Source organism: Microbispora sp. H10670, assembly GCF_014161385.1.
Taxonomy (GTDB): Bacteria; Actinomycetota; Actinomycetes; order Streptosporangiales; family Streptosporangiaceae; genus Microbispora; species Microbispora triticiradicis.
Window position 1 is genome coordinate 1 of the sequence record NZ_JABBWW010000023.1, and the last position, 57,394, is coordinate 57,394.

The 57,394-nt window shown below is 73.9% G+C and carries 49 protein-coding genes (1 of these 49 cut by a window edge); 33 read left to right on the forward strand and 16 right to left on the reverse strand.

Translation table 11 applies throughout. The annotated features are described in order from the left end of the window. The first annotated feature begins 163 nt into the window (after window positions 1–163). From HHX33_RS26680 to HHX33_RS26715, 8 genes are all read left to right on the forward strand, one after another. Window positions 164–733, forward strand: a complete 570-nt coding sequence (locus tag HHX33_RS26680; protein WP_182877009.1) for an SseB family protein — start codon at window positions 164–166, stop codon at window positions 731–733. Window positions 734–921: 188 nt separating this feature from the next. Further along, the gene (locus HHX33_RS26685) at window positions 922–1,614 is read left to right on the forward strand and encodes a prepilin peptidase (RefSeq protein WP_182877010.1); all 693 of its coding nucleotides are present in this window, start codon (window positions 922–924) and stop codon (window positions 1,612–1,614) included. Window positions 1,615–1,766: 152 nt separating this feature from the next. After that, the gene (gene aroC / locus HHX33_RS26690; RefSeq protein WP_220498867.1) at window positions 1,767–2,945 is read left to right on the forward strand and encodes a chorismate synthase; all 1,179 of its coding nucleotides are present in this window, start codon (window positions 1,767–1,769) and stop codon (window positions 2,943–2,945) included. A gap of 14 nt (window positions 2,946–2,959) precedes the next feature. Next, the gene (locus HHX33_RS26695; RefSeq protein WP_117409525.1) at window positions 2,960–3,472 is read left to right on the forward strand and encodes a shikimate kinase; all 513 of its coding nucleotides are present in this window, start codon (window positions 2,960–2,962) and stop codon (window positions 3,470–3,472) included. Further along, on the forward strand, window positions 3,469–4,545 hold the full coding sequence (gene aroB / locus HHX33_RS26700; protein WP_182877011.1) for a 3-dehydroquinate synthase: 1,077 nt from the start codon (window positions 3,469–3,471) through the stop codon (window positions 4,543–4,545). The genes HHX33_RS26695 and aroB overlap by 4 nt, the downstream gene beginning before the upstream one ends. Then, complete coding sequence (gene aroQ / locus HHX33_RS26705; RefSeq protein ID WP_117409488.1) at window positions 4,542–4,976, forward strand: type II 3-dehydroquinate dehydratase; 435 nt, start codon at window positions 4,542–4,544, stop codon at window positions 4,974–4,976. Before aroB ends, aroQ begins: the two co-directional genes overlap by 4 nt. A gap of 14 nt (window positions 4,977–4,990) precedes the next feature. After that, the gene (locus tag HHX33_RS26710) at window positions 4,991–5,788 is read left to right on the forward strand and encodes an SGNH/GDSL hydrolase family protein (protein ID WP_182877012.1); all 798 of its coding nucleotides are present in this window, start codon (window positions 4,991–4,993) and stop codon (window positions 5,786–5,788) included. Window positions 5,789–5,790: 2 nt separating this feature from the next. Then, window positions 5,791–6,618 carry a hypothetical protein gene (locus HHX33_RS26715; protein WP_220502231.1) on the forward strand — a complete coding sequence of 276 codons (828 nt, stop codon included), beginning with the start codon at window positions 5,791–5,793 and terminating at the stop codon, window positions 6,616–6,618. A 159-nt stretch (window positions 6,619–6,777) separates the two neighbouring features. On the opposite strand, the gene HHX33_RS36520 is transcribed toward HHX33_RS26715, so the two are convergent. Continuing rightward, the gene (locus tag HHX33_RS36520; RefSeq protein ID WP_182877013.1) at window positions 6,778–8,934 is read right to left on the reverse strand and encodes an ATP-dependent DNA helicase; all 2,157 of its coding nucleotides are present in this window, start codon (window positions 8,932–8,934) and stop codon (window positions 6,778–6,780) included. 223 nt (window positions 8,935–9,157) lie between these two features. Here HHX33_RS36520 and HHX33_RS26725 point away from each other — a divergent pair, with 223 nt between their 5' ends. Beyond that, window positions 9,158–10,486, forward strand: coding sequence for a hypothetical protein (locus tag HHX33_RS26725; RefSeq protein WP_182877014.1), 1,329 nt, complete (start codon window positions 9,158–9,160; stop codon window positions 10,484–10,486). 58 nt (window positions 10,487–10,544) lie between these two features. Beyond that, window positions 10,545–12,134 (forward strand): Na+/H+ antiporter, encoded by a 1,590-nt coding sequence (locus HHX33_RS26730; RefSeq protein ID WP_182877015.1) that lies wholly within the window; start codon window positions 10,545–10,547, stop codon window positions 12,132–12,134. A 23-nt stretch (window positions 12,135–12,157) separates the two neighbouring features. Here HHX33_RS26730 and HHX33_RS26735 read toward each other — a convergent pair whose 3' ends face one another. Continuing rightward, window positions 12,158–12,418 (reverse strand): UBP-type zinc finger domain-containing protein, encoded by a 261-nt coding sequence (locus tag HHX33_RS26735; RefSeq protein WP_117409483.1) that lies wholly within the window; start codon window positions 12,416–12,418, stop codon window positions 12,158–12,160. A gap of 106 nt (window positions 12,419–12,524) precedes the next feature. Between HHX33_RS26735 and HHX33_RS26740 the strand changes: the two genes are divergently transcribed. The 4 genes from HHX33_RS26740 to HHX33_RS26755 all read left to right on the forward strand — a co-directional run bounded on the left by HHX33_RS26740 (window position 12,525) and on the right by HHX33_RS26755 (window position 14,515). Further along, window positions 12,525–13,367 (forward strand): ferritin-like domain-containing protein, encoded by an 843-nt coding sequence (locus HHX33_RS26740; RefSeq protein WP_220502232.1) that lies wholly within the window; start codon window positions 12,525–12,527, stop codon window positions 13,365–13,367. Window positions 13,368–13,377: 10 nt separating this feature from the next. Beyond that, window positions 13,378–13,743: a hypothetical protein gene (locus HHX33_RS26745; RefSeq protein ID WP_117409523.1), complete on the forward strand. Its 366-nt coding sequence runs from the start codon at window positions 13,378–13,380 to the stop codon at window positions 13,741–13,743. A gap of 89 nt (window positions 13,744–13,832) precedes the next feature. Beyond that, window positions 13,833–14,183: a YidH family protein gene (locus HHX33_RS26750; RefSeq protein WP_117409482.1), complete on the forward strand. Its 351-nt coding sequence runs from the start codon at window positions 13,833–13,835 to the stop codon at window positions 14,181–14,183. Beyond that, window positions 14,180–14,515, forward strand: a complete 336-nt coding sequence (locus HHX33_RS26755) for a DUF202 domain-containing protein (RefSeq protein ID WP_182877016.1) — start codon at window positions 14,180–14,182, stop codon at window positions 14,513–14,515. Before HHX33_RS26750 ends, HHX33_RS26755 begins: the two co-directional genes overlap by 4 nt. 26 nt (window positions 14,516–14,541) lie before the next feature. On the opposite strand, the gene HHX33_RS26760 is transcribed toward HHX33_RS26755, so the two are convergent. Next, window positions 14,542–15,102: a lytic transglycosylase domain-containing protein gene (locus tag HHX33_RS26760; protein WP_182877017.1), complete on the reverse strand. Its 561-nt coding sequence runs from the start codon at window positions 15,100–15,102 to the stop codon at window positions 14,542–14,544. A 360-nt stretch (window positions 15,103–15,462) separates the two neighbouring features. On the opposite strand from HHX33_RS26760, the gene HHX33_RS26765 reads away from it, so the two are divergent. Further along, window positions 15,463–15,951, forward strand: a complete 489-nt coding sequence (locus HHX33_RS26765; protein ID WP_117409481.1) for a glutathione peroxidase — start codon at window positions 15,463–15,465, stop codon at window positions 15,949–15,951. 6 nt (window positions 15,952–15,957) lie between these two features. Here the strand turns inward: HHX33_RS26765 and HHX33_RS26770 are convergent, their stop codons facing one another. Further along, entirely contained in the window at window positions 15,958–16,965 is a 1,008-nt protein-coding gene (locus HHX33_RS26770; RefSeq protein ID WP_182877018.1) for a LacI family DNA-binding transcriptional regulator, read from the reverse strand. 123 nt (window positions 16,966–17,088) lie between these two features. On the opposite strand from HHX33_RS26770, the gene HHX33_RS26775 reads away from it, so the two are divergent. After that, window positions 17,089–18,309, forward strand: a complete 1,221-nt coding sequence (locus HHX33_RS26775) for an ABC transporter ATP-binding protein (RefSeq protein ID WP_182877019.1) — start codon at window positions 17,089–17,091, stop codon at window positions 18,307–18,309. Between the two features lie 19 nt (window positions 18,310–18,328). Here the strand turns inward: HHX33_RS26775 and HHX33_RS26780 are convergent, their stop codons facing one another. Together HHX33_RS26780 and HHX33_RS26785 are read right to left on the reverse strand one after the other, a co-directional pair. Beyond that, window positions 18,329–19,129, reverse strand: coding sequence for a hypothetical protein (locus HHX33_RS26780; RefSeq protein ID WP_182877020.1), 801 nt, complete (start codon window positions 19,127–19,129; stop codon window positions 18,329–18,331). Further along, window positions 19,126–20,295 (reverse strand): glycosyltransferase, encoded by a 1,170-nt coding sequence (locus HHX33_RS26785; RefSeq protein WP_182877021.1) that lies wholly within the window; start codon window positions 20,293–20,295, stop codon window positions 19,126–19,128. Before HHX33_RS26785 ends, HHX33_RS26780 begins: the two co-directional genes overlap by 4 nt. A gap of 165 nt (window positions 20,296–20,460) precedes the next feature. On the opposite strand from HHX33_RS26785, the gene HHX33_RS26790 reads away from it, so the two are divergent. After that, entirely contained in the window at window positions 20,461–21,699 is a 1,239-nt protein-coding gene (locus HHX33_RS26790; protein WP_117409476.1) for a nucleotide sugar dehydrogenase, read from the forward strand. 1 nt (window position 21,700) lies between these two features. On the opposite strand, the gene HHX33_RS26795 is transcribed toward HHX33_RS26790, so the two are convergent. Together HHX33_RS26795 and HHX33_RS26800 are read right to left on the reverse strand one after the other, a co-directional pair. Then, window positions 21,701–22,450 (reverse strand): SDR family NAD(P)-dependent oxidoreductase, encoded by a 750-nt coding sequence (locus tag HHX33_RS26795; RefSeq protein WP_182877022.1) that lies wholly within the window; start codon window positions 22,448–22,450, stop codon window positions 21,701–21,703. A 34-nt stretch (window positions 22,451–22,484) separates the two neighbouring features. Next, the gene (locus tag HHX33_RS26800; RefSeq protein WP_310741546.1) at window positions 22,485–22,850 is read right to left on the reverse strand and encodes a carboxymuconolactone decarboxylase family protein; all 366 of its coding nucleotides are present in this window, start codon (window positions 22,848–22,850) and stop codon (window positions 22,485–22,487) included. A 334-nt stretch (window positions 22,851–23,184) separates the two neighbouring features. Here HHX33_RS26800 and HHX33_RS26805 point away from each other — a divergent pair, with 334 nt between their 5' ends. The 4 genes from HHX33_RS26805 (at window position 23,185) to HHX33_RS26820 (ending at window position 28,684) form a co-directional block, all read left to right on the forward strand. Continuing rightward, window positions 23,185–23,856 (forward strand): hypothetical protein, encoded by a 672-nt coding sequence (locus HHX33_RS26805; RefSeq protein ID WP_182877023.1) that lies wholly within the window; start codon window positions 23,185–23,187, stop codon window positions 23,854–23,856. Window positions 23,857–23,869: 13 nt separating this feature from the next. Further along, window positions 23,870–26,830: an AAA family ATPase gene (locus HHX33_RS26810; RefSeq protein WP_182877024.1), complete on the forward strand. Its 2,961-nt coding sequence runs from the start codon at window positions 23,870–23,872 to the stop codon at window positions 26,828–26,830. A 101-nt stretch (window positions 26,831–26,931) separates the two neighbouring features. After that, complete coding sequence (locus HHX33_RS26815) at window positions 26,932–27,429, forward strand: MarR family transcriptional regulator (protein ID WP_310737999.1); 498 nt, start codon at window positions 26,932–26,934, stop codon at window positions 27,427–27,429. After that, window positions 27,416–28,684 carry an epoxide hydrolase family protein gene (locus HHX33_RS26820; RefSeq protein WP_182877025.1) on the forward strand — a complete coding sequence of 423 codons (1,269 nt, stop codon included), beginning with the start codon at window positions 27,416–27,418 and terminating at the stop codon, window positions 28,682–28,684. Before HHX33_RS26815 ends, HHX33_RS26820 begins: the two co-directional genes overlap by 14 nt. Window positions 28,685–28,693: 9 nt before the next feature. On the opposite strand, the gene HHX33_RS26825 is transcribed toward HHX33_RS26820, so the two are convergent. Next, window positions 28,694–30,205 (reverse strand): aldehyde dehydrogenase family protein, encoded by a 1,512-nt coding sequence (locus HHX33_RS26825; RefSeq protein WP_310741547.1) that lies wholly within the window; start codon window positions 30,203–30,205, stop codon window positions 28,694–28,696. 31 nt (window positions 30,206–30,236) lie between these two features. Continuing rightward, complete coding sequence (locus HHX33_RS37405; protein WP_182877026.1) at window positions 30,237–33,290, reverse strand: helix-turn-helix transcriptional regulator; 3,054 nt, start codon at window positions 33,288–33,290, stop codon at window positions 30,237–30,239. Window positions 33,291–33,457: 167 nt separating this feature from the next. Here HHX33_RS37405 and HHX33_RS26835 point away from each other — a divergent pair, with 167 nt between their 5' ends. Beyond that, window positions 33,458–34,345 carry a fumarylacetoacetate hydrolase family protein gene (locus HHX33_RS26835; RefSeq protein WP_182877027.1) on the forward strand — a complete coding sequence of 296 codons (888 nt, stop codon included), beginning with the start codon at window positions 33,458–33,460 and terminating at the stop codon, window positions 34,343–34,345. A 42-nt stretch (window positions 34,346–34,387) separates the two neighbouring features. On the opposite strand, the gene HHX33_RS26840 is transcribed toward HHX33_RS26835, so the two are convergent. Beyond that, window positions 34,388–34,933: a DinB family protein gene (locus HHX33_RS26840; protein WP_138460049.1), complete on the reverse strand. Its 546-nt coding sequence runs from the start codon at window positions 34,931–34,933 to the stop codon at window positions 34,388–34,390. A 151-nt stretch (window positions 34,934–35,084) separates the two neighbouring features. On the opposite strand from HHX33_RS26840, the gene HHX33_RS26845 reads away from it, so the two are divergent. The 8 genes from HHX33_RS26845 (at window position 35,085) to HHX33_RS26880 (ending at window position 45,811) form a co-directional block, all read left to right on the forward strand. Further along, entirely contained in the window at window positions 35,085–35,636 is a 552-nt protein-coding gene (locus HHX33_RS26845; RefSeq protein WP_182877028.1) for a class I SAM-dependent methyltransferase, read from the forward strand. 113 nt (window positions 35,637–35,749) lie between these two features. Then, window positions 35,750–36,904, forward strand: a complete 1,155-nt coding sequence (locus HHX33_RS36535) for an SWIM zinc finger family protein (protein ID WP_310741548.1) — start codon at window positions 35,750–35,752, stop codon at window positions 36,902–36,904. Window positions 36,905–37,112: 208 nt separating this feature from the next. Beyond that, window positions 37,113–38,465: a DUF5691 domain-containing protein gene (locus tag HHX33_RS26855; protein WP_182877029.1), complete on the forward strand. Its 1,353-nt coding sequence runs from the start codon at window positions 37,113–37,115 to the stop codon at window positions 38,463–38,465. Next, window positions 38,462–39,529 carry an ATP-binding protein gene (locus HHX33_RS26860; RefSeq protein WP_182877030.1) on the forward strand — a complete coding sequence of 356 codons (1,068 nt, stop codon included), beginning with the start codon at window positions 38,462–38,464 and terminating at the stop codon, window positions 39,527–39,529. Before HHX33_RS26855 ends, HHX33_RS26860 begins: the two co-directional genes overlap by 4 nt. Then, the gene (locus tag HHX33_RS35190; protein ID WP_220502234.1) at window positions 39,519–42,170 is read left to right on the forward strand and encodes a DUF5682 family protein; all 2,652 of its coding nucleotides are present in this window, start codon (window positions 39,519–39,521) and stop codon (window positions 42,168–42,170) included. The genes HHX33_RS26860 and HHX33_RS35190 overlap by 11 nt, the downstream gene beginning before the upstream one ends. Next, window positions 42,170–43,327, forward strand: coding sequence for a vWA domain-containing protein (locus HHX33_RS26870; protein ID WP_182877031.1), 1,158 nt, complete (start codon window positions 42,170–42,172; stop codon window positions 43,325–43,327). The genes HHX33_RS35190 and HHX33_RS26870 overlap by 1 nt, the downstream gene beginning before the upstream one ends. Window positions 43,328–43,356: 29 nt before the next feature. Then, window positions 43,357–44,709, forward strand: coding sequence for an MFS transporter (locus tag HHX33_RS26875; protein ID WP_259402886.1), 1,353 nt, complete (start codon window positions 43,357–43,359; stop codon window positions 44,707–44,709). Window positions 44,710–44,815: 106 nt separating this feature from the next. Then, entirely contained in the window at window positions 44,816–45,811 is a 996-nt protein-coding gene (locus tag HHX33_RS26880; protein WP_182877033.1) for an enolase C-terminal domain-like protein, read from the forward strand. A gap of 83 nt (window positions 45,812–45,894) precedes the next feature. Here HHX33_RS26880 and HHX33_RS26885 read toward each other — a convergent pair whose 3' ends face one another. Both HHX33_RS26885 and HHX33_RS26890 read right to left on the reverse strand, forming a co-directional pair. Further along, entirely contained in the window at window positions 45,895–47,424 is a 1,530-nt protein-coding gene (locus HHX33_RS26885) for an LCP family protein (RefSeq protein ID WP_182877034.1), read from the reverse strand. A gap of 88 nt (window positions 47,425–47,512) precedes the next feature. After that, the gene (locus tag HHX33_RS26890) at window positions 47,513–49,018 is read right to left on the reverse strand and encodes an alpha/beta hydrolase family protein (protein WP_182877035.1); all 1,506 of its coding nucleotides are present in this window, start codon (window positions 49,016–49,018) and stop codon (window positions 47,513–47,515) included. A 125-nt stretch (window positions 49,019–49,143) separates the two neighbouring features. Here HHX33_RS26890 and HHX33_RS26895 point away from each other — a divergent pair, with 125 nt between their 5' ends. Both HHX33_RS26895 and HHX33_RS26900 read left to right on the forward strand, forming a co-directional pair. Beyond that, window positions 49,144–50,244 (forward strand): exonuclease SbcCD subunit D, encoded by a 1,101-nt coding sequence (locus tag HHX33_RS26895; protein WP_182877036.1) that lies wholly within the window; start codon window positions 49,144–49,146, stop codon window positions 50,242–50,244. Window positions 50,245–50,275: 31 nt separating this feature from the next. Further along, on the forward strand, window positions 50,276–53,659 hold the full coding sequence (locus HHX33_RS26900) for an AAA family ATPase (protein ID WP_182877037.1): 3,384 nt from the start codon (window positions 50,276–50,278) through the stop codon (window positions 53,657–53,659). Window positions 53,660–53,678: 19 nt separating this feature from the next. Here HHX33_RS26900 and HHX33_RS26905 read toward each other — a convergent pair whose 3' ends face one another. Further along, window positions 53,679–54,722: a hypothetical protein gene (locus HHX33_RS26905; protein WP_182877038.1), complete on the reverse strand. Its 1,044-nt coding sequence runs from the start codon at window positions 54,720–54,722 to the stop codon at window positions 53,679–53,681. Window positions 54,723–55,126: 404 nt separating this feature from the next. Further along, window positions 55,127–55,774: a M50 family metallopeptidase gene (locus HHX33_RS26910; protein WP_182877089.1), complete on the reverse strand. Its 648-nt coding sequence runs from the start codon at window positions 55,772–55,774 to the stop codon at window positions 55,127–55,129. 208 nt (window positions 55,775–55,982) lie between these two features. Between HHX33_RS26910 and HHX33_RS26915 the strand changes: the two genes are divergently transcribed. Then, on the forward strand, window positions 55,983–57,077 hold the full coding sequence (locus HHX33_RS26915; protein WP_220498873.1) for a magnesium and cobalt transport protein CorA: 1,095 nt from the start codon (window positions 55,983–55,985) through the stop codon (window positions 57,075–57,077). Between the two features lie 116 nt (window positions 57,078–57,193). Here the strand turns inward: HHX33_RS26915 and HHX33_RS26920 are convergent, their stop codons facing one another. Further along, window positions 57,194–57,394: the final stretch of an RNA polymerase sigma-70 factor gene (locus HHX33_RS26920; protein WP_182877039.1), read on the reverse strand. 738 nt of this gene lie beyond the right edge of the window; only the last 201 of its 939 coding nucleotides appear in the window; the start codon falls outside the window, past its right edge — the gene reads right to left on this strand; its stop codon occupies window positions 57,194–57,196.

Here is a 57,394-nt window from a genome sequence, read left to right on the forward strand (position 1 = left end):
CGAACCAAACAAGGCCTGTCCAAGAAGGAGATCATCCGCTGCCTCAAACGCTACGTCGCCCGAGAGCTCTACCGGATCATCACAGCGAACGATCAACAAGTCGCCGCTTGACATCCATAGGAGCATCATCCGCGGCCCGGCCCGAAAGGTAGGGTCGGGAGACGTGCCATCGATTCCGCAGCCCCTGCGCCCCGACGACGAGGGCGGCGCCGACGCGGCCGTGGCGGCGGCGCTGTCGGCGTTCGAGGCCGGTACGGCGACCGCCGCCGACGTCCTGGCGGCGCTCGCCGGGACCCGGCTGCTGGTGCCCGTGGTCGCTCTGCTGACCGAGTCGGAGGTCGGCGAGCACGGCCTGCGCCAGGAGAAGGAGAGCGAGATGGCCCTCCCCAAACTGGTGGGTAAGGACGGCCGTGAGGCGGTGCTCGCCTTCACCGGCGCCGAGCCGATGCGCCGGTGGCGGGCGGACGCCCGGCCGGTGCAGGCGACCGCCCCCCAGGTGTGCCAGGCCGCACGCCACGAGAACGCCGCCGCCGTGGTCGTGGACGTGGCCGGGCCGGTCCCCTTCGTGATCGAGGGCGGCATGCTGCACGCTCTCGCGACAGTGGAGGAGGCGAGGCGCGACGCCGGCGCCGTCGACCGCCTCACCAGGGAGGTGCCGGACGCGACGGTCGCCCGGATCGGCGCCGGTGAGGACGCACCCCGCCGCCGATGGTGGAACCGCCGCCGCGCCTGACTCGGCAGCGCGGGGCTCACCCGCCGCGCCTGGCCCCACAGCGCGGGGCTCACCCGCCGCGCCTGACTCGGCAGCGCCGGGCTCACGCGCCACGCCTGGTCGCCTCTGGTTCTCCACAGGAGAGCGGCCGTCCACAGGGCCGTGCTCGGACCATGCGGGTCCGGCGCACGGGCGTTAGGGTCGGCCGCGTGTCCCTCCCCGTCATCGTCGCCGCCGCCGTCCTCGGCCTTGTCGCGGGCGCGTACGCCCGGGCGTTCGCCACGGGCTTCGACACGCGGCCCGAGGCGAGGGGCGGGGTGGAGCCGGGCGGCCACAGGGCCGAGGTGGTTCGCGCGTTCGCGTCGGCGGTGCGCGCGGCGCCGCTGCCCCGCCCGCCGTACCTGCTCGAAGGCGTGACCGCGCTGGCCGCGGCGCTGGCCGCCTGGCGGGTCCACGACGGCTGGGTCCTGGCCGCCTGGTCGTACGCCGTGGTGGCCGGCGCCGCGCTCGCGGAGATCGACCGGAGGACCTGGCGGCTGCCCGACGCGATCACGCTGCCGTCGTACCCGATCCTGGTGGTCCTGCTCGCGCCGTCGGGCCGCCTGCTGCCGGCCCTGGCGTCGGGGTGCGCGCTCGGGGCCGTCTACGCCGTGCTGTGGTTCATCCGCCCGGCCGGTCTCGGGCTCGGCGACGTCAAGCTGGCCGGGCTGATCGGCCTGCTGACCGGCGCGCTCGGCACGCAGTCCGTGATCGTCGCAGGGATGGCCGGGCAGGTGCTCGGCGCGCTGTACGCCGTGGGACTGCTCCTGGCGCGCAGGGCCACCCGGACGACCGAGTTCCCGTTCGGCCCGTTCATGCTCGCGGGCGCGCTGGTCGCGCTGTGTCTCACGAACGGGGCATGAAGAGCCGTGTCCGGCGCGCGGTCTCTGACGAATCCGGCCCGATCAACTGTGAACGACGTACCGGGCCGGGTGGGCCTGGCCTGATGTGCGGGGATGCGCACACGGGTGTCGGGGTGACGCCGCAGTCGGGCGCACATGGAAGACTGGTCGTCATGCTGCGCTGGTTGACCGCCGGGGAGTCACACGGCCCCGAGCTTCTCGCGATCCTGGAAGGCCTCCCCGCCGGAGTGTCGGTGACCACCGCCGACCTCGACGAGGCGCTGCGCCGCCGCCGTCTCGGATACGGCCGCGGGGCACGGATGAAGTTCGAGCAGGACGTGGTGACGATCTCCGGAGGCGTACGGCACGGCCGCACGCTCGGATCGCCCGTCGCCATCCGCATCGGCAACACCGAATGGCCGAAGTGGGAGACCGTGATGGCCGCCGACCCGGTGGACCCGGCCGTCCTGGAGGGTCAGGCGCGCAACGCGCCGCGGTCCCGGCCCCGTCCCGGCCACGCCGACCTCGCGGGCATGCAGAAGTACGGCTTCGACGACGCGCGGCCGGTGCTCGACCGGGCCAGCGCGCGTGAGACGGCCGCCCGCGTGGCGCTGGGCCAGGTCGCCCGTTCCTTCCTCAAGCAGGCTCTCGGCGTCGACATCGTCAGCCACGTGGTCTCGATCGGCGAGGCCGTCACGCGCCGCGACGTGATCCCCGGCCCGGCCGACCTGGAGGCGGTGGACGCCGACCCGGTGCGCTGCCTCGACCCGGACGGGAGCGCGGCGATGATCGCCGAGATCGACAAGGCGCACAAGGACGGCGACACCCTCGGCGGGGTGGTCGAGGTCGTCGCCTACGGCCTGCCGCCGGGCCTCGGCAGCTACACGCACTGGGACCGGCGCCTCGACGCCCGTCTCGCCGCCGCGCTGATGGGCATCCAGGCGATCAAGGGCGTCGCGGTCGGCGACGGCTTCGAGACCGCCCGCCGCCCCGGTTCCCGGGCCCACGACGAGATCGAGAACACCGCCGAGGGCGTCCGCCGGATCACCAACCGGGCCGGCGGCGTCGAGGGCGGCATGACCAACGGCGAGCCGTTGCGGGTCAGCGCGGCGATGAAGCCGATCTCCACGGTGCCCCGGGCGCTCGCCACGGTCGACGTGCTGACCGGCGAGGCGGCCAAGGCCCACCACGAGCGCTCGGACGTGTGCGCCGTCCCGGCCGCCGGGATCGTCGCCGAGGCCATGGTCGCGCTGGTGCTCGCGGACGCGGCGGTCGAGAAGTTCGGCGGCGACTCCGTCGAAGAGGTGGCGCGCAACCTGGCGGGCTACCTGTCCTCCCTGGTGATCAAGTAATAAGGTCAGTGATCATGCAATCGGCGTCCAACGGCCCGGCCGCGGTCCTCATCGGCCCGCCAGGTTCGGGCAAGTCAACGGTCGGTCGGCTCCTCGCGGACCGTCTCGGCCTGCCGTTCCGCGACACCGACGCCGACGTCGAGGCCGCCGCGGGCAAGACCGTCAGCGACGTGTTCGTGGAGGACGGCGAGGAGCGGTTCCGCGAGCTGGAGGCGGAGGCCGTGCGGTCCGCGCTGGCCGATCATCCCGGGGTGCTCGCGCTCGGGGGCGGCGCGATCCTGCACGAGGCCACCCAGGAGCTGCTGGCCGGCCACCGGGTCGTCTACCTCCAGGTCGGGCTCGACCAGGCGGTCAGGCGGGTCGGCCTCGCCTCGGCCCGGCCGCTGCTCGTGCTGAACCCCCGCAGCCGCCTGCGGACGCTGATGGAGGAGCGCCGCCCGATCTACGAGCGGCTCGCCGCGGTCGTCGTGAAGACCGACGACCGCGAGCCGGAGGACGTCGTGGCCGAGATCGAGGGGGCGCTGTGACCGCGACCCGCATCACCGTCGGCGGTGAGAGCCCCTACGACGTCGTGGTCGGCGCCGGAGTGCTGCCGGAGCTGCCGGGCCTGCTCGACCCGAAGGTCCGCACGGTCGCCGTCATCCACCCCGCCGGGCTGCCGGAGATCGCCCGGCCCGTTCGCGAGGCGCTGGAGGCCGCCGGGCTGGAGGTCCTCTCGCTGCCCGTGCCGGACGGCGAGGAGGCCAAGACGGTGCACGTCGCGGCCGAGCTGTGGTCGGCCTTCGGCCGGTACGGCATCACCCGGTCCGACGCGGTCGTCGGAGTCGGCGGGGGAGCGACCACCGACCTGGCCGGGTTCGCGGCGGCGACGTGGCTGCGCGGGGTGCAGGTCGTCCAGGTGCCGACCACGCTGCTGGCGATGGTCGACGCGGCCGTCGGCGGCAAGACCGGCATCAACACCCCCGAGGGCAAGAACCTGGTCGGGTCCTTCCACCCGCCCAAGGGCGTGCTGTGCGACCTCGCCATGCTGACGAGCGTGCCGCGCGACGACTACGTCGCGGGACTCGCGGAGATCATCAAGGGTGGGTTCATCGCCGATCCGACGATCCTGCTGCTCGTCGAGGACGATCCCGCCGGCGCCCGCACCCCCGAGGGCGAGCACACCCGGGAGCTGGTCGAGCGCAAGATCCGGGTGAAGGCCGACGTCGTGGGCGCCGACCTGCGGGAGAGCGGCCTGCGGGAGATCCTCAACTACGGTCACACCCTCGCCCACGCCATCGAGCGGGTCGAGGACTACCACATCAGGCATGGCGAGGCGGTGGCCATCGGGCTCGTCTACGCCGCCGAGCTGTCCCGGCTCGACGGCCGGGTCGGCCGCGACCTCGTGGACCGGACGCGCTCCATCCTGGAGTCGGTCGGGCTGCCCACCACCTACCGGGCCGCGGCCTGGCCGCGCCTGCGCGAGCACATGCGGGTGGACAAGAAGGCCAGGGGAGCCGTGCTGCGGTTCGTCGTGCTCGACGACGTCGCGAGACCGGCCCGCCTGGAGAACCCCTCCGAGGAGCTCCTGGAGGCGGCGTACCAGGAGGTGGCCCGATGAGGCCGGTGCTCGTCCTGAACGGCCCCAACCTGGGGCGCCTCGGCAGCCGGGAGCCCGACGTCTACGGCGCGCAGACCTTCGAGGACCTGTCGGCCCTGTGCCGCGACGCCGGCCGCGAGCTGGGCCTGTCGGTCGAGGTCAGGCAGACCGACGACGAGGCCGAGCTGGTCGGCTGGATCCACGAGGCCGCCGACAGCAAGACCCCGGTGGTGCTCAACCCCGCCGCGTTCACGCACTACTCCTACGCCCTGCGCGACGCGATCGCGCAGCGTACGGCGCCGCTGGTGGAGGTGCACATCTCCAACCCGAACGCGCGGGAGGAGTTCCGCCACACCTCGGTCGTGGCGGCGGTGGCCACCGGGACGATCGCGGGGTTCGGCATGCGGTCGTACGAGCTGGCGCTGCGTGCGATCGCCGAGATGGGCGAGTGACGAAAGAAGGGTCCATGGGGTACCGGTCGTACGTGGCGGTCGGAGACAGTTTCACCGAAGGGCTGGGCGACCCCCTCCCGGACGCGCCGCCTCCGGCGCCGGGGGAGGTGGTCCGCTACCGGGGGTGGGCCGACCGGGTCGCCGAGCGGCTCGCGGTGCTGGAGCCGGAGTTGCGTTACGCCAACCTGGCCGTGCGGGGGAAGCTGATCGACCAGATCGTCGCCGACCAGGTGCCCGTGGCCGTCGAGATGAAGCCCGACCTGATCAGCTTCTGCGCCGGCGGCAACGACCTCATCCGCCCCGGCAGCGATCCGGACCGGATGGCCAAGAAGGTCGCCGCGGCCGTACGCGACCTGCGGGCCACCGGCGCGGACGTCGTGCTCTTCACCGGCACCGACCCCCGCGACACGCCCATCATGCGGCGTGTGCGCGGCCGGTTCGCGATCTTCTACATGCACGTCCGCTCGATCGCCGACCTGTACGGCTGCCACCTGGTGGACATGTGGTCGATGCAGGGGCTGCGCGACTGGCGGGCCTGGAGCGGGGACCGGCTGCACATGAACGCCGAAGGCCACCGCCTGGTCGCGGCGAGGGTGCTGCACGTGCTCGGCCTGCCCGGCGAGGACGACTGGCGCAAGACCTGGCCGCCCCGGGAAGCGGTGAACCCGAGGGCCAAGCGCCAGGAGGACGTGCAGTGGCTCAGGGAGCACTTCGGCCCCTGGATCGGCCGGCGGCTCCGCGGCACCTCCTCGGGCGACGGCCTCGCCCCCAAGCGCCCCGATCTCAGCCCCCTGCCCCCGTCGACCACCTGACCGTGACGTCGAGGTGGCGGCGCGCGGGCTCGCGCGGCGGCGCGTTCCGGCGCGGGCGGGTGTGGCTGCTCGCGGCGCTCGTGGCTCTGCCGATCGCGGCGGCCGCCGTCGTGGCGGTGGCCTACCCCGCGGTCGCCGCCGCCACCTGCCCCGGCTGTTACGGACTGGAACGGCTGGCGGGGGACGTCTACGCGGAACAGGGCCTGCCGCCGTACCGGAAGCGGCAGGTGGTCTCGGCCGTGGAGGAGGCGGAGCGGCGCGTCCGCGACTTCTACGGAGACAGGCGGGCCTCTCCGCGGATCCTCGCCTGCCTCAGCGACCGCTGCTACCGGCGGATCGGCGGTGGCGGGGAGCGGGGCGTCGCCGTGCTGAACCGCGCGGTGATGCTGTCGCCCTCGGGCGTGGACCCGGTCATCGCCTCCCACGAGATGTCACACGTCGAACTGCACGCCCGGCTTGACTCGGGAGCAGAGGTGCCGCAGTGGTTCGACGAGGGCCTGGCCGTCCTGGTCTCCGGCGACCCGCGGTATCTCGCCCCCGAGACCGCGCCGGGCACCGCGCCCGACACCGTGCCCGACACCGTGCCCGACACCGTGCCCGACACCGCGCCGGGCACCGCGGCCGACCGCTGCCTCGTGAGCACGGACGCCCCGCTGCCCGCGACGCTGGACGCCTGGTTGCGGGCCGCCGGCGCCGACCGGACCACCTATGCCCGGGCGGCGTGCCGGGTGAGCCGATGGGTCGCCGCCAACGGCGGGCCGCACGTCGTGCTCGACCTCGTCCGGCGGCTCGACGCGGGCGAGACCTTCGGCGCCGTCACGGGGATGTGAGGGAGCGCCCGGCATCGCGGAGAGCGAGCGGCGGGGCTTGGGCCGCCGGTCCCGCTCTCGAACACCGTCCGCGCGTGCTTCGGGAGCGCTGCACGCGCGCGGGGGTGCCGGTGCGGGGGCAGAGGTGTTGTGCGGGCGGCGCTGGGTCCCGCTCGGAGGTCAGAGGTCGGCGGTCAGGCGGCGCAGGGCCTCGCGGACCTTTCCGGGGTCGGTGGTGCGCCAGTAGGGCGGCAGCGAGTTCAGCAGGAAGCCGCTGTAGCGGGCCGTGGCCAGCCGGGGATCGAGCACCGCGACGACGCCGCGGTCGTCCATCGAGCGCAGCAGGCGGCCCGCCCCCTGGGCCAGCAGCAGCGCGGCGTGCGTGGCCGCGACCGCCATGAAGCCGTTGCCTCCCTTGGCCGCGACGTGCCGCTGCCGCGCGGAGGCGAGCGGGTCGTCGGGGCGCGGGAACGGGATCCGGTCGATGATCACCAAAGTCAGCGACGGCCCTGGCACGTCGACGCCCTGCCACAGGGAGAGCGTGCCGAACAGGCAGGTGGCGGGGTCTCCGGCGAACTGCTTGACGAGCTGTCCGGTCGCGTCGTCGCCCTGGCAGAGCAGGGGCACGTCCAGCCGTTCGCGCAGCGCCTCCGTCGCGGCCTTGGCGGCCCGCATGGAGGAGAACAGGCCGAGCGTGCGCCCGCCCGCCGCCTCGATCAGCTCGGCGATCTCGTCGACGTACGCCTCCGGCAGGCCGTCGCGGCCGGGCTGGGGGAGATGCGTGGCGACGTAGAGGATGCCGCGGCGCGGGTGGTCGAACGGCGAGCCGACGTCCAGGCCGGTCCACTCGCCCGGCCGCAGGCCCCACTGCCGGGCCAGGCTGTCGAAGGTGCCGCCCAGTGCGAGCGTGGCGCTGGTGAGGACGACGGTCCGGTCGCCGAACAGCTTGTCCCGCAGCATGCCGCCCACCGACAGCGGCGCGACCCGCAGGGTGGGCGGGACGCGGCCGCGGCCCTCCTCCAGCCAGACGACCTCCGCCCGGTGGATCTCCTCGGCCTCCGCGTCGCCGCCCGCGCGGCCCGTGGGCCCTCCGGACGCCGCGGCCCCGGTGCCTGAGGACCGGGTGCCTGAGGACCGGGTGCCTGAGGACCGGGTGCCTGAGGACCCCGAGTCCGAGGCCCTGGAGTCCGGATCATCGGAGTCGTCGGCACTGAGGCCCGTGCCGGTCCCGCCGGCGGCCGGGCCGAACGCGTCGAGCATCCGCTGCGCGGTGTCGTGGACGTCGTCGAGCACGGTGAAGGCGGCCTTGCGCAGCCCGGCGTTCTCCGGGTCGTCCTTGTCCTTGTTGCGCGGCCCGAGCGCCGTGATGCACGCGAACGCGGCGTCCCGCACCAGAGAGAGCGTCAGCCCGAGCGACTGCGGCAGCGTGTCGACGCGGCCGGGCGGCGCGGCGCCCAGCAGGGCGCGCAGGTCCTCGCCCGCCTCCTGCAGCCGGTCGGCCACCCCCTGCTCGACGAGCCGTCCCGCCCGGCGCACCGCCAGGCTCACCGTGGCCTCGGACAGCTCGCCGGTGACCACGGAGGTGACCCGGTCGGCGAGCTCGTGCGCCTCGTCCACGACGACCACGTCGTGCTCGGGGAGGACGGCGAAGTCCTCCATCGCGTCGATCGCGAGCAGCGCGTGGTTGGTCACCACGACGTCGGCCTCGCCCGCCCGCTCCCGGGCGAGCTCGGCGAAGCAGTCGGCGCCGCTGGGGCAGCGCTGGGCGCCCAGGCACTCCCGGGCGGTCACCGAGAACTGCCGCCAGGCCTGGTCGCTGACCCCTGGCACGATCTCGTCGCGGTCTCCGGTCTCGGTCTCGTCGGCCCAGTCCTGGATCCGCTGCACCATCCGGCCGGTCGCGCTGACCTCGCGCGGGTCGAAGAGCTGGTCGTCCTCGTCCTCGGGCATGCCCGCCGCCGTCTTGTGGCGGCACAGGTAGTTGCGGCGCCCCTTGAGGATCGCGAACTCGGGACGGTGCGGCAGCAGGCCCTCCAGGGCGTCGGCCAGCCGGGGCAGGTCGCGGTCGACGAGCTGGCGCTGCAGCGCGATGGTGGCGGTGGACACCACCACGGCCTTCTTGCTCTCGGCCGCGTGCCTGATCGCGGGCACCAGGTAGGCCAGGGACTTGCCGGTGCCCGTGCCCGCCTGCACGGCCAGGTGCTCCTCGCTCTCGACGGCGTCGCGCACCGCCTGCGCCATCTTGACCTGGCCCGGGCGCTCGACGCCGCCCACCGCGGTCACCGCGGCGGTGAGGAGTTCTTCGACGGGCGGAAGCTCGGGACGGTCCTTTGGCACGGCAGAACGCTACCCCCTGCCACCGACATCTCGTGCGTGCCGCGTTCACCACATCCTGGCGTTCCAGGAACTCCCTCCCGGCCCGCATGGCACACTGGATACCAGTGCTCTCAAGGTCAACGGCGATCTTCCCAGTGAGGTCAAAGAGGACGAAGCGGATGTTGCGCCAGGGTTCCCGGGATCGAGTGGACGAAAAAGGGCTGGTAAAGGCACTATGACTGCCATGTCGGAAGTTGTCCCATTGCCATCGTTCGGCGAGGTGTTCTTCGACGCACGGGGTCAGGACCGCGTGCTCAGGGTCACCTGGCACGACGGCACGCTGGTGCTGAGTCTGTGGCGGGGCGAGATGTGCACGGCCAGTTTCCGTATGCCCATGGACGACGTGGGACGTCTGATCGACACCCTGGACGACGGGTTCGCGGAGGAGGACGTCCCGGACCAGGACGCCGGCACCGGGCCCTTCCCCCGGCAGGCGCCCGACCAGGACGGCTACGCCGCCGCCGGCCGGGAGGCATACCCGGCGCACGCCCAGCGGCAGGAGCAGGAGGCCCAGAGCCGGGACGCCTATCCGGCCCAGGACCCCTACGCGGCCCCGGACCCGTACACCGCTCAGGCCCAGGACCCCTATCCCGCCCACGACCCGTACGCCGCCCCGGTCAGGGACGCGTACGGCGCGCAGGCCGCGGACGCCTACCCCGCCCAGGACCCGTACCCCGCTCAGGACCCCTATGCCGCGCAGGCGCAGGACGCCTACCCGGCGCAGGCCGCCGACCCTTACGGCACCCGGCCGCAGGACGGCTACGCGGCCCAGGCCCAGGACGGCTACGCCACGCCGCCCGACGGGTACGCCGCCGGTCAGGCCGGAGACGGCTACGCCACCCGCGATCCGTACACCGCCGACGATCCGTACGCCACGCCGCAGCGCTCCTACGGCCAGGCCCAGGACGGCTACGGCGCCGCCCACGACGCGTACGCGCGGGGCGAGAACGGGTACGCCGCGCCGGACGCCCACCGGGGACACGACGCGGGCTACCCCGAGCAGCCCACCCGCGGCGACTACCGGAGCACTTACCAGAGCACCTACGAGGGTGACTACCAGGGCGACTACGAGTATCCGGACTTCCCCGGCACAGGGCAGTACGCCCGCCCGCCGGTGCCGCCGCCCGCCCCGGCCCCCGAGGCCCACCCCGCCCCGCCCGCGCTCGGCCCCAACGACGTGCTCGTCGCCCGGGGGACCCCCACGCAGGACCGCCTCGTCGCGTCCTCCGCGACCCAGACCGGGCCCCTGGCGGACCCCCGTCAGCAGCCCCCGGCGGTCGACCCGAACGATCCCCTCGGCATCGGCTCCGTCCGGCCGTACATGAACGAACCGCCGCTCTACCACACGGGCGAGCGGCTGCGGCCGGACCAGTGGCCGGCGGGCCAGGGCCCCGACCCGCAGGCGGAGCACGAGCGCCACGGAAGACGGCGTTCCGGGCGGACCACCGGGGAGAGCCCGGCCCAGTGGCCGGACGACGGCCAGGAGAACTGGGAGGACGCGCGGGGCTGGTAGGCCGACTTACGGGCCGGTGGTCTGCAGGGGTTCCAGCTGTAAGTAACCTCGTCCTCTGATGGACACCTCAACGGCACTGCAGTTCCTCCTTCTTCCCGCCGGCGCTCTCGCCGTCGCCGCCCTGGCCCGATGGCGGGACTGGTCGTCCCCGCTGCTCCTGGTCGTCGCCGGGCTGGCCGCCTCCTACCTGCCCGGCGTCCCCGACTACAGCCTGGACCCCCACATCGTCCTGCTGGTCTTCCTGCCGCCGATGCTCTACTCTGCGGCGCTGGACAGCTCCTATCTGCGGCTGCGCGACGCCGCCCGGCCCGTCGGGCTCCTCGCGGTCGGGCTCGTCCTGATGACCACCGTGGTGGTCGGGTTCGTCACGCACGCGATGGTGCCGCAGCTTCCCCTGGCCGCGGCCTTCGCGCTCGGCGCGATCATCGCGCCGCCCGACGCGGTGTCCGCGGTCGCCATCGGGCGCCGCCTCGGCCTGCCGCGGCGGGCGCTGACCATCCTGGTGGGCGAGAGCCTGTTCAACGACGCCACCGCGCTGACCGCCTACCGGGTCGCGCTGGGCGCCGTGGCCGGCACGGCCGGGGGAGTGCTGGACGTCGGCGGGCAGTTCCTCCTGGCCGCCGGGCTCGGCCTCGTCATCGGCCTCGCCATCGCGCGGATCGCGGGCCTCGTGCTGCGGCGGCTCGGCGACGCGCTGATCGCCAACGGCGTCTCGCTGCTCGTGCCGTACGCCGCCTATCTGGCGGCCGAGGCCGTGCACGCCTCCGGCGTGATCGCCGTGGTGATCGTCGGGATCTACCTGGGGCACGAGCTCAGCCGGAGCTCGTACGGCACGCGCCTGCTGTCCGGGGCGGTCTGGCGGGTGGCCGACCTGGTGCTGGAGTCCATCGTGTTCGCGCTGATCGGCCTGCAGCTGCGCCCGATCCTCGCCGGGCTGGACGGCCAGCCGCCCGCGCGGCTCGCGACGTACGCCGTCGTGCTGTTCCTGGTGGTCGTCCTCGTGCGGGCCGCCTGGGTGCCGCCCAGCACCTACCTCCCGCGGATGCTGTCGAAGCGGGTGCGCACCCGGGAGCCGAAGACGCCGTCGTGGCAGAACGTGGTGGTGACGAGCTGGGCGGGGATGCGCGGGGTGGTGTCGCTGGCCGCGGCCTTCGCCCTGCCCGAGGACTTCCCCCAGCGCAACCTGCTGCTGTTCCTGACGTTCGCCGTCGTCGTCGGCACCCTGATCGTGCAGGGCCTTTCGTTCCCCTGGCTGATCAGGAAGCTCGGGGTCTCCACCGCCAGGGAGCGGTACGCCGACGACCTGGCGGAGGCGGGCGCCCAGCAGGCCGCCGCGTCGGCGGCGCTGTCACGGCTGGAGGAGCTCACCTCCGACGGCGTGCGCGACGTCCACGAGGAGGTCGTCGACCAGTTGCGCACCCGCGCCGAGCGCCGGGCCATGCACGCCTGGGAACGGCTCGGCGGCGGCACCGGCGCGGAGGGCGAGGAGACGCCCGCCGCGCTCTACCGGCGGCTGCGCCGGGAGATGCTCGCCGCCGAGCGCGACGTGTTCGTACGGCTGCGCGACGAGCGCCGCATCGACGACGAGGTGCTCCACCGGGTGATGCAGGAACTCGACTTCGAGGAGGCGACGCTCGAACGCGGCTGAGCGGCTGCCGGCGGCTGCCGGGCTTACTGGCCGAGGCGCTGGTCCAGGTAGCACCAGCGCCAGTTCTCGCCCGGCTCGTAGGAGCGGACCACCGGGTGGGACGTCTCCTTGTAGTGGGCGGTGGCGTGCTTGCCGGGAGAGGAGTCACAGCAGCCGATGTGGCCGCAGGTCAGGCACTTGCGCAGGTGGACCCAGTGCATACCGAGGTTCAGGCACTCCTGACAGCCTTCCGGCGTGAGCGCGTCGGCCTCGGCGGTCACGAGCAGATGTTCACACGATCCCATGCCGCAGATGCTATGACCCCCACTCGACTGGCCCGGCCGCGTTCTCCTTCAAACCTCTACAAACCCGCCCCCGGAATCTGCATCCCCGGCCCGTAGGTTCCCGGCCATGACGGTCGACATCGGTGACTTCACGAACTGGTTGCGCGACTTCGAGGGCGCCGCGCTGCTCCGCCGTACGTGGGGCGACCCCGACTGGAGCCGGGGCGCGCGGCTGGACCCCGCCCTGGTGCGCAGCCTCCAGCGGTTCCAGGTGGGCGAGGACGGCGACGGGGCCTTCCTCACGGGCAAGGCCGCCCGGGCCGGGGACCCGGTGTACGCGGCCGCGGTCCGGCTGTTCATCGCGGAGGAGCGTGAACACGCACGCCTGCTGGCCCGGCTGATCGAGGCGGCGGGCGCGGCGACCCTCCCGGGCCACTGGACCGACGCCGTCTTCGTCCGGCTGCGGCGGCTCCTCGGGCTGCGCATGGAGTTGATGGTCCTCATGCTCGCCGAGGTGGTCGCGCTGGCCTACTACCGGGCCGTGCGCGACGGCGCCGATGATCCGCTGGCCGCCGAGGTCGCCGGCCGGATCCTCGCCGACGAGCTTCGCCACGTACCGTTCCACCGCGACCGGCTGCGGTGGTCCTTCCGGAGGTCGTCCCGGCTGACGCGGGCGGCGGCCGCGGCCCTGTGGTGGGCCCTGCTGGCCGGCGTGGTCGCCGTGGTCGTGGCCGACCACGGCGGGGCGCTGCGCGGGGTGGGGGTGCCGGGGGCCGTCTTCGTCCGGGAGGTGGCGGCGGGCTTCCGCGCCGTCGTCGCCGGCGTCATGTGGCCGCCCGCGCAGAGCGGCGCCGGAGACAGCGGCGTCGAACACCAAAGCGGCGCCGGACATCACAGCGGCACCGGACGGGCGGAGGGTGCGGGAACCGCCGCCGTGCGAAGCCGCGGCGATCGGGGGACGGTTGGGTAGGGTGATCGGTATGCGACTCCTCCCCCTCGCCGCCGCCTGCGCCGCCGCCGTCCTGCTCGCCTCGGGCTGCGCGACCGCGGACAAGGCCCAGTCGTGCGCCGAAGCGACGAAGGTGATCAGCCGCACGGTCAGCGAGATCGGCAAGGTCGCCGACGATCCCGCCGCGATGCGCAAGAAGATCGAGGACGGCGCCGCCGACCTGGAGGACATGGCGAACAAGGCCGCCGACACCAGCCTCAGGGACGCCCTGCAGGGACTGGCCGACAGCCTCCAGAAGCTGAACGTCGACGACGCCAACGCGGCGGTGGACGCGGCGCAGAGGGTGGCGACCGACGGCGCGAAGTACCTCCGCGAGGTCAGCGAGGCCTGCATCTGACCCGGCCGCCGGAGGGCCTGGCCAAGACATCCGGAATTAGCCACAACCCGGGAAATCTGCCGGAAAAGGGGCAGAATTAGCGTTCTCCTATGAGAGGGAACGAGAACGAGCCAGACCCCCGCTTCGTGCTCGCCAACGAGCGCACGTTCCTCACCTGGATCAGCACCGCTCTCGCACTGAGCGCGGGCGGCATCGCCATGGCGGTCGTGCCCGAAGGCGTCTTCGTCCCGTGGGTGCGCACGCTGCTCGCCGTCGTGCTCGTGCTGCTGTCCGCCCTGGCGGCGGGCTCGGCCTATCCCCGCTGGCGGCACATCGACCGCGCGCTGCGTGAGGACCGCGCGCTCCCGCCGCCCGCCCTGGCGCCCATGTTCGGGTACGGCGTGGCCGGGGTGGCCCTCCTCGCCCTGCTCCTCATCCTCGTGCCGAGGGTGCTCGCGTGACCACGTCCGGGGGCGGCGGTCCCAGGCCGGGCCTGCACGGCGAGCGGACCCGGCTGGCCTGGGTGCGGACGGCGGTCCTGATGTCGGGCTCCGGCATCGGGGCGGCGGGGGCGGCGGTGCGGGACGACCTGCCCGGCCTCGCCGTCCCCTTCGGGGTGGTGGCGCTCGCCGGCGCCGTCCTGCTCCTGCGCACCGGGCTGCGGCACCGCGCCCTGGAACGGGCGCTGCGGCACGGGCGCCCGCTCCGCTCCGGGCTGGACGCCCGCGTCGCCTGGGCCGGGGCGCTCGCCGCCGCGGCCGGAGCACTGGTCCTGGTGCTCCGCCTCGCCTGACGAGACCCCGGCCCGCGCGCCGGTGTTCAGTACCAGTTGTGGGACCGGAAGTGGCCCCACGCGCCGCACGGCGAGCCGTAACGGCCCTTGATGTACCGCAGCCCCCACCTGATCTGGGTCTGCGGGTTGAACCGCCAGTCCTGGGCGACGTAGCCCATCTTGTCGCCGGGCAGCGCCTGCGGGATGCCGTAGGCGCCGGAGCCGGAGTTGTAGGCCCGGTGGTCCCAGTTGCTCTCCCTGGTCCAGAGACTGTCCAGGCACTGGAACTCCTGGCCCGACCACGTGCGGCGGGTGACGAGCCGGAAGGCGTAGGCCTTGCTGAGCGCCTTCGCCGGCGCCCGGAACCTGGGCGCCTCGGGCGCCGCCCGCATCGTCCACACCCCGAGGTGCGTGACCTGACGGGCGTTCTGCCCGGCCGGCACTGCCGCCGACCCACCGGCCGACTCATTGGCCGACTCAGTGGTGGCCGACTCTCCGGCCCATGCGACGCCGCTCACGCCCCCGGTCAGGCTGCCGGTCACGCCACCGGTCAGGGCGGCCGCGACGACGGCGGCGACTGTGCTGCGTAGAACGCTGTTGCTGTCCAAATCGGTCCTTGTCATCGGGTCGCGTGCGGAAGGGGCGCGCGCCGGCGCCCTTCGCGGCCGTACGCCCGTGGCGCGGGCGTCGCCGTCCGCTCGGCCCGCACCGGATCACGAAGAGCTTCCGGGGGGCACCGCGACGGGTCCTCACGCGGATTGAAATACGGCGGCCCGCCCCGGCGGCGGCATTCGCGACACGCCGCGGACGGTTCTTTGCCGATCCGCCGCCCAACGCCGACCGTCTCCAGGGGCGCAGGTTAACCAGGGGCACCGGTCGGCCAGGGGGGCGGGACGACCGGGACGACACGGCGCGCATCAGGGGGCCCTGCGAGGCACGGCGGGGAAGACGGGACGTATGGTGCGGACATGAGCGTTCTCGAGATCCCCGTGAACACGATCGACGGCACGGCCACGACCATCGGCGGCCTGCTCGGCGGGCGGGCCGCACTGGTGGTCAACGTCGCCTCCAGATGCGGCCTCACCCCGCAGTACGGCGGCCTGGTCGCCCTCCAGCGGGCCTACGCCGACCGCGACTTCACCGTCGTCGGCGTGCCCTGCAACCAGTTCATGGGCCAGGAGCCCGGCTCGGCGGAGGAGATCGTGGAGTTCTGCTCCACGACATACGGCGTGGACTTCCCGCTGCTGGAGAAGACCGAGGTCAACGGCCCGGGACGGCACCCCCTCTTCGCCGAGCTCACGGCCGTCCCCGACGCCTCGGGGTCGGCGGGCGACGTGGAGTGGAACTTCGAGAAGTTCCTCGTCTCCGCCGACGGCGAGGTGGTCGCCCGGTTCCGCCCCCGTGTCGCGCCCGAGTCGCCGGAGATCGCCGAGGCGATCGAGAAGGTCGTCTCCTGACGGACGTCAGGAGGACCGGCGCGGCGCGACCCGGGGCCCGCAGCTCGCCCGTACGACGAGCCGCGTGGGCAGCGTGACCGCCGGAGGCCGGCGGCCCTGCCGCAGCACCAGTTCGGCGGCGCGGTACCCGATGTCCTGGGCGGGCTGGGCGATCACCGTCAGCGGCGGGGAGCACAGCTCCGCCCAGGGCACGTCGTCGAACATGATGAGCGACACGTCCCGGGGGATCCGCACGTCCAGCTCCCGGGCGGCCAGCACGGCCGCCTCGCCGAGCACGTTGCCGCCCGCGAGGACCGCCGTGACGTCCGAGTGGTGCTGCAGCAGCCCGGCGGCGGCCGCGTAGGCGGAGTCGCGGCTCGCCCGCGCGTGCACGACCAGGTCGCGGTCGACCGGCAGCCCCAGCGAGGCCGCCGCGCTCAGGAACGCGGTCACCCGCTGCGCCTGCCCGTGCCGGGCGAGGAACGCGATTCTGCGGTGGCCCAGCCCGGCGAGGTACTCCACCGCCGTGAGCACGCCCGCCCGGTCGTCGGGCACCACGCTCGGCACGTCGGTCCGCACCCGCCGGTCGGCGAACACGACGTTGAGCCCCGCCCGCAACGCGGGCGCCCACATGTCGCCGTCCCCCGACGGCACCGCGATGAGCCGGTCCATGCTCTGCTCGATCAGCGCGCCGATCAGCTCGGCCTCCCGCTCGGGGTCGTCGCCGGTGACGCCGATCGTCACGGGCTCGCCGTACGAGCGGGCGCACGACAGCACGCCGTCGGCCAGGCGCGCGTAGAAGCTGTCGGTGATGTCGGGGACCAGCAGCCCGACGCCGCCGGTCCGCTGGCGCCGCAGGTTGCGCCCGAGCGCGCTCGGCCGGTAGTCGAGCCTGGCCGCGGCGGCGTACACCTTCTCCCGGGTCTCGGGGCTCGCGGAGCCTCCTGACAGGACGCGTGACACGGTGGCCACCCCGACCCCCGCCGCCTCCGCCACTTCCTTGATCGTTATTCGCCGCTGCGCTGGACCACTCATGGAAACGATTCCATCATGATTCCACCCGGCATGTGACCGAAATCTTGACAATAGGCGGCATTTCACGGGACAGTCATGAAAACGTATCCACTTGCTCTTGACTCGCAAGCGCGAAGGACTGGCATGGCTTCTATCGTTCTGAACAGTGTCGACAAGATCTACGCGGGCGGGGTGAAGGCCGTCAACGGCCTCAACCTGGAGATCAAGGACGGCGAGTTCATGGTGCTGGTCGGCCCGTCGGGATGTGGCAAGTCCACCGCCCTGCGGATGATCGCCGGCCTGGAGGACATCAGCGGCGGCGAGATCGTCATCGGCGACCGCGTGGTGAACCACCTTCCGCCGAAGGACCGCGACATCGCGATGGTCTTCCAGAACTACGCGCTGTACCCCCACATGACGGTCGAGGAGAACCTCGCCTTCGGCCTCAAGCTGCGCAAGATGCCCAAGTCGGAGATCCAGAAGCGGGTCAACGACGCCGCCCGCATGCTCGGCCTGGAGCAGTACCTCAAGCGCAAGCCCGCCGCCCTGTCCGGTGGTCAGCGCCAGCGTGTCGCGATGGGCCGCGCCATCGTCCGCGAGCCCCAGGCCTTCCTGATGGACGAGCCGCTGTCCAACCTCGACGCCAAGCTCCGCGTCTCGATGCGCGCCTCGCTCAACCAGATGCACGAGCGCCTCGGCGTCACCACGGTGTACGTCACCCACGACCAGGTCGAGGCCATGACCCTCGGCGACCGCGTCTGCGTCCTGCGCGACGGCATTCTGCAGCAGGTCGACACCCCGCAGAACCTGTTCGACGACCCGGTCAACCTGTTCGTCGCCGGCTTCATGGGCTCCCCGGCCATGAACTTCGCCTACGCCGAGCTGGTCCGCGACAACGGCGGCGCGACCGTCGCCTTCGCCGGCTACCGCCTGCCCGTCCCCGACTCGACCTTCGCCGAGAAGCCGGGCCTCGACCGCTACATCGGCCGCAAGATCATTCTCGGCATCCGGCCCTCGGACTTCGAGGACTCCGGCTCCGCGAGCGGCAACGGCGCCGGCTGGGCGCACGTCCCGGTCAAGGCGACCGTCACCGAGGAGCTCGGCTCGGAGATCAACGTCCTGTTCACGATCGACGCCCCGCCGGTCGAGCACAAGGACACCGTGGCCGCCGCGAACGACGGCGACGACGAGGAGACGTCGCTGCCGCTCACCGGCGACAAGTCGCTGTGGACCGCCCGCGTCAACGCCCGCAGCCACGTCCGTCCCGGTCAGGACATCGAGCTCGTCGTCGACACCCACAACCTGCACTTCTTCGACGTCGACTCGGGCCTGTCCATCGGCCACGAGGCCAACATCGGCCGCTGAGGCCCCAGGCGCCGGGCTCTCAGGCCCGGCGCACGCCCTGACGCACGTCCCGGAGCACACCTCCGGGCGCGCCCCGCCGTCCGCCCCCGGCCCACCGCCGGGGGCGGACGCCGTAGAGCCAGGCTCCCAGCGCGACCGCCAGCGCGGGAACCAGCATCCCGGCCGTCATCGCCGCCGGGCCGCGTCCCGCGGCGAGCGCGACCGCCAGGCAGGTCAGGCCGAACCCGGCGAACAGCGCGGCGGACGGCCCGAGACGCACCCTCCCTCGCCCCCTGCCCCGCCTCCTGCCGTAGGGGAGGAACCCCAGGCAGGCGCCGGACAGGACCGCCGCGGGCACCGCGAGGGCCGGGTCGGCGAGCAGGAGCGCCGCGGCGGCGAGACCCGCCCCGGTGACGGCGGCGACCCCGGCGAGCGCGCCGCCGAGCCGGTCGAGCAGCGCGTGGGCGTTGGTCATCGCGACGATCCACATCACGCTGAGCGGACCGTCGGGCCAGTCGCCCGTCAGCGTGACCTGCACCCCGCACAGCACGACGCCGCCCGCCGCCACCGACTCCACGACCAGGCGGGTGGCGAGGGGCAGTGCGCCCACGTCCGCGATCAGGCCGAGCAGCGCCACCGCCGCGGCGGCCAGCAGGACCGCGCTCACCCGCCGGTCCGGCGGGCCGAGGGCCGCCGCCGTGGCGGCCACCGTGGCGCCCGCCGTCACCGCCGCGAGCGTCATCCCGCCCAGGCAGGGGATCGTACGGCGGACCGGGCGCAGGCCGGCGGCGAGCAGGCAGCCGGCGGCCCCGGCGAGCGCGGAGGCCAGAAGGGGCGTCACCGGCTGCCCACCTCCGACCGCGCCGCGCCGCGCAGCGTGCGGTAGAGCGCCTCGGTGTCGGCCACCAGCCGGTCCACGCCGAACGCCCGGCAGGTCCACGCGCGGGCCGACTCGCCCATCCGCCGGGTCAGGCCCGGATCCACCAGCAGCCGCACGAGGTGGTCGGCCATCTCGTCCGCGTCGGGCTCGGTGAGGAACCCCGTGCGGCGGTCCACGACGATCTCGGGCACGCTGCCCACCCGCGTGGCCACCGCGGGCAGCCCCGCCATGCCGGCCTCCACGAGCGAGAGCGGCGTGCCCTCGCTGTCGGAGGTGAGCAGCATGACGTCCGCCGCCGCGTACACCGTCTCGACGTCGCGCCGCCACCCGAGCAGGCGGAAGGAGTCCCACATCGGCATGACGGCCCGCTCCAGCTCCTCCTTGAGCTCGCCGCCGCCGCACACGAGGAACCGCGCGCCGGGCAGCCGCGCCAGGACCGCCCGGGCGACCTCCGCGAGCCGGTCCGGCCGCTTGGCCTTCTTCAGCCGCCCGACGTACGCCACGACCGGCGCGTCGAGAGGGACCCCCAGCGCGGCCCTCGCCCGCGCGCGGTCGGGAAGCGGGTCGAGACGGGTGCCCGGGGGGATGACCACGTACTGCTCGGGCCGGCCGATCCCGGCGGCGAGGAGGTCGTCGCGCACCCGCGCGCCGACCGTGACGATGCGGTCGGTCATGGACGCGAGGCGGCGCTCGGTGCGGGTGTAGACGGCCCGGCGGAGGCGCGAGAGCTGACCGTCCAGGAGATGACCGTGATAGGTGTGCACGCGCGCCGCGCCGGCGCCCGACAGGCGGGCCGCGAGGCGGCCCAGCGCGCCGGCCTTGGTGGTCCGTGTGTGCACGATGTGCGGCCGGAACTCGCGCATCGCGTTCGCCAGCCCGAACAGGGCGCGGTAGTCGTCGGCCGGTTTGATCGCCCGGCCGAGGCCCGGCACCCGGTGGACCGGGATCGTCGCGTCGCGAAGCTGCAGATGGTCGCCCTCGCCGCCGTCCACGTAGCCGGTGTAGAGCCGGTGGTCGAACTCCACCGGGCTGAGCCGCTCGCACAACCCCGTGACCTGGGTGGCGGGACCGCTCACGTTCATCCGGGCGATTATCTCCATGACACGAATCCGGTCGTCCGGTTTCATGCTGGCTCCTCCCTGATCATGTCGGAGAAGCTAGCCCGCCCGTCCCGTCGCGACCGGACGCCCAGACGCCGCCGGAAGAGACTTTTCCGTATCCGTACCCAAGCCTTACAGCGGTCCGTCCGGCAATCGCGGGGCGGGCGGCGCGGCCGCTCCTACAGTCGTCCCATGGCGGAGAAGCTGGTGGTCGTGGGCCAGGGCCCGGCCGGCCTGCCCCTCGCGACACGCGCCGCGGAGGCCGGGTTCCGCGTGGTCGGCCTCGACGAGGACGAGTGGCGGGTCAAGCGGCTGAACGCGGGGGAGCCCTGCGTGGAGGGCGTCGGCGCGGGCGAACTCGCCGCCGCGCACGCCTCCGGCCGCTACACGGCCAGCGCCGACGCCGCCGACGCGTCCGGGTTCGACTTCTGCGTGCTCACCGTCGCCGTGCGGATGCGGGACGGCGCGCCCGACCTCGGCCCGCTCGGCACGGCCGCCGGCCGCGTCGCCCCCTTCGTACGCCCGGGGGCGACCGTCGTGGTGGAGACCGCCGCCTACCCCGGAACCACCGAGGAGTTCGTCGGGCCGATCCTGGAACGCGGGTCGGGGCTGCGGGCGGGGGAGGACTTCCACCTCGGCCACAGCCCGCGCCGCGCCGAGCCCGGCGACCCCCGCTGGCGGATCGGCAACACGCCGAAGGTCGTGTCGGGCGTCGGCCCGGCCTCGCTGCGGGCCGTGACCTACCTCTACGGGCGGCTGGTGCGGGAGACCGTGCCGGTGTCGTCGCCCCGCGTGGCCGAGCTGTGCGCGCTGCTGGAGGGCGCCCGCGCGCATCTGGACGCCGCCCTGGCCAACGAGCTGGCGATCTTCGCCGGGCAGCTCGGCGTCGACGTGTGGGAGGCCGCCGAGGCCGCCGCCGGCACCCCGTACGGCCGACCCGGCGCGCGGCCGGGCCCGGGCCTGCCGGACTCGTGCCTGCCGGTCGACGTGTCGTACGTGCCGTGGGCGGTCAGGCACCGGGCCGGGCGCGGCTTCCGGCTGATCGAGGCGGCCAACGACGTCAACGCGAACATGCCGGCGTACGTGGTGGACCGGATCGGCCTCGCGCTCAACCGGCGCTGCCGCGCGGTCCGGGGCAGCCGGATCCTGCTGCTCGGCCTGACGCCCGTGGAGGTGGCGAAGTCGCTGTGCCGGCTGGGCGCCCGGGTGCGGGCCGCCGACCCCCGGGCCGCCGACTCCCGCGCCGGCGACCTGCTGGTGCCCGCGGGCGTCGAGGTCGTCGAGCCGGACGCCGCCGAACTGGCGCGCGCGGACGTGGTCGTGGTGCTCGGCGCGCCCGACTGCTACGACTACGACCTGGTCCAGCGGGCGAGCCGGTTCGTCTTCGACACCCGGGGCCGCTGCCGCGGCCCGAACGTCGAGCGGCTCTGAGTCACCGGTAGCGGACCCGCGCTATCCGGCCGAGCAGGTTGACCGGCAGCAGCCGGAGGAGTGCGACGACCGCCTTGTAGCGGGCCGACGGCACGCTCACCCACGCCCCCCGGGCGAGGTCGCGCATCGCGTCGGCGGCGACGCGGTCGGCCGACAGCCACGCGAAGGGCGGCAGATGGGACATGTCGAGCTGGGCCCGGCCGTGGAACTCCGTCCGCACGAACCCCGGGCACAGCGCCATCACCCGCACGCCGCGGCGGCCGACCAGGCCGGCCGCCGAGGTGCTGTAGTTCACCACCCACGACTTCGACGCGCCGTAGGTGCCTCCGGGGAGGAACGCCGCGACCGAGGCCACGTTGACGACCCCGCCGCGGCCCTTGGAGATCATGTACGGCAGGGCCGCCTGCGTCAGCCGCAGCACCGCCTCGCAGTGCAGCCGCAGCATCCGGACCTCGTCGTCGATCGGGGTGTCGAGGAAGCCGCCGGGATGCCCGAACCCGGCGTTGTTGACCAGCAGGTCCACCCCCGAGCGCAGCCGCTCCTCGGCGGCCGCGATCCCCTCCTCGGTGGCCAGGTCGGCGCGCAACGTCTCGGCCGTCACGCCGTACCGCTTGTGCAGCGCCTCGGCGGAGGCGGTCAGGCGCTCCTCGTCGCGGGCCACCAGGACGAGGGAGAACCCGTCGGCTGCCAGGCGCCGGGCGAAGGCGGCGCCGATCCCGGCGGTCGCGCCGGTGATGAGTGCGGTGGGCATGACGGCAGCGTACCCATCCCGCCGCCGCGCCGGGTCACGCGCGGGCGGTGCGGCAGATCAGCTTCTCCACCTGGGCGCTGAGCCGGGCCGCGCGGGGCCACCCGGCGTACAGGGTCAGGAACACGACGGTCTCGCGCAGTTCGGCCGGGGTCAGCTCGCCGGACCGCAGAGCGGTGTCGAGGTGGCGTTCCAGCGCGTCGTCCATGCCCTGGCCCACGAGGAGGCCCACCAGCAGCAGACGGCGTTCCCGGCACGTGAGGACCTGGCGGGACCACACCTCCGAGAACATGCGTTCCGCGAGCGCGCCGAAGAGGCCGTCCGGCCCTTGGCCGACGCCGTCCTCTCCGTGGGCCTGCTCCATGGCGTCCGGTCCCTCCGCGGTGAATCTGGCGGCATGCACTCAGGTTGTCGTGTTCCGGCCGCCGAGGTGTTACACCTTCCGCCGAAGAGATCTCGTTTCCGGACGGCCGTCCGATGGGCCGAGGGCCGCTTCCGGCCGCGCTCCGGTGGGTATCGCCATCCGTGACGCGCCGCCCTGCCGGCGGGCGGGTACGGAGCCGCGCAACCTCCATGTAACAGGAGGAGTACGGATCCGGGCAAGATTCGGTCTAGTTTTCCGAGGCGTCGCGGATCTACCGTGAGAAGAACGATTTGAGAACGGGCACTACTACCTCGTAGACCCGCAAAGCGGAGGTTGGGCCCTGGTGGAAAGACCGCGGGTAAGGACCGGGGTGGTGGTAACGGTCGCAGGGGCGGCGATGGCCGCCTCCGTGCTGTCCGGCTGTGCCGGCCCCCAGTACACGTACGTACACGACGACACGGGCGACACCTACTTCAAGGTCCCCGTCTCGTGGCGTCAGGTCGACCAGAAGACGATCGACGAACAGATTTTCGGCGGCACGGAGTCGGCCACCGCGCAGCTCGCGAAACAGGCCCTCTGGACGGCCGCGTTCGACGCCCACGACCAGCCGTCGATCCTGCACCTCGTCCGGGGCCCGGCGAGCGGCGAGGACAAACCCTTCGTGTTCGCCAAGGTGGAGAAGCTCACCGAGGACAAGCAGAACGCCGCGTCGCTCAATTTGCTGCGCGTGTCCCCGCCGATGCCGGTGCCGCTGACGGAGGACCAGCAGAAGGAGCTGGAGACGGAGGGCCTGTCCGGCTTCGAACTTCTGGACGACGAGGTGCTGCCCATCGTGGACGGGGTCAAGGGGGTCCACACCGTCTACAACTACCGGGTGGCGGAGGGGCCGGTGCAGACGTTCGACAAGACCGCCTACCTGTCCGCGGACGGGACGACGACCTCCACCCTTCTCATCCGCTGCTCGCCCGCGTGCTACCGCCAGCGGGCGGCGGAGATCGCCGCGATCGTCAAGTCCTTCAAGGTCAAGCGCATCATCAATCCGTGAAGGAGCCCCTCATATGAGCACGGCCCTCCCACCGAAGCACCACGAGGGGCTTCGCGAACCGGGGTCGGGTCCCGAGGACCGCGACCCGCGCACCCGGAAACGACTGCCGCTGTGGGACAGGAGCAAGTTCCTGATCCTGCTCGCCGTCGCGTTCGGCGTGCTGCTCTGGAACGAGATCGCCACGTACGAGGGCATCATCTCCGTCTCCGACGCCTTCCTGCTGACCGTGCGGAACGCGTCCTGGATCCTGTGGCTGGCGGGCCTCGAAGTGGTCCGGCAGATCCACTTCCTGATCAGTGAGCGTTCGGCCGGATACCACCGGTTCTGGACGCGCGGCGTCTTCGGCGGCTGGAACCGCTGGACGCACCGCAGGTTCAACGACTGGAACCGCTACCGCATCGCACGGGCGATCAAGTGGGTCGTCTGGATCGTGGTCATCGCGCTGGTGCTCGCCAAGGTGCAGCAGACCTCGCCGCTGCAGGCGCTGTTCAACGTGCCGGCCACGGTGTGGGGCTTCCTCCCCATGGTCCTGCAGATCATGCTGCTGATGGTGCTCGCCGTCGGGCAGTTCGTCGCGATCTTCTGGTTCCTGTCCCGCGGCGGCGTGGACGTCTACTACCCCGACGACATCAAGACGCGGTTCTCCGACGTGTGGGGCCAGGACCACGTGGTCGAGCGGGTCAAGGAGAACATCGTCTTCCTGGAGAAGCCGGACGAGATCGAGGCCAGGGGCGGCTACGTGCCGAGCGGCATCCTGCTGTGGGGCCCGCCCGGCACCGGAAAGACCCTGATGGCCGAGGCGGTCGCCGGCTCCACCGGAAAGCCGTACGTCTTCGTGGACCCCGGCGCGTTCATCAACATGTTCTTCGGCGTCGGCGTGCTGAAGGTCAAGTCGCTGTTCCGCAAGCTGCGCAAGCTGGCGCTGCGGTACGGCGGCGTCATCGTCTTCTTCGACGAGGCCGACTCGCTCGGCAACCGCGGCGCGCTCGCCCAGGGCGGGCCGGGCGGCTGGGGGCGCTCGGTCCCCGCGCCGTTCGAGGACGCCGGCTGCCACGGCTTCGCCTACCTCGACCCGCACACCCGCACCGTGCTCGGCCGCCACGCCGCGGGCCCGGCCGCCGAGGCCGCGCCCGCGCGGATGCCGCGCACCGGCGCCTTCGTCAACCGCCTGATGTACGGCGGGGGAATGGGCGGCGGTGGCGGGATGGGCACCCTGGAGGCGCTGCTCACCGAGATCTCCGGCCTGAAGAAGCCGCGCGGCTTCGTCAACCGGTACGTGCGCAGGCTGCTCGGCATGCGGCCCAAGCCGCCGCCGAAGTACCGCATCCTCATCATGATGGCGACCAACCTGCCCGAGGCGCTGGACGAGGCGCTGCTGCGCCCCGGCCGCATCGACCGCATCTACAAGGTCGGCTACCCCTCCAAGGCGGGCCGGATCCGCACGTACCGCGGTTACTTCGACAAGGTCAGCCACCAGCTCACCGACGAGCAGATCGACAAGCTCGCCACGATCACCCCGTACGCCACCGGCGCGACGATCAAGGACCTGGTCAACGAGTCGCTGATCACCGCGATCCGGGACGGCCGGGAGACCATCACCTGGTCGGACGTGATGCGGGCCAAGCGGCTCAAGCAGCTCGGGCCGCCGGAGGACGTCGAGTACATCGAGCGCGAGCGGCACGCCGTGGCCGTGCACGAGGCCTGCCACGCGGTCGCCGCCTACCGCACGCGCCGCCACCTGGAGATCGACCTGGCGACGATCGAGAAGGGCGCCGACTACCTCGGCATGGTGGCCAGCATCAAGCCGGAGGACCAGTTCACCCGGTGGAAGTCGGAGTACGAGTCCGACATCATGGTGTCCCTCGCCTCGCTGGCGGGGGAGCGCATGTTCTTCGGAGAGGACAACTCCTCCGGCGTCTCCGGCGACCTGCAGTCCGCCACGGCCATCACCGGCCTGATGGAGGCCCACTGGGGCATGGGCATCGGGGTCGCCTCGCTGCCCGCGCTGCAGGAGCTCGGCCTGCGCGAGGGCAAGGCGGCCCAGCCGCAGCCCGGCACCGGCACTCCGGCGAGCCGGCGCGACGAGCTGCTGCCCGACATGCTCCCCGAGCGGATCGAGTTCAACCTCAGCCGGCTGCTGGAGAAGACGGCCGAGCTGCTGCGGGAGAACCGCCGCGAGGTGCTGTCGGTCGCGCACGCGCTGGAGCAGCACAAGACGCTCAACGGCGACGACGTGGTCGCGGTCATCGAGAACAGGCCGGGGCCGCTGATCGACGGCACCGTCTACGCCTCCGACGAGTTCTACGAGGAGATCGAGAGCTATCACACGGCCGCGGTGGAGGCCCATCACGGCCACAGCGAGGTCCCGCTCGAGCTGCCGCTGCCGAGGATGCGGACGCTGGAGGCGTCCGTCGTGGTGCCCTCCTCAGGTGTGGCCGCCACCGGCGGGGCCGCGCCGGTGCTCGCCACGCAGCCGAACGGCCTGGCGGGCGGCAACGGGCACCTGCCCCAGCCGTTGCAGCCGCCCCAGCCGGACTTCGTGCCGTGGAACGGCGCGCCGCCTCCGATGACCGCGACGCCGTTGCCGGGTCAGGCGCCGCCCGGGGAGGCGTCCGTGCCGCGGCGCCGGTCGTACGGCGCGCTGTGGGCGGTGCTCGGCCTCGTCGTCGCGGTGGTGCTGTTCGTGCTGCTCGGCGCGCTGCTGTTCGCCTCGCCGCAGGGCGCGCGGGGCGCCGCCGTCGTCGGCGGCGTCCCGGCGGGCACGGCGGTGCTGCTGACGGTCGCGCTCGTCGCGGTGGTCGGTGGCATCGCGGTGGCGATCCTGCTCGTCCGCACGCAGCAGGCGGGGCGGCGCCGGGCCGAGGAGGCCAGGGACCGGGCCGCCGAACGGGCCCAGCTTCTCGCGGCGGCCATGGACCCGGAGGTCGCCATGCGGCTGCTCGGCTACGACGGCAGGCGGGGCCCAGAGGCCTGACCCCGACCTTTCCGTACGGCGATCCCTGGTGGGCGTCCGCCAGGGATCGCCGTCGTCATATGGTTCAGTTGCTTAATTAAGTTTCTGATATATTTTGCCGCGTGCCCGACTTCCCCGAGCTGAGCGTGGCGGAGCTGACCCACGTCCTCGAAGACTTCACGCGCATGCACATCCGCCTGCCCGCGGAGCGGCGGCTGAGCTTCACCACGCTGTCCGTGCTGCACACGCTGGCGGGCGGCGGCCCGAAGCGGCTCACCGACCTGGCCGCGGGGGAGCAGGTCACGCAGTCGGCGATCACGCAGATGGTGACCAAGCTGGAGCGCGAGGGCCTGGTGGAGCGCCGCCCGGACCCGTCGGACGGCCGTGCCGTCCTCGTGCGGGTCACGGCGGCCGGCGCCGCGATCGTGGACGGGCGGCGCAGCGAGCGCATGGCCCGGCTCGCGGACCTCGCCGCCCGGCTCGGGCCCGGGGAGAGGGCAGCCATCGCGGCGGCCCTCCCGGCCCTGGCCCGGATGGTCGAGCTGCACGAGGGGGCCGTGCCGGGGACTGCGCCGGCCGACCCCCCTTCGACGGCTGGAGGAAACGATGACGAGCCATGAGACGACCGACACCATCGGGGCCCGCGACGCCGGGGACCGGGCCTTCCCGCTGGAGCCGCGGCCGATCCACGTGCCCGGCGACGTGCTCGACGACCTGCGCCGCCGCCTGGAGCTGACCCGCCTGCCGGACGACGTGGGCAACGACGACTGGCGCTACGGCGTGAACGGCGCCTACCTGCGGGAGCTCGTCGCCTACTGGCGCGACGGGTACGACTGGCGGGCGGCCGAGGCGGCGATCAACGCCTACGAGCATTACCAGGTGGAGATCGACGGCGTGCCGGTCCACTTCATGCGGCGGCCCGGCGCCGGGCCCGCCCCGACGCCGCTGATCCTCACCCACGGCTGGCCCTGGACGTTCTGGCACTGGTCCAAGGTGATCGACCCCTTGGCCGACCCCGCCGCGTACGGCGGCGACCCGGCCGAGGCGTTCGACGTGATCGTGCCGTCGCTGCCCGGCTTCGGGTTCTCCACCCCGCTGCCCGACCACCCGGACATGAACTTCTGGAAGATCGCCGACATCTGGCACGTCCTCATGACCCGCGTCCTCGGTCACGAGAGGTACGCCGCGGCCGGATGCGACGTCGGCGCCCTGGTCACCGGCCAGCTCGGGCACAAGTACGCCGATGAACTGCTGGGCGTCCACATCGGCTCCGGGCAGAAGCTCACGCTGTTCTCGGGCGACCGGGCCTGGGACCTCAGCGGCGGCCGGCCCATCCCCGAGGGTCTGCCCGCCGACGTCCACGCCCGGGTCGTCGCCCTGGAGAAGCGCTTCGCCGTCCATCTCGCCGCGCACGTGCTCGCCCCGAGCACCCTCGCCGCCGGCCTGTCGGACTCGCCCGCCGGGATGCTCGCCTGGATCCTGGAACGCTGGGTCACCTGGAGCGACAACGGCGGCGACGTCGAGACCGTCTTCAGCAAGGACGACCTGCTGACCCACGCGATGATCTTCTGGGTGACGAACTCGATCGGCACCTCGATCCGCACCTACGCCAACAACAACCGCTATCCGTGGACTCCCTCCCACGACCGGTGGCCGGTCGTCGAGGCGCCCACGGGCATCACCTTCGTCGGGCACGAGAACCCGCCGGGCGTCCGCACGGACCAGCGGGTGGAGCACTTCCTCGGCAGCGACAGGGCCGCCTGGTACAACCTCGTGAACCTCGCCGCCCACGACCGCGGCGGCCACTTCATCCCCTGGGAGATCCCCGGCGAGTGGGTCGACGACCTGCGGCGCACCTTCCGCGGGCGGCGGTAGGACGCGGGGTCAGAGCCGGAAGCCCAGGTCGGGGATGATCTCGGCGACGTCCATCTGGGCCTTCTGCAGCCGGCCCGAGTAGTCCCAGTTCATCGCCTGCCAGCGGGTGAACTGGTCGAGCACCCACATGCCGCTCTGCCGGCTGCCGTTGCCCGACTTGCCGTTCCCGCCGAACGGCAGGTGCGCCTCCGCCCCGGACGTCGAGTTGTTGACGCTGACCATCCCGGCCGACACGCCCTCACGGAAGCGGAACACCGCCTTCGGGTCGGAGGTGTAGACGGACGACGACAGGCCGTACCCCGGGCGGTTGGCGAGGTCGATCGCCTCGTCCAGGGTGGAGAAGGTGGTCACCCCCACGATGGGGCCGAACGTCTCCTCCAGGAACAGCCGGTCGTCCGGGCGGACGCCGTCCACGATCACCGGGTGGTAGTACAGGCCCTCGCCGTCGATGCGGCCCACCGGGCCGGGCAGCACGGTGTGGTGCGGCCGGACCCAGCCCAGGTACTCCTCGTACCGCTCGGCGAACCTCTGGTCGAGCAGCGGGCCGTACAGCACGTCGCCGTTCGGGTCGCCGATCTTCGCGCTCCGCACGGCGTCGGCGAACCTGCGCAGGAACGCGTCGTGCACCTCCTCGTGGACGATGACCGTCCCGAGGGAGGTGCACCGCTGACCGGCCGTGCCGAACCCGGAGAACAACGCGCCCTCCGCGGCGAGGTCGAGGTCGGCGTCCGGCAGCACGACCATCGGGTTCTTGCCGCCGAGTTCCAGGCAGGGCGACTGCAGGTGCCGTCCGCACAGTTCGCCGACGAGGCGGCCGACCGCGCTGGAGCCGGTGAACCCGACCTTCTGCACCGTGCCCTCGCCGAGCGCGCGGTCGAGCCCCGCGTAGGTCTGCTCCCCGTCGGCGAACACGATGTTGAGCACGCCGCCGGGCAGCCCGGCCGCGGCGAACAGCCGATAGAGCGCGTGCGCGGACGCCGCGGCGTACTCGGCGGGCTTCCAGACCACCGCGTTGCCGCACAGCAGGGCCGGCACCAGATACCAGGAGGGCACCGCGACGGGGAAGTTGCCCGCCGTGACGACCGCCGCGACCCCGACCGGCACGCGGAAGGTGAACAGGCTCTTGTCCGGCATCTCCGACGGGATCGTCTGCCCGTAGAGGCGGCGGCCCTCGCCGAGGAAGAAGTCGCAGGTGTCCACGATCTCGCGGACCTCGCCGAGCGCCTCGGCGTACGGCTTGCCGATCTCCTCGGTCACCAGGCGGGCCAGCGCCTCGGTGTTGGCCTCGACGAGGCGGCCGATCGAGGCGATCACCCGTCCGCGCACCGGAGCCGGGACGCGCGCCCACTCCCGCTGGGCGGCCGACGCGGCGCGGCAGGCGTCCACGAAGCCCGCCGCGTCCGTGAGCGACACGTCCGCCACGGTGTGCGAGGGCCGCGCCGGGTTGACGGACGCGTACGGCGTGCCCGAAGTGAGCTCGTCACCACCGACGACGGAAACGATCTGCCGGGCCACTGCCACCTCCGCGATTGTTCCTGGTCTCAAGCCTCGGTTACACAGTATTTCCATCTCCGGCGCCCGTCAGGCCTTCCTGGTGGGCGATCGCGGCGGCCTGGGTGCGGCTGGAGACGCCGAGCTTGGCCAGGATGTTCGAGACGTGCACGCTGGCCGTCTTCTGGGAGATGAACAGCCGCTCGCCGATCTCGCGGTTGGCCAGGCCGTCCGCGACGTGCGCCAGCACCTCCCGCTCGCGCGCGGTGAGCCCGGCCAGCCGCCCCGGCTCCCGGCCGGCCGAGGGCCCGCCGGGCCGCCCGGACGCGCCGCCCGCCGTGCTCCCGCCCGCCGTGCTCCCGCCTGCCGTGCTCCCGCCTGCCGTGCTCCCGCCGCCTGCCGTGCTCCCGCTGTGCGCCGTGCTCGCACCACCGGCTTGGACGTCCGGCGTGGGGGCGGCCGCGGTCGGGTCCCGGAAACCGGCGCGCGCCCCGGACTCCCGCAGCGCGGCCAGCAGCGGACCGGCTCCCAGCGCCGCGGCGACGGTCACCGCCCGCTCCCACTCGGCGTGGGCCGCCGTGCGGTCACCCGTCCGCAGCAGGCTCTCGGCCAGCCGGCGGCGCGACCGCGCCTCCTCGTAGACGAAGCCGAAACCGAAGGCCTCGGTGGCGCGCCGCCACACCTCCGGGTCCGCCGTGCCGTGGGCGCGGTGCCACTCGGCCTCCGCCCGGGCCAGCCAGGCGAGACCCTCCGGGCCCATCCGTGCCCGCGGGCCGTTGGGTCCGTTGGCCGCCGCGTGCCTGGCCCGTCGCAGCAGGTCGTCGCAGCGCTCGCCGGTCCTGCCGAGATCGGCGAGCGCCCACAGGCCGGTCGCCGCGATCCGGATCAGGCCGGGGTCGAACGGTTCGAGCGTCGCGAGGATCGCGTCGACGTGTTCGAGCGCGGTCTCCGGGTCGCCGTGCCACAGGGCGTGCTCGGCGGCCATCCCGCGCGCCATGTAGCTGACCAGCTCGTCGGACCAGAACGGGGACAGCCACCGCAGCCTCTCCTCGGCCCCCGCGCGTCCCCGGCCCACCTCGACGAAGAGGGCGAACGACGACAGCTGGGCCTCCGCGCGGGTGCCGACCCGCACGCCGAAGGCGGCGGCCAGCCGCTCGGCCGCGTCCCAGTCGCCGTCCGCGTAGTGGATCAGGTAGTGCAGGAAGCGCAGATCGGTGCCGAAGGCGCTCCAAGTCAGCCCGGTCTCGGCGGCCAGCCGTACGCCGGACTCGGCGATGCGGGCGGCGTCCGCGAGATGGCCGTGCTCGTAGTGGATGCGCGCGTGGTTGAACCGTGCCCGCAGGTCGATGGACAGGTCGCCCGAGGGACGGCGGGTGGCGCGCGTGAGCAGGTCGACGGCGCGCTCGACGTCGTCGGAGGACTCCTCCGACAGCGCCAGCACGACCAGGGCGCTCGCCTCGGCGTCGCGGGCGCCCGTCTCCTGCGCGACCTCCAGCGCCCTGGCCGCCGTCGCGGTCGCCTCCTCGATCCGGTAGCTCCACCACAGCGTGCGCGCGTACGTGGCCAGGGCTCTGGCCAGCAGCGGGCTGTGCGGCGCGAGGTCCACCGCCTCCCGGGCCGCCGCGGTCGCCTCGTCCCGGTCGTCGTCCGCGTCGGCCAGGTAATAGGCGAGCCGTTCGCCGATCTCGGCGACGAGGACGGGATCGTCCGCCTCCCGGCGCAGCCGCCGCAACTGACCCGACGCCCTGTGGGAGTCACCGGCCACCGCGGCCGCGGCGGCGCTCGCCAGCGCGATCCGCGGCCGGCTCTCCCCGGCCGGGCGCCCGGAGGCCGGTACCTGGTCCCACAGCTCCAGTGCCCGGTCGAGGTGCCGGTGCGCCTCCGCCGGCGCCCCCAGCTGGGAGGCCAGCCGCCCGGCCTCCACCGAGGCCCACAGCGCCCCCGGCGTGTCGTGGGCGGCGAGGTGATGATGGGCCAGTTCGGCGGGGGAGCCGCCGCGCTCCGCGAGCAGCGCGGCGAACGTGGCGTGCAGGCGGGTCCGCTCGCCCGGCAGCAGGTCGTCGTACACCGCCTCCTGGAGGAGCGCGTGCCGGAACGCGTATCCGTCGCTGCCCGCCGTGAGCAGCCGCCGCGAGACGATCTCACGCAGCGCCTCCTCCAGCGGCAGGTCCCCCAGCCCGGCGGCCTCGCGCAGCAGGTCGTGGCCGACCCGCCGCCCGGCCACCGCGGCGATCCGCAGCACCTGACGGGCCGTGTCCGAGAGGGCCTCCACCCGTGCGAGCATCAGGTCGGCGAGAGTGCCCGGCAGCCGGCTGTGATCGGCGCTGGCGGCCAGCAGCTCCTCGGCGAAGAACGGGTTGCCCCCGGCCCGCTCGATCAGGGCGCCGAAGCCGTGTTCCCGTTCCGCGCCCGCGGGGCCGTCGCCGTACCGGTCGAGGCTGGCGAGGTACGCCGCCATGTCGTCGTCGCCCAGCGGCGGCAGCTCGACGGCGGTGACCAGTGGCAGGCGCCGCAGCTCGGCCAGGACGGGGCGCAGCGGGTGGCGGCGGTGCAGATCGTCGGTGCGGTAGGTGCCGACGAGGCAGACCCGCTCCCGCTGCAGCATCCGGGTGAGGAAGACGAGCAGGTCACGGGTCGAGCGGTCGGCCCAGTGCAGGTCCTCGAAGACGAACAGCACGGGATGGCGCCCGGCCACCTCCGACAGCATGTCGAGGACCGACCCGAACAGACGCTGCTGGGCGAGGCCGCCGGTGGCCGTCTCCTCGGCGAGGCCCGCGTCGTCGCCGGGCAGCAGCCGCCGCAGGGCGGGGCGGGCGGTGACGGCCGGGCCGACCGGCCCCCCGGGCTCGGCGGCGGCGGTGCGCAGCGCGTCGGCCAGCGGGAGGTAGGGCAGGGCGTCGCCGAGCTCGGCGCACTGCCCGGCCAGCGTCACGAACCCCCGCCGCTGTGCCAGGTCGCACAGCTCGGTCACGATCCGCGTCTTGCCGATCCCCGCGTCGCCGCCCACCAGGGCGACGCCCGCGAGCCCGGCCGCGGCGCCGTCGAGCACGCCCAGAAGCTGATCGAGCTCGGAGGAACGCCCGATCAGCACCCTTTGCGGCGTACGCGTGACCACGTTCGCGAGTATGGCACGGTGCCCCGACAGAACCGTGACGACGGCGTCGGCCCCCACCCGGTGACCGAACCCTTCCTCTCACGGCCCGATTCGTACACGCTGTCCTACACGCGGGGGCCGCGGCACCCGCGTCACCGGAACCCATCGACTCGTGAAGGCACACATTGATGCGACTCGTTCGTGGCCACCTCTCCGACGACACCGGCGTCCCCGGGCCCGCCCGCTGGGCCGTGCGCGACGAGGAGGGCGACCGCCTGCTGCCGGAGGACTTCTCGCTCGGGGAGGCGCTCTCGTCCGGCCTCGACCACTTCCGCCGGTCCCTCGCGGCGGCGTCTGGCCCGGCCGTGACACTGGCACTCGCCGCGCCCGTGGACCGGTGGACGGAGGTGTGGGCCGCGGGCGTCACCTACCGGAGATCGCGGGAGGCACGTAAGGAGGAGAGCCACGAGCCCGACATCTACGAGCGGGTGTACGACGCCCCCCGCCCCGAGCTGTTCTTCAAGTCGCTCGGCTGGCGGGTCCGGGGGCACGGGCAGGCCATCGCCGTACGGCCCGACTCGTCCTGGGACGTCCCGGAGCCGGAACTGGCCGTGGTGGTCTGCGCCAGCGGGGAGATCGCCGGATACACCGTCTGCGACGACGTGAGCTCCCGCTCCATCGAGGGCGAGAACCCGCTGTATCTTCCGCAGGCGAAGATGTACCTCGGCGCCACCGCGCTCGGCCCGGGGATCCGTCCCGCCTGGGAGGTCCCCGACCCCTACGACCTCGGCATCCGGCTCGGCATCTCGCGCGGCTCCCGCGAGATCTGGGCGGGCTCGGCGAGCACCCGACGGCTGCACCGGCGGATCGACGACCTCGTCGAACACCTCCTGCGCGCCGACCGCTATCCGTACGGGGTGATCCTGACGACCGGCACCTGCCTCGTGCCTGAGTCGGACTTCACGCTGACGCCCGGCGACGAGGTGACCATCGAGATCGACGGCCTCGGCCGTCTGGTCACCCCGGTGAGCGCGGTCGACGGCATCGACCTGTGGCGGGACCTGCCCGGCCGGTGACCTCCCCGGCCGGGTCCGCCCGGTGCGGGCCCGCGCGGAGCGTCAGTGGCCCGTGGCGCCGTCAATCCGCTCGCGGAGCAGGTCGGCGTGCCCGTTGTGGCGCGCGTACTCCGCGATCATGTCGACCAGGATGCGGCGCAGCGAGATCGGCTGGCCGGTGGCCCGCTTGACACCGGTCTCGTCCAGCGACCGGGCCGCGGCCACGATCTCCCGGGAGCGCTCGCACTCCGCACGCCACACGGCGAACGCCTCGTCGACGTCCCCGCCCAGATCCTCGAAGTCCTGGTCGGGGTCGTCGTCCGAGTAGTAGAGGAGCGGGACGTCCTCACCGGCGAACTGGATGCGGAACCACCACCGCTCGACGCCGGCGAGGTGCCGGAGGATGCCGTGGAGGCTCAGCACGGACGGCGGCACTCCCTGGTCGGACAGCCGTTCCTTCGGCACGCCGGAGCACTTGAGCGCGAACGTCTCGCGGTGCCAGTCCAGGGAGGCGGTGAGGATCTCTCGCTCGTCGCCGACGAGGACGGGAGCGGACCGGGAGTCGCCGTCCCACTTCTTCGAGTAGTTCGCCTCGGGGATCTCGTTCACACTCCGACCCTGTCAGACGGCACCGACAGTTCCCGGGACCGCGGCCGGAGCGGCGTTCGGCCTCCCGAGGCGTTCCGGGCCTCGGCCGCGGGACGGATAGGACGGAGAGACGGACACGCCGGGTCGGGGCGCTCGCGGTTATGGTCGTGGCGTGCCTGACGCGATCTTCGCTCATCCGCGCCTCGCGGCCGTCTACGACGCCTTCGGCGGCGCCCGCGACGATCTGGCGGCCTACCTCGGCATCGCCGACGAGCTGGGCGCGGGCCGCGCGCTCGACATCGGATGCGGCACGGGGTGCCTGGCGGTCCTGCACGCGGACAGCGGCCGTACGGTCGTCGGGGTCGATCCGGCCGAGGCGTCGCTTGGGGTGGCGAGATCGAAGGACCCGGCCGGAAGAGTCACCTGGGTCCATGGCGACGCGACGTCGCTGCCCGCTCTCGGCTTCGACCTCGCGGTGATGACCGGAAACGTGGCGCAGGTCTTCCTCACCGACGACGACTGGACCCGGACCCTGCGGGGAATCCGGTCCGCGCTGCGCCCGGGTGGTCACCTCGTGTTCGAGACGAGGCGTCCCGAACACCGGGCATGGGAGGAGTGGGCCGCCGACTCCGCTCCGGTCACCCTGGAAGTCGCGGGGATCGGACCGGTGCGGCGCCGTCATGAGGTGACCGCCGTCACCCTGCCGCTGGTCTCCTTCCGATAAAGCGCCGCTGGAACAGCAGGACCGGTGCCGTTCGCGGAGTGCCAGGAGAGGGCCGGAGGCCCATCCTCCAGGCGAAGGCGTTTTTGTCGGCGGCGCTGGCTAGTCTGCGGCGCGTGACGCGAGGACGGAGCCGGGACCAGGCGATCGAGGCGCCTTCCGCCCGCGCCGGTGCCGCTGACAGTGCCGGGGAAACGGCCGGGCGGGCGGCCGTCAGGCGCGGGCAGGCCGAGCAGCGGGAGGGCAGGGTCGCCGCGGGACTGTCGGAGCTGGAGCGGTGGCTGGCCGACCAGATCGGGCAGGGGATCGCGCAGGCGCGCCAGACGGGCCCGGCCGGCTGGGACGACCTCGCCAGACGGCTGGTCGACGCTCAGGCGCCGGGTGTGGCGGGCATCGTCACCCGGCTGCCCCGGGTGCTCGGCGCCGAGGACTGGCCGGGTCTCCTTCTCGGGGAGTACGCGCTGCTTCATCTGCTGGCCGTCGCCCACCGCCGCGCCGACGCGCTGCCCGGGCCGCTGCGGCAGACCGTACGGACCCGGGTCGGCTTCCCCGTCACGAGGGAGTCGGTGCTGGCCGGCCCGGTGGTGCGGGACCACTGGGACGTCGTCGGCTGCCGGGACGAGGAGCAGGAGCGGCTGGTCGCCCGGCGCATGTGGCTGGCGGGCCGCGCGACCGGCCGCCCGGCGATGGTGCTGTCGTTCTCGCCGGTCGGGCAGCCGCCGGAGTCGTTCCCGCCGCCGGGCACGACGATCGACGCCGACCTCGCCTTCTACCCGGGCGCATCGCCGCTGCGCGCCCTGGTGGCCGTGCGGCACGGCGACGTCGAGGCGGGCCCGCCACCGGGGACGGAGATCTCGCTGGTCCCCGCGCTGATCGCGGAGGTGCTCGCGGCCGATCCCTGGACCGACTCGTGGCCGCTGGTGCTCGCCGGGGTCGTCCCCTGCCCGGACGGCCTCGCCGACGGTGCGGGCGCCGATGGTGCTGGAGTCGACAGCGAGGGGCCCTGCGGTGCGGGGGCCCATGGTGCTGGGGTCGTCACTGAAGGGCCCGACCGTGCGGGGGCCGACCGTGCCGGGATCGACAGCGATGGGACCGGCGGTGCGGGAGCGGTGCTGGCGCCGCACCTGCCGTTGCACCCTGCCGTGGGCGTCCCGTGGCGGCTGCTGGCCGTCTCCGGCGGGCGGCCGGTGACAGTCGCCGCCGAGTGGACGCCGCGCGGGCTGCTCCCGCTGACGGTCTGGGACGAGGAGGGCGAGGTGGTTCGCCTATGACGCCGGTTCCGGCCGTGGTCGCGCCGTCGCCGGCGGCGCCCACGCTCAGGATCGCGACGCCTGCCCGGCGGCCGGGTCGTCCGGCCGCCTCTCCCGGCCGCTCGCCCCGCTTCCGGAGCGGAGCGACCGGCCTCGGTGCAGGCCGACCGGTGGAGGCGGTATCCGGAGGACGGGCCCGCGCGGTTCCCCTGGTGAGAAGGGCCGCCCGATGACCGGCTCGTGGGAGGAACTGGTGTCCACCGCGCTGGTGGGCGCCGGCCGCCGCGCCGTCCCGCCCGAGAGCCTGTTGGAGCGGGCCGCCGAGCAGGTGGTCCGGATGCGCGCGGGACGGCGGCCGGGGAGGGGCACGCCGCCGGCTCCGGCCGCGGAGGAGACGCTGCCGCCCGTGCCCCGTGCCGCCGCGGCCCGGCTGGCCCGGATGCTCGCGGGTGAGCAGAACAGGCTGCTGATTGAGTGGCTGGAGACGGCGGCCGCGCGGCGGGTGCGCGTGCCGGCCGCCACGATCCCCGCGCTGCTCGACCTCGGAGCGCGGGACCGGTCGATCCGCGCGCACCTGGGGGCGGTCACCGGGGCCCGGGGCCGCTGGCTCGCCGGTCTCAACTCCGCCTGGGCGTACCTGCTGGAGGAGCCGGCACACGTGCCGCCGGGGGAGGTGTGGGAGCTCGGCACGAGCGGAGACAGACGAGCCTTCCTCGCCGCCACACGCCGGCGCGATCCGGCGGCCGCGCGGGAGTTGCTGGAACGCGGCTGGAGCGCGGAGACGCCGGAGGACCGGGCCGTCTTCGTCACGATCCTCGCCGAGGGGCTCGGCATGGCCGACGAGCCGTTCCTTGAGGCGGCGCTCGACGACCGGCGCCGTGAGGTGCGGCAGGCCGCCGCCGACCTCCTCACCCGCCTGCCGCGGTCGCGGCTGGCCCATCGGATGACGGCACGGGCGTCCCGGTTCGTGACCGGGAACGGTCCCGGGATCTCGGCGGAACCGCCGGCGGACTGCGACGGCGAGATGGAGCGCGACGGCGTGCGGGCCCGGCCGCCCGCCGGCATGGAGACGCGGGGCTGGTGGCTGCAGCAGGTGGTGGCGCACACTCCGCTGTCCTTCTGGCCGGGTCACCTCGGTATGCCGCCGGACGAGATCGCCCGGACGAGGATCGGCGACTGGGAGCGGGAGGTGCGCATGGGCTGGACCCGGGCCGCCATCCTGCAGCGGGACGCGACGTGGGCGCGTGCCCTGTTCGAGGCCGAGCCGCTGACCGACCTGCTGGCCGTGCTCCCGCCCGAGGAGCGATCTCACCGGGCGGCCGAGCTGGTGGCCGGCCACCCGGTGGACGGCCAGCTGGTCATGATGCTGGGCGGCGTGCCGCGGCCGTGGGGGTCCCAGCTCGCGAGGGCCGTGCTCAAGAAGATCGTGGAGACCACGCGGACCCAGCCGTGGAACGCCGGAGAGCTGATCCGGCTCGCGGGCGAGCGATTCGATCCCGCGGCGTACGCCCACGCGGGAGAGGTGCCCGAGCTGGCCGCGACCCTGCGGTTCCGCTTCGACATGCTGAAGGAGCTTTCGTGACCACCGTTCTGCGCCCGCACGCGGAGGAGCAGTTCGCCGACGAGCTGGCGATCCTCGCGAAGACCGACGACCGGCCGCGCCCGCCGGGCTGGCGGCTCTCGCCCTGGGCGGTGACGACCTACGTGCTGGGAGACGGCGGGCAGATCACACCGAAGTACATCGGCCCGCGCAGGATCGTCGAGGTCGCGGTGGCGACGCTCGCCACCGACCGGGCGCTGCTGCTGCTCGGCGTGCCGGGCACGGCCAAGACCTGGCTGTCGGAGCACCTCGCCGCGGCGATCTGCGGCGACTCGACGCTGCTCGTGCAGGGCACGGCCGGCACGGCGGAGGAGGCGGTCCGCTACGGGTGGAACTACGCGCGGCTGCTGTCGGAGGGCCCCTCCCGCCTGGCGCTGACGCCGAGCCCGGTCATGCGCGCGATGGCGGACGGACGGCTGGCCCGGGTCGAGGAGCTCACCCGCATGCCGTCCGACGTGCAGGACGCGCTGATCACCGTGTTGTCGGAGAAGACGCTGCCGATCCCGGAGCTTGGGGAGGAGGTGCAGGCGGCCAAGGGCTTCAACGTCATCGCCACCGCCAACGACCGCGACCGCGGGGTCAACGACCTGTCGAGCGCGCTGCGCAGGCGGTTCAACACGGTCGTGCTGCCGGTCCCGGCCAGCTTGGAGGAGGAGGTCGACATCGTGACCCGGCGCGTGGCGCAGCTCGGTCGTTCCCTGGAGCTGCCGGAGACCGTGACCGGGCTGGCGGAGATCCGCCGGGTGGTGACGGTCTTCCGCGAACTGCGCGCGGGGGTGACCGCGGACGGGCGGACCAAGGTCAAGTCACCCACCGGCACGCTCAGCACGGCCGAGGCCATCTCGGTCGTCACCGCCGGGATCGTGCTCGCCGCCCATTTCGGCGACGGCGTGCTGCGCCCGGCCGACGTCGCGGGCGGCATCCTGGGAGCGGTGGTCCAGGACCCGGTGTCCGACCGCGTGGTGTGGCAGGAGTATCTGGAGACCGTCGTCCGCGACCGCGACGAGTGGCGCGACTTCTACCGGGCCTGCCGCGATGCCGGCTGAGACCGCCGCCGCCTCGCCCGGCCCGCACGCGACCCCACTCAGCGGCCAGGGCGAGGACACGAGGGTGGGCCGGGTCGAGGGTCGGGCCGAGGACACCAACGTGGGCCAGGGCCGGGCCGGGGACACCGGCGGGGGCAGGGCCGAGGGCCGGGGCGGGGACACCAATGTGGGCGGGGGCGAAGGCCGGGCCCGGGACACCGGTGGGGGCGAGGACACGAGGGTGGGCCGGGGCGGGCCGCGGGTGTGGGTGCTCGGAGTGCGGCACCACGGGCCAGGATCGGCCAGGGCGGTGCGTGACGAGCTGACCAGGATCCGGCCCGATCTCGTGCTGGTCGAGGGCCCGCCCGAGGCCGACGGCCTGGTGGCGCTCGCCGCCGACCCCGGCATGCGCCCGCCCGTCGCGCTCCTGGCGTACGTGCCGGGGCAGCCGTCGCGGGCCGCTTTCTGGCCGTTCGCGGAGTTCTCGCCGGAGTGGCAGGCGATCATCTATGCCACCGGCGCGGGCGCCGAGGTGCGGTTCTGCGACCTGCCCGCCGGCCACGGCCTCGCGCTCGACGCCGACCCCGTACGCCGCGATCCGATCGGCGAGCTGGCCCGCGCGGCGGGGTACGACGACCCGGAGCGGTGGTGGGAGGACATGGTCGAGCACCGGGGCGAGGCCGGGACGCTCGACGTGGTCGCCGAGGCGATGCGGGCGGTACGCGACGGGCACGTCGCGGAGGGCACGGAGGCCCGGCGCGAGGCGTACATGCGCAGGACGCTGCGGAAGGCGGTGCGTGAGGGCTTCGCCCGGATCGCGGTGGTCTGCGGGGCCTGGCACCTGCCCGCGCTGACCCTGCCCGAGTTCACCGCGCCCGAGTTCACCGCGCCCGAGTTCACCGCGCCCGAGTTCACCGCGCCCGAGTTCACCGCGCCCGATCTGGCCCTGTCCCGAGCGACGCCGCCCGGATCGACGCCGTCCGCATCGCCGTCCGGGCTGACACCATCCGCGCCGGGCCTGCCGGGGCGTCGCGCCGGCGGGTCCGCTCCGCAGGCCGGGACCGGCCCGGCCGCGACAGACGGGCCGGGCCGCCCGCCCTCGGCGGCGGAGGACGAGCGGCTGCTGCGCGGCCTGCCCAGGGTCAGGGTCGAGATGACCTGGGTGCCGTGGACCCACGGGCGGCTCGCGGCGGGCGCCGGCTACGGCGCGGGCGTCGCCGCGCCCGGGTGGTACGAGCATCTCTTCACGGCGCCCGGCCACCCGGTGGAGCGCTGGCTCGCCCGCGCGTCCGCCATCCTGCGCGAGGAGGGCCTGCCCGTCTCCTCCGCGCACGTCATCGAGGCCGTACGGCTGGCCGAGGGGCTGGCCGCGCTGCGCGGGAGGCCGCTCGCCGGGCTGTCGGAGGTCACCGAGGCGGTGCGGGCGGTGCTGTGCGGCGGTGACGAGCTGCCGGTCGAGCTGGTCCAGCGGCGGATGGTCGTGGGGGAGCGGCTCGGGCGGGTGCCGGACTCCACGCCGATGGTGCCGCTGCGGCGTGACCTGCGCGACGAGCAGCGGCGGCTGCGCATGAAGCCGGAGGCACTGACCGGGGAGCACGACCTCGACCTGCGCAGGCCGCTCGACCTCGGCCGCAGCCGGCTGCTGCACCGGCTCGCCCTGCTGGACGTGCCATGGGGAACTCCGCGGCGGGCGCGCGGCAAGGGGACGTTCAAGGAGTCGTGGTCGCTGGAGTGGCGCCCGGAGCTCGACGTGGCCCTCGTCGAGGCCGCCGTCTGGGGGATCACGGTCGAGGCGGCGGCGACCTCCCGCGTCCGCGACCTCGCGGGCGGCGCGGGCCTGCCCGAACTGGCCGCGCTGGTCGAACGCTGCCTGCCGGCCCATCTTCCCGGCGCGCTGCCGTACGTGCTGGGGCGGATCGAGGACCGGGCGGCGCTCGACGGAGAGGTGCGCCACCTCATGGGGGCGCTGCCCGCGCTCGTGCGGACCCGCCGGTACGGGGACGTGCGCGGCACCGAGGGCCTCGCGGGCGTCACCGAGTCGATGCTGGCGCGGATCTGCGCCGGGCTGTCCCCCGCTCTGACGGGGCTGGACGAGGACGCCGCCCGCGAGATGGCGGCGCTGGTGGACGGCGTCCACGCGGCGGCCGGGCTGATGGGAAGCGGCCGGTGGCTCACGACGCTGGCCGGGATCGCCCGGTGCGACGACCTGCCGGGGCTGCTCGACGGCCGGATCGTGCGGATCCTGTGCGACGCCGGAGCGCTGGAGGACGACGTGGCCGCCCGCATGGCGCGGTCGATGTCGCCCGGCAATCCCCCGGCCCGGTCCGCGGCCTGGATGGAGGGCTTCCTCTCCGGGGGCGGCCTGCTGCTCGTCCACGACGCGCGCCTGCTCGCCACCGTCGACACCTGGCTCACCGGCCTGTCCTCCCAGGAATTCGTGGACGTGCTGCCGTTGCTGCGGCGCACGTTCGGCGCCTTCCCGGCGCCGGAGCGGCGGATGATCGGCCGGCGGGTCCGCTCCGGCTCCCCGCCGGGCTCGGCGTCGGGCTCCGGACCCGGCGACGGCGCGGACTACGACGACGCGCTGGCGGCGGCGGCCGGCCGGACCGTGCGGGAGATCCTGGGCCACGGGATGTCCGGCGCTATGGGCGGGAGGCCCTGATGGGCGGCGAGGAGGAGCGGCTGCGCCGCTGGCGGCTGGTGCTGGGCGGCGCGGCGGAGGGAGCGGCGGAAGGGGGCCTGGAGGGGGCGCTGGAGGGCGCGGACGCCCGGCTGGACGCCGCGCTCACGGCCCTCTACGACGAGCAGGAGCGGCGCGGCGCCGGCCTCGGCGCGTCCGCGCCGCGGGTGGCCCGCTGGCTGGGAGACATCAGGGAACACTTTCCCGCCGGTGTCGTGCAGGTCATGCAGAAGGACGCCATCGAACGGCTCGACCTGACCCGGCTGCTGCTGGAGCCCGAGATGCTGGAGGCGGTCGAGCCCGACGTCCATCTCGTGGGCACCCTGCTGTCGCTGAACCGGCTGATGCCGGAGCGGGCCCGCGAGTCGGCCAGGGCCGTCGTCCGCACGGTCGTGCGGGATCTGGAGGCGCGGCTGACGCGCCGCACCCTGGCCGCCGTCAGCGGCGCGCTCGACCGCTCGGCGAGGACGCACCGGCCCAGGAGGACGGCCGAGGTCGACTGGGACCGGACGATCCGGGCGAACCTCGGCAACTACCTGCCCGAGCGGAAGACCGTCGTGCCGTCCCGGCTCGTCGGGTACGCCCGCGGGCAGCGGGGTGTCCGGCGGGACGTCGTGCTGGCCGTCGACCAGAGCGGCTCGATGGCCGTCTCGGTGGTGTACGCGGGCGTCTTCGCCGCGGTGCTCGCCTCGATGCGCGCGCTCAGGACCTCGCTCGTGGCCTTCGACACGGCCGTGGTGGACCTCACCGATCAGCTGCGTGACCCGGTCGAGGTGCTGTTCGGCACCCAGCTCGGCGGCGGAACCGACATCAACCGGGCCGTGGCCTACTGCCAGAACCTCGTCACCCGGCCGGCCGACACGATCCTCCTGCTGGTCAGCGACCTGTACGAGGGAGGACCGAGGGAGGAGATGCTGCGCCGGATCGCCGCCCTGACCGCCGCCGGGGTCCAGGTGATCGTGCTGCTCGCGCTGTCGGACGAGGGGGCGCCGCAGTACGACCGCGAGAACGCGGTGGCGCTGGCCGCGATGGGCGTGCCGGCCTTCGCCTGCACCCCGGACGCCTTCCCCGAGCTGATGGCGGCCGCCATCGAGCGCCGGTCCTACGACCAATGCCGGATAACGCCATCCGGACGATGATTTGTAAGGTCCGTATCATGACTTCGGTAATGTCCGCTCCAACCGTCTTCAGCCAGCGTTACCGCTCCCTGAGCGTCGGGATCGTGGCCCTGGTGATGCTCGTGGCGTTCGAGTATCTGGCGGTTGCCACCGCGATGCCGCTGATCGGCCGGGAGCTGAACGGCTACCGCCTCTACGGCCTCGCGTTCAGCGGCGGCATGGCGGCCAACGTCATCGCCACGGTGGTCGGCGGGCGCTGGAGCGACGCGCGGGGGCCGTTCCCCGCCCTGTGGACGGGGGTCGCGGGGTTCGTCGCCGGGCTGGCGGTCTCGGGGTTCGCGCCCGCCATGGAGGTCTTCCTCGCCGGCCGGTTCCTCCAGGGGCTCGGCGGCGGCCTGTTCAACGTGGCGCTGTACGTCCTCGTCGCCCAGGCCTACCCCTCCGCCATGCACCCGAAGGTGTTCTCGGCGCTGGCCGCGGCGTGGGTGCTGCCGTCGGTGGTCGGCCCGGCCGTCACCGGCTTCGTGGCCGAGACCTGGAGCTGGCGCTGGATCTTCCTGGGCGTGGCCGTGCTGTCGGTTCCCGCCGCGCTGGTCATGTGGCGCGGCCTGCCCCCGCCGGCCGGGCAGCCGAGAGAGGCGATGGGCCGGGCCTTCCTGCCCCGGTTCGCCTGGGGCGTGTGCGCCGCCGTCGGCGCGGCCCTGCTGCAGTACGGCAGCGGCGCGGCGGGCGCGGGGGTCCTGCTGGCGGGCGCCGGGCTGGCGGTCCTCGCGCTGGCGCTGCCGAGACTGCTGCCCCGGGGCACGCTGCGCGCCGCCCGGGGCCTGCCCACGGTGATCGCGCTGCGGGGCCTGGGCGCCGGGTCGTTCTTCGCCGCCGAGGTGTTCGTCCCGCTGATGCTGGTCCGGGAGCGGCACCTGAACACGGCCGAGGCCGGTCTCGCGCTCACCGGAGGAGCCCTCGCCTGGTCGCTCGGCTCGTGGATCCAGGGGCGCAGGCCCCACGCGCGGGCGCTGACCATCCGTCTCGGCGCGACGCTGATCGCCGCCGGCATCTGCGTCACCACCCTCGTCGTCGTCCCCGCCACTCCGGTCGTCATGGCGTTCGCGGGCTGGCTGGTGGCGGGCCTGGGCATCGGCATGGTCTTCCCGACGCTGTCGGTGCTGGTGCTGGAGCTGTCCGCGCCGGGGGAGGAGGGCCGCAACAGCGCCTCGCTGAGCATCGGCGAGTCGGTCTTCGCGGTCGTCGCCGTCGCGGTCACCGGCGCCCTGTTCGCGGCGTACGGGGGCAGGTCGTGGGTCTACGTCACGTGCCTCGGCCTGCTGGTCGTGATGGCCGGCACGGCCGCGGTCGTCGGCGGCCGGTTCGAGCACCGCCGCGAACCGGGCACCATGGAGGTCTAGGGACTCCCGGAAATCCCGCCGTGGAGCAGGCCGGGCCGGCCGCCCGGGGCATGACGCCACGGAACGGCCGCCGGCGGGGATACGGGGAAGAAACGAGGGGATCCGAGTGCCGCGTGTCCGCGAGCTGGAGGTCTTCAGGATGACCCTGCCGTACGGCAGGCGTCCGGAGACCGTCCTGGTGAAGATCACGGACTACGGCGGCATGGTCGGCTGGGGCGAGGCCGTCGATCCGGCCGCGGCCGGGCCGCTGGAGCGGGCTCTGCCCGCGCTCGTCGGCCTCGACTGGGAACACCCCTCGGAGCTGGGGGACAATCCGGGCGGCGCGGCCGGCGACATGGCCTGCTGGGACCTGTGGGGCCGTATGAACGGCGTCCCGCTCGCCCACGCCCTCGGCGGCACCCGCACGTCCCTGATCGCGACGGTCAGGCTGGCGGCGGACCGCTCGCTGGAGAGCATGGTCGCCCGGGTGAACCGGCACGTCTGCGCGGGCTACGGGCACGTGACGCTGGACGTCCACCCCGGCTGGGACGTCGAGCCGCTGCGGGCCGTGCGCGCCGCCTACCCGGGCCTGGCCATCGCGGTGGACGGGCGCGGCGCCTACACCGAGATCACCCAGCTGGAGGCGCTGGACGCCTATGGGGTGGTGGCCATAGAGCGCCCCTTCAAGGACCTCCTGACCAGCGCCGACCTGCAGGACCGGGTGTCGGCCGCGGTCGCGGTCGAGGTGGCCTCCGTGGCCGAGCTGGACGAGGCGACGCGCCTCGGCGCGGGCCGGGCGCTGCTGCTGCGGCCCGCCAGGTTCGGCTCGCTCGGCGCGGTGCGGCGCGCGCACGACCACGCGGCGGAGGCCGGGTGGGGCATCGTCTGCGCCGGCGGCCTCGGCGCGGGCCTGGCCCGGGCCGCGACGGTCGCCGTCGCCAGCCTGCCCGGCTGCACCCTGCCCAGCGACGTGGCCGAGCCGCCGCGCAGCGCTCAGGTGGTGCTCCCGCCGGTCGGCGCGTCCGGCGGGGTCGTCGCCGTGCCGCTCACCCAGCCCGGCCTCGGCCACACCGTCGACGAGGACCGCGTACGCCGCCTCGCCCGCGAGTCGTTCCGCGTCTGATCCGCCCGGCGTACGCCGGCCACCCGCCTTCGTCGCGCCCCGGAGGGACGAGCCACGCCGGTCCCCGGTGAGGTCACGATCTTTCAGCGCGCCGTCGCCGTGCCCGGCGCCCCGCAGCCGTCCCCGATCGGGCTCGGCGTCCCCGGCGACGGCGGCACGGTCGGCACCGGCGCGGGGGAGGGAGAGTGGCGATGCCGGAGCCGCCGCGGACCGGCCGGGAAGCCGTTCGACGGGGTGGCCGGAGGAGAGGTCTGGGCGTGCAGCGAGTCACGGATCGCCCGCGCCGTGAGCAGCCGGATCCGGTCCCAGTCGGGGTAGGCGGTGTTGACCAGCGGTGGCACGAACTGGAGGCTGGTCACCCCGGCGTGCTTGACCTTCCAGGCCAGCGGCACCAGGTGCTCCAGCATCGGCCTCGGCACGTCGGTGCTGAGGATCCTCCGGGTGGCCGCCGCGATCTGGGTGAACCGCGTCAGCACGGTCGCCGGGTCGGCCTGGCCGAGCAGCGCGCCGAGCAGGCATCGCTGACGGTGCATCCGGTCGAAGTCGTCGCTCATCGTGCGGGAACGGGCGTACCACAGCGCCTCGGTGCCGTCCAGGCGGCGGGTCCCGGCCCTGACCACCCCCTCGTCGTACCGGCCGTACACGATGTCGCGGTCCACGGTGAGCACGATCCCGCCGAGAGCGTCGATCATCTTCGCCAGGCCCCAGATGTTGACCAGCGCGTACCAGTCGATCCGCAGGCCGAGGATGTAGCCGACCGTCTCTTTGAGGACCTGCGCGCCCATGTGCCGGTGGCCGCCGAACAGTTCGGGGTGGTCGTCGGCGTACTGCCACACCGAGAACAGCAGGTCCTCCCGCCAACCGGGCCGATACTCCGGAAGCCGGAACCCGAAGGGGAACCGGACGGCCATCGGGCTGCCCGGAGGGAACCGCACGTGCTCCAGGTTGCGGGGCAGGCCGAGCAGCACGGCGCGGCCCGTGCGGACGTCGACGCTGGCGACGTTGATGCTGTCGGTGCGCATCCCGATCCGGTCGGCGCCCCAGTCGCCGCCGAGCAGCAGCACGTTGACGCGGTCCCGGCCCGCCCACGGATCCTCGGGCCCCGCCCCGGCGGCGCCCGCCGGTCCGCCCCCGCCGGGCGTGGTGAAGATCGCGTCTAGCGTCCGCTCGGACAGGGAGACGTACCGGGCGGCGACCGCGAACGGCACCGCGACGGCCACCGCGAGCACGCCCGCGACCAGCCCGGTGAGGATCTGCCCCGAGCGCGGCAGCGCCGCGGGACGCAGGACGGCGTACGAACGGACGACCAGCCAGAACCAGGCGACGGAGCAGGCCACGAAGACCAGGGAGATCTGGCTCAGCCACCCCAGCGCCCGTCCGGCGAGGCCCGCGTCGGCCCCCGCGGCGACGCCTGCGACGCAGACGACCGTGGTCAGGTAGGCGCCGAGGAGGGTCAGCCCCGTGCGGCGGCGGCCCGCGCGCAGGTGCGCCGCGCCCGGCAGCACCGCCGACAGCGCCACCCAGGCGATGAGCGCGACGGCTCCGCGCGCCGGCCCGGAGCGACGCGTCGCCGGCGCGGCGCCCTTCCGGCGTGCCAGACCAGGGGTGACCACGGCTCAATTGAAGCGACACGGACCGCGGAAAACCCGTGACCGCCACGAGCCGGAACAGTCCTTGCCGGATTTTGACCGGGGCGCGGCCCTACCAGGGGAAGGCGAACAGGCCGTAGTAGGCCGCGGTCAGGAGCAGCAGGGCCGTTCCGCCGAGCACGCCCGCGAGCACGCTCTTCTGCCAGGGCGTCGGCTCCCAGCCGTCCCGCAGGCCGCCGGCGACCGCGGCGAACGTCGCCACCGTCTGCGCCAGCATCGCGACGGCGAGCAGCCGCACGACCAGCCACCCGGCCTGTACGGCTGGCCAGGCGCCGGCCTGGTTCACCGAGAACAGCACGATCAGCGTGATGAAGGCCATGACCGCGGCGAGTTCACCGAGCCCGATCCAGGCCATCCGCCGCAGCCGCCGCCGGATGGCCGGCCACCGCTGGACGTTCTCCTGGAACCGCAGGTCGCGTCCGCGCAGGCGGACGACCATCTCGGTGACCGGGGCCGCGACGTATCCCACCGCGGCCAGGCAGAGCGTCAGCCACAGGATCGTGCTGTCCCCCCACCACGGCGCGGCCGGCACGTCGGCCGCCTCGAAGCGCTGCACCGGCGTCGCGCCCGCGATGGGCACCGAGGGTCTCGCCGTACGCGGCAGGTCCCTGATCCAGTTCGCGAGCGTGGGCAGGTAGTCCGGCGCGAACGCCCCTCCGTTGACCCGCATGGCGTGGTCGGCCCCGGCGAGGAAGCGGATGGTGTAGCCGGTGTCGCCGCTCTGCCGCAGCGCCCGGGTGAGGGCCTGGGTGCTCTCCACGAAGGGGATCGAGGGGTCGTCGGTGCCGTACAGCGCGAGCACCGGCTGGGTGATCCCGCGCAGGGCGGGCGCCCCGTCGTAGCGCAGGAAGTCGAAGCCGACGCCGCCCATGACCCTGGTCAGCAGGTCGCGTACGCCGGTCGGGGCGTGCAGGCGCAGCAGTTGCTCGTTGAGCGCCCAGGCGACCTGGCGCAGCGGCGAGACGTTCGGCGAGGAGACGAGGACCACGAACGCCGCCCGGGGGTCGCGGGCGGCGGCGATCGGGACGACCCAGCCGCCCTCGCTCACTCCCCACAGGCCCGCGCGCGCCGGGTCGACGTCCGGCCGCTGGCGCAGCACCCGCAGCATGCGCAGGGCGTCGTCGGCGAGCAGCCCGAAGTCGCGGCTGCGGAAGGAGTAGCCGACGGTCCGCTTGTCGTAGGCGAGCGTCACGACGCCCGCCCTCGCCAGCCACTCGGCCTGCTGGGTGAACTCCCCGCCGTCGCCCGAGCCGGAGCCCTGCACGAACACGAACGCGGGGTGGCGTCCGGGCGACAACGGCGCCCTGATCGTCGCCCGCAGCGTCTCGTTCCTCGCCGGCACGAGCAGTTTCTCGGTGCGGAACCGCCCGCCGCCGAAACCCGCTCCGGCGACCGGCCGCACCTCGGCGGCCGGCTGCGCGGGGATGTCACGGAACTGGGGCGAGGCGCGAAGCGGCGGCGGGTCGAAGGCCGGCGGGGAGAGCACGTGGCCGATGGTCGCGAGCATCACCATCAGCACACCGGCGATCACTCCGAGAGTGCCCCGGCCGATGTTCATGAGGCGCTCCCCCATGCGTGCTCGTATCCCGAACCCAGGTTAAGTCATTACTCGCTCTTCACGCGGTGCACGGATGTGACGATTGATGCGTCGTTTGTCGGCGGGACCTGTTAGCTTCCTGCGACATGCGTGTCCTGCACACCTCCGACTGGCATCTCGGCCGCTCGTTCCACCGGGAGAGCCTGCTCGGCGCGCAGGCCGCGTTCGTCGACCACCTCGTCGAGACCGTCCGCGCGGAGCGGGTCGACGTCGTGCTGGTCTCCGGCGACGTCTACGACCGCGCGCTGCCCCCCGTGGACGCGGTCGCGCTGTGCAACGAGGCGCTCGCCAGGCTCAAGGCGCTGGGCGCGCACACGGTGCTGATCAGCGGCAACCACGACTCCGCCGTACGGCTGGGCTTCGGCGCCGATCTGATGGAGCGGGTGCACCTGCGCACCGACCCCGCCCGGGCCTGGGACCCGGTCACGATCGGCGACGTCGCGTTCTTCGGCATCCCCTACCTGGAGCCCGAGCTCGTCCGGGGGCCGTGGGAGCTGGCCGAGCGCAGCCACACCGCCGCGCTCTCGTACGCCATGGAGCGCGTCCGCGCGCACCCGGCCGCGCGCAGGGTGGTGCTCGCGCACGCGTTCGTCACCGGAGGGGAGGCGAGCGACAGCGAACGGGACATCAGCGTCGGCGGGGTCTCCCACGTGCCGCTGAGCGCCTTCGACGGCGCCGACTACGTCGCCCTCGGCCACCTGCACGGGCGCCAGGTGATGAGCGAGACGGTCCGTTACAGCGGCTCGCCGATCGCCTACTCCTTCTCCGAGGCCGGCCACCTGAAGGGCTCCTGGCTCGCCGACCTGGACGGCGGGCCGACGGAGTTCGTCCCGGCCCCGGTGCCGCGCCCGGTCGCCAGGCTGCGGGGCCGCATCGACGACCTGCTGACCGACGCCCGCCTCGCCCGGCACGAGGACCACTGGCTGCAGGTGACGCTGACCGACCCGGTGCGCCCGCGCGAGGCGATGGAACGCCTGCGCGGGCGCTTCCCGCACACGCTCGCGCTCGCCTTCGAACCGGACGGCGCGGCCGGGAGCGCTCCGCAGGCGCCGAGGATCGCCGGGAGGGCCGAGATCGAGGTGGCGCTCGACTTCGTCCGCGAGGTGCGCGGGGAGCAGGCCGACGACGACGAACGGCGGCTGCTGGAGGAGGCGGTCGAGGCGTGCCGCATCAGGGAGAGCGCGTGAGCGGCCGGCCCGTGCCGGGTGAGGAGGTCCGGTGAGGCTGCATCGGCTGAGCCTGGTCGCGTTCGGGTCCTTCCCGGGGACGGAGGAGGTCGACTTCGACGCGCTCGGCGAGGCGGGCCTGTTCCTGATCCACGGCCCGACCGGCGCGGGCAAGACGACGGTGCTCGACGCCGTCTGCTACGCCCTGTACGGGCGGGTGCCCGGCCAGCGGGAGAGCGCCCGCAGCCTGCGCTGCGACCACGCGCCGCCTGCCCGGGGGCCGTCGGTGACGCTGGAGGCGACGATCCGGGGCAGGCGCCTGCGGGTCACGCGTTCCCCGGCGTGGATGCGGCCGAAGCTCAGGGGCTCGGGTCTCGTCGAGGAGAAGGCCAAGGCCCTGGTCGAGGAGCTGACCGAGCCCGGCGGGCGGTGGGTCGCGCGCAGCACCCGCAGCGACGAGGCCGGCGACTTCATCGGCACGCTCACGGGGATGAACGCCGCCCAGTTCTGCCAGGTGGCGCTGCTGCCGCAGGGCGACTTCGCGAAGTTCCTGCGCGCCGGGGGCGAGGAGCGGCGCGAGCTGCTGGAGCGGCTCTTCTCCGTCCGGGTGTTCGGCGAGGTGGAGCGCTGGCTCGCCGACCACCGCACGCGGTCCGGGCGGGAGGCGCAGGAGCTGGCCCAGCGGGTCCACTCGGTGCTGGACCGCATGCGCGGCGCGGCGGGAGACCTCGCGCTGCCCGAGGACGCGGACGGACCGGAGACCTGGTCGGGTGAGGTGCTGAGCCTCGCCGAGGGCGCGCTCGCCCACGCGGTGACCGCCTGCGCGGCGAGCCAGGCCGGCCTGTCGTCGGCCCGGAGCAGGCTGGAGGACGGCCGGGCCCTCGCCGACCGGCAGCGCAGGCACGCCGCCGCCCTGGCCCGGCGCCAGGAGCTCGACGCGGCGGCGGACGAGCGATCCGACCTCGAGGCGATGCTCGACGAGGCGGCGCGCGCCGACCGGGTGCTGCCGCTCGTCCGCCAGGCCGAGCAGCGCGCGGAGGCCGTGGCCAAGGCCCGCCGGGTGGCCGCCGACGCCATGCTCCGCGCGTTCCCCGGCGCTCCGGACGGCCCGGTGTGGCCGGACCCGGAGCGGCTGGCCGTGCTGGAGCGGGAGCGGCGCGACGAGATCGCCCGGGTGCGCCAGATCCTCCCGGAGGAGGCGCGCCTGCGGGAGGTGCGGGACGAGCGGGCGGGCGCCGAGCGCGCGCTGGCGGCGCTGTCCGAGGAGGAGGCCCGCCTGGCCGGGCGGCTCGCCGCGCTGCCCGGGGAGCGTCTCGGCGTCGAGGAGCGGCTCGCGGGGGCACGCCGGGCGGCGGCGAGCCTTCCGGGCCTGACCGCCGCCAGGGACGCCGCGCTGCGGCTGCGTGCGGTCACCGGGGAGGCCGCGCTGCTCGACGCCGAGCTGACCCGGCTCTCGGGTGACGAGGCGCGGGCGCGGGCCGACCAGCAGGAGCTGCCCGCGGCCCTGGCCGACGCCGGGGAACGGCTCCGGGACCTGCGCGACATGGCCGCGCGGATTCCCGCGCTGGAGGCCGCCGCCCGGACGGCGGAGGAGCGGCTCGGCAGCGCGCGGCTGCGTGACACGCTGACCGCCGAGCTGGAGGCGGCCGAGCGGGACCGCCGCGCGGCGGTCGACCTGGCCCAGGAGCGCCGGGACCGGCTCCAGGAGGTGCGGCAGGACCGCATCGACGGAATGGCCGCCGAGCTGGCGGCCGGGCTCGTGGACGGGCTGCCCTGCGCCGTGTGCGGCGCGACCGGCCATCCCCGCCCGGCCGAGCCCGCCGTACGGGCCGCCACGGCCGAGGACGAGCGGGCGGCGCAGGACGCGTTCGACGCGGCGCAGCGCGCCCGTGAGGCGGCGGAGGCGAACGTCGCGGGGCTCTCCTCGCGCCTCGCCGACGCGGAGTCCCGCGCCGGGGACCTGTCCCAGGAGGCCGCCGGAACCGCCCTGGACGAGGCCCGGGACGAGCTGTCGCGGCTGCGGTCGGCCGCGTCCGCGGTCGACGCGGCCGAAGCGGAGGCCGGACGGCTCGCCGCCGCCTTGGAGGACGCCCGCGAGCGGGCCGGGGAGCTGGCCGGGCTGCTGACCGAGACCAGGACCAGGCGGGACGCCCTGCTCGCCGAGGGGGAGCGCCTCGCCGCGGGACTGGAGGGCGATCTCGCGGACGTGGAGGCCCGGCTCGGCCGGGCGCGGTCGGAGGCGGAGGCGGAGGAGGAGCTCGCCGCCCGCGCCGCCCGGCTCACGGCCGAGCTGGAGGAGCTGGGCGCGCTGGCCGCGCGGAGGGGGGCGGAGCTGGCCGAGGCCCGCGCCCACCGGGACATGCTGGAGACCGGGGAACGCCGGCTGGCCGAGGTGATCGACGCCGCGCGGGGCGCGGACCCCTCGCTCGCCGCCCGGATCGACCGCCTCTCCGAGGAGGCCGGCCTGCTGCGCGAGGCGGCCGACGCGGCGCGTACGGCGGCGGAGGCCGGGCGCGAGAGCGAGGCCGCGCGGGCCGCGGCGGCCCGCGCCGCGTCGGGGGAGGGGTTCGCGAGCGTGGAGCACGCCGCCGCCGCGGTCCGCACCCCGGAGGACCGGGAGGCGATGACCGAGCGGCTGGGACTGCTGGACGCCGAACGCGCCACGGTGGAGGGGCTGCTGGCCGATCCCGAGCTGGTCGCGGCCGCCGCCGAGCCGCCCGCCGGCCTGGCGGAGCTGAGCGCCGCGCACGACGCCGCCGAGCGCGAGCACGGTCTGCGCACCTCGGCCCGTGACCGCGCGCGGAGCAGGCTCGACCAGCTCACCGCCCTCGCCGGCGAGCTGGACGCCGCGGCGCGCGCCCACCGGCCGGCCGAGGAGCGGCACCGCCTGGCCCGGCGCCTCGCCGAACTGGCGGGCGGCACCTCCGGTGACAACCGATGGCACATGCGGCTGTCGGCGTACGTGCTCGGCGAGCGGCTGCGGCAGGTCGTGGACGCGGCCAACGAGCGCCTCGACCACATGTCGGGCGGGCGCTACCTGCTGCGGCACGACCTGAACCGGACCGCGGGCGACCGGGGCCGGTCGGGCGGCGGGCTGGGCCTGCGGGTGCTCGACGCCTGGACCGGGGTGGAGCGCGACCCGGCCACCCTGTCCGGCGGCGAGAGCTTCATCACCTCCCTCGCCCTGGCGCTGGGCCTGGCCGACGTGGTGACGGCGGAGGCGGGCGGCGCGGAGATCGGCACCCTCTTCGTGGACGAGGGCTTCGGCACGCTCGACGAGGACACGCTCGACGACGTGCTCGACATCCTCGACGGGCTGCGGGAGGGCGGCCGGGCGGTCGGCGTCGTCAGCCACGTCGCCGAGCTGCGCGTGCGCATCCCCGCCCAGCTCCGCGTGCTGAAGAACCGCGGCGGCTCCACCCTGGCGCACGCCTGACGCGGGCACCGGGGGGAGCTCAGGGGGTCAGCAGGTAGGCGTTGTCCTTCCACCAGGTCCAGATGGCCGGCCGGTCGCCCGCCTCGGCGAGGACCGCGACGTCCTCGCCGTCGAAGGTCCACACGGCCAGGTAGGAGCCCTTCGAGCCGGGCTTGCAGACGAGCGTCCCCGTGACCTTTCCCTCGTGGTTCCAGGCGCCGGAGGAGTCGCCGCGGGCGCAGCCGCGCGACCTCAGGCCCTTCGACAACCCGGCGACCCACGCCTTCAGCGCCTTCCCGTCGATGAACCGCATCACCAGCGGGTTCCGCGCCGGGCCAGAGCGCACGGCCGCGCAGTTCACCGCGGCGATCACCTTGGCGTTCTCCTCCGCGAACGCGGGGACGCACCCGGTCAGCACGCGGGAGTCGATACGATCGACCAGTGCCTGCTGCCCCACCGTGAAGCTGGCGGGCGTCGGCGTGGCCGGGCCCAGGGTGGAGGTCCCCATGATGGCCAGGCACTCGGTGAGGCCGAGTCGCCGCGCGCCGGCCACCCACGACGGCATCGTGTTGGTCGTCAGCGCCTGCATCGCCCTCACCGTCGCCTGGATCTGGAGCGGGGTGCTCTGGCCCACCTGGTGGTTCACGAGGAACGTCGCGATCGTGGTGAACGCCGTCGCGAAGTTCCGGGTGTCGCGCAGGAGCCCGTCGATGTCGCGGCGATCGTATCCCTCCGGCACCGGGATCTCCGCGAAGTCGGCGCTCATCGCGCGGAACGCCGAGGCGACCTCGTCCATGGACGTCACGACCGCGGCCAGTTCGGGGCTGCGCGTGCCGGCGGGCGGCATCCCCCGTACGAGCTGGGCCATCTGGAGCATGGCCGAGTGCAGCGAGGTCTGCATGTCGCCGAAGTTGCGCTGGCAGGTGTTGTCGGCCTTGAGACGCCACTCGTCGATCGTCGGTCCGGGAGTCCGGTCCACCAGCGCGATCCAGAACGCGCCCACGGTGACGGCGAAGGTGATCAGGGCGCCGGCGGACTTCCCCGCCAGCATCAGCTTCTCCCGGCCGGTGCGCGGCCGCCTCACGGGCGGTTCCTCCGGCGCCTGGTCCAGGCTCACGCGACGATCGCCCCTCGCGTGCGGTCGCGCTGTCCGCCCGATCGAGTTCGCCTCACCAATTCGTCCCTCTCCAGCCGGACCCCGACCAGCAGACGAACCACACGTAACCATAGAAGGGAGCTGGTCACGACCGGAAGAAATCGAATCGTCACCAGGAATTCCCCCTTCCTGGCTACCCCAACGAAACGCGTCCGCGAGAAAGTGCCCGGCCGGCTTACGGAGGGCCGAATCGGGGAAATCGCCGTGACCGTGGCCTGGGTGCTCGCCTGTTCATCGCATTCGTCTCAGCGCCCGGACCCATTTGATCACTCATAAATCCGGGAACCGCTTCATCAATGGTTGATCTACAACGTAAAGGCGCTCGGGCGAGTCTATGCCGGCAGCCAGTGGGAGGTCAGGAGGTAGCCGCCGTAGACGAGTGACGCGGTGGAGACCAGCAGGAACAGCAGCACCCAGAGCGTGCCGGGCACGTGGGTCAGCCGGGCGAGCTGGTCGGCGTCGGAGTCCGGCGCGTGCCCGACCCGGCGCTTGGCCTGCAGTTCGAGGATCGGCCGCACGCCGCCGAGCAGCAGGAACCACGCCGCGGCGTAGGCGCCGGCGGACTGCACGTCGGGCGGGGCGAACCAGGACAGCGTGAAGACCGCGCCGCCCACCACGAGCAGGGACACCGCGCCGAAGACGTTCCTGATCATCAGCAGCATGCAGGTCAGCAGCGCGAGCACGGCCCACAGCAGCAGCGTGATCCGCCCGTCCGCGACCAGCCAGGCCGCGCCGAGGCCGATCAGGGACGGCGCGACGTACCCCGCGGCGGCGGTGACGACCATGCCGGGCCCGGTCGGCCTGCCCCGGGTCAGCGTCACTCCGGAGGTGTCCGAGTGGAGCCGGATGCCCCGCAGCTTGCGCCGCGTGAGCACCGCCACGAACGCGTGGCCGCCCTCGTGCGCGATTGTGATCAGGCCGCGGGAATAGTGCCACGAAACCGGGTAGGCGACTACCGCCAGAGCGGCGAACCCGGACATGACGACCAGCCAGAGCGGGGGCGCGACCTGGGTGGCGGTCAGATGGTTCCAGAGGGCCTTGAGGGGGGTCACTCCCGGAATCGTACGGCCCGCGGGCCCGGTCCACGCCGCCCGCGCCCGCCCGGTGCGCGGGGAAAGTGCGAACGGGGGTTACCTTCTACAAGTGGCAGAGCGGCGGATACGTGGACTGCGCGGATTGAGTGGACTCATGAGGACGAAGCCGGAGCAGGCTCCCGAACACTCCATGGACCCACGGGCCGGCGAGCGCGAGGACTCCTTCAGGCACAGCGTGATCGACAACGCGGTGTACGTGGACGGCGAGCGGGTGGACTCGCCGCTGTCGCTCGGCGACGCCATCGCCTCGTTGCGTGCGCGGCCGGGCGCGATGGCGTGGATCGGCCTCTACCGGCCGGAGGAGGCGGAGCTGATCAAGGCCGCCGAGGAGTTCGGCCTGCACGAGCTCGCCATCGAGGACGCCATCGTCGCCCACCAGCGGCCCAAGGCCGACCGGTACGGCGGCACGCTGTTCGTGGTGCTGCGGGCGGCGCAGTACCTCGACAAGCCGGAGAAGGTGGCCTTCGGCGAGTTGCACGTCTTCGTGGGCCCCGACTTCGTCCTGACCGTGCGGCACAGCGAGGCGCCCGACCTGTCGAAGGTGCGCCGGCGGATGGAGTCGGACCCCGACCTGCTCCGCCAGGGCCCGCAGGCCGTGCTGTACGCGATCCTCGACGCGGTGGTGGACGGTTACGCGCCCGTGGTCGCCGGGCTGCAGAACGACATCGACGAGATCGAGGTGCAGGTCTTCGGCGGCGACCCGGCGGCGCCGCGGCGCATCTACGCCCTTTCACGGGAGGTCATCGAGTTCCAGCGGGCGACCAGCCCGCTCGTGCCGATGCTCGACGGCTTCATCGCGGGGTCGCCCAAGTACGGCGTGAACGAGGAGTTGCAGCGTTACCTGCGCGACGTGTCCGACCACGCCATCACGGTCACCGAACGCGTGGCGGGCTTCCGGCAGATGCTCCAGGACATCCTCATCGTCAACTCCACTCTCGTGAGCCAGCAGCAGAACGAGGAGATGACCAAGCTGACGGCCACGAGCATCGCCCAGGGCGACGAGGTCAAGAAGATCTCCGCCTGGGCGGCCATCCTGTTCGCTCCGACCCTGGTCGGCACGATCTACGGGATGAACTTCGACCACATGCCCGAGCTGCACTGGATGCTCGGCTACCCCCTGGCGATCGTTCTCATGGGCGTCGTCTGTCTCACGCTCTACCTGGTGTTCAAGCGCCGCGACTGGCTGTGAGACGCGAGGACGCCCGGTGCGTCCTTGTTGGGGCCCACTCGGGTCCCGCGACCAGGCCCGAAGTAGCTCTCTGTAGCCTGTTCGCCGAGTGCCGCTGGCCGGGCGGGCTCCCGGCCTCAGCGGCTCAGCGCGGTCTCCCGTTCCACCCGCGACAGCTTGTCCGGGTTGCGCACGAAGTAGAGCTCGGTGACCAGACCGCCCTCGACCCGCATCGCGACGACACCGTCGATCTCCTCGTCGATGCGCATGAGGAGACCCGGGCAGCCGTTGACCTGCACCTGCTCGACCGACACCTCGGCCCCGAACCTGTGCAGGCC

Coding starts and splice junctions, on each gene's coding strand:
- aroC (WP_220498867.1), top strand. CDS start 1,767: ATGCTGCGCTGGTTGACCGCCGGGGAGTCACACGGCCCCGAGCTTCTC.
- HHX33_RS26695 (WP_117409525.1), top strand. CDS start 2,960: ATGCAATCGGCGTCCAACGGCCCGGCCGCGGTCCTCATCGGCCCGCCA.
- aroQ (WP_117409488.1), top strand. CDS start 4,542: ATGAGGCCGGTGCTCGTCCTGAACGGCCCCAACCTGGGGCGCCTCGGC.
- HHX33_RS26710 (WP_182877012.1), top strand. CDS start 4,991: ATGGGGTACCGGTCGTACGTGGCGGTCGGAGACAGTTTCACCGAAGGG.
- HHX33_RS26725 (WP_182877014.1), top strand. CDS start 9,158: ATGTCGGAAGTTGTCCCATTGCCATCGTTCGGCGAGGTGTTCTTCGAC.
- HHX33_RS26730 (WP_182877015.1), top strand. CDS start 10,545: ATGGACACCTCAACGGCACTGCAGTTCCTCCTTCTTCCCGCCGGCGCT.
- HHX33_RS26735 (WP_117409483.1), bottom strand. CDS start 12,418: ATGGGATCGTGTGAACATCTGCTCGTGACCGCCGAGGCCGACGCGCTC.
- HHX33_RS26740 (WP_220502232.1), top strand. CDS start 12,525: ATGACGGTCGACATCGGTGACTTCACGAACTGGTTGCGCGACTTCGAG.
- HHX33_RS26745 (WP_117409523.1), top strand. CDS start 13,378: ATGCGACTCCTCCCCCTCGCCGCCGCCTGCGCCGCCGCCGTCCTGCTC.
- HHX33_RS26750 (WP_117409482.1), top strand. CDS start 13,833: ATGAGAGGGAACGAGAACGAGCCAGACCCCCGCTTCGTGCTCGCCAAC.
- HHX33_RS26765 (WP_117409481.1), top strand. CDS start 15,463: ATGAGCGTTCTCGAGATCCCCGTGAACACGATCGACGGCACGGCCACG.
- HHX33_RS26770 (WP_182877018.1), bottom strand. CDS start 16,965: ATGAGTGGTCCAGCGCAGCGGCGAATAACGATCAAGGAAGTGGCGGAG.
- HHX33_RS26775 (WP_182877019.1), top strand. CDS start 17,089: ATGGCTTCTATCGTTCTGAACAGTGTCGACAAGATCTACGCGGGCGGG.
- HHX33_RS26785 (WP_182877021.1), bottom strand. CDS start 20,295: ATGAAACCGGACGACCGGATTCGTGTCATGGAGATAATCGCCCGGATG.
- HHX33_RS26790 (WP_117409476.1), top strand. CDS start 20,461: ATGGCGGAGAAGCTGGTGGTCGTGGGCCAGGGCCCGGCCGGCCTGCCC.
- HHX33_RS26795 (WP_182877022.1), bottom strand. CDS start 22,450: ATGCCCACCGCACTCATCACCGGCGCGACCGCCGGGATCGGCGCCGCC.
- HHX33_RS26810 (WP_182877024.1), top strand. CDS start 23,870: ATGAGCACGGCCCTCCCACCGAAGCACCACGAGGGGCTTCGCGAACCG.
- HHX33_RS26820 (WP_182877025.1), top strand. CDS start 27,416: ATGACGAGCCATGAGACGACCGACACCATCGGGGCCCGCGACGCCGGG.
- HHX33_RS26835 (WP_182877027.1), top strand. CDS start 33,458: ATGCGACTCGTTCGTGGCCACCTCTCCGACGACACCGGCGTCCCCGGG.
- HHX33_RS26855 (WP_182877029.1), top strand. CDS start 37,113: ATGACCGGCTCGTGGGAGGAACTGGTGTCCACCGCGCTGGTGGGCGCC.
- HHX33_RS35190 (WP_220502234.1), top strand. CDS start 39,519: ATGCCGGCTGAGACCGCCGCCGCCTCGCCCGGCCCGCACGCGACCCCA.
- HHX33_RS26870 (WP_182877031.1), top strand. CDS start 42,170: ATGGGCGGCGAGGAGGAGCGGCTGCGCCGCTGGCGGCTGGTGCTGGGC.
- HHX33_RS26875 (WP_259402886.1), top strand. CDS start 43,357: ATGTCCGCTCCAACCGTCTTCAGCCAGCGTTACCGCTCCCTGAGCGTC.
- HHX33_RS26890 (WP_182877035.1), bottom strand. CDS start 49,018: ATGAACATCGGCCGGGGCACTCTCGGAGTGATCGCCGGTGTGCTGATG.
- HHX33_RS26895 (WP_182877036.1), top strand. CDS start 49,144: ATGCGTGTCCTGCACACCTCCGACTGGCATCTCGGCCGCTCGTTCCAC.
- HHX33_RS26910 (WP_182877089.1), bottom strand. CDS start 55,774: ATGTCCGGGTTCGCCGCTCTGGCGGTAGTCGCCTACCCGGTTTCGTGG.
- HHX33_RS26915 (WP_220498873.1), top strand. CDS start 55,983: ATGAGGACGAAGCCGGAGCAGGCTCCCGAACACTCCATGGACCCACGG.